The 47,325-nt window shown below is 44.0% G+C and carries 43 protein-coding genes; 27 read left to right on the top strand and 16 right to left on the bottom strand.

Features of this window, described 5'->3' with window-relative positions:
* Positions 1–164: 164 nt before the first annotated feature.
* On the top strand, positions 165–1,205 hold the full coding sequence (locus AB4589_RS14680) for a lactonase family protein (protein WP_372100915.1): 1,041 nt from the start codon (positions 165–167) through the stop codon (positions 1,203–1,205).
* A gap of 121 nt (positions 1,206–1,326) precedes the next feature.
* Here the strand turns inward: AB4589_RS14680 and AB4589_RS14685 are convergent, their stop codons facing one another.
* Positions 1,327–2,502 (bottom strand): 2-octaprenyl-3-methyl-6-methoxy-1,4-benzoquinol hydroxylase, encoded by a 1,176-nt coding sequence (locus AB4589_RS14685; protein WP_372100917.1) that lies wholly within the window; start codon positions 2,500–2,502, stop codon positions 1,327–1,329.
* 308 nt (positions 2,503–2,810) lie between these two features.
* Between AB4589_RS14685 and miaB the strand changes: the two genes are divergently transcribed.
* The 5 genes from miaB to lnt all read left to right on the top strand — a co-directional run bounded on the left by miaB (position 2,811) and on the right by lnt (position 8,543).
* On the top strand, positions 2,811–4,235 hold the full coding sequence (gene miaB / locus AB4589_RS14690) for a tRNA (N6-isopentenyl adenosine(37)-C2)-methylthiotransferase MiaB (RefSeq protein WP_009848484.1): 1,425 nt from the start codon (positions 2,811–2,813) through the stop codon (positions 4,233–4,235).
* A 163-nt stretch (positions 4,236–4,398) separates the two neighbouring features.
* Positions 4,399–5,520: a PhoH family protein gene (locus tag AB4589_RS14695; RefSeq protein WP_372100919.1), complete on the top strand. Its 1,122-nt coding sequence runs from the start codon at positions 4,399–4,401 to the stop codon at positions 5,518–5,520.
* Positions 5,521–5,982: an rRNA maturation RNase YbeY gene (gene ybeY / locus AB4589_RS14700; RefSeq protein ID WP_017101917.1), complete on the top strand. Its 462-nt coding sequence runs from the start codon at positions 5,521–5,523 to the stop codon at positions 5,980–5,982.
* A gap of 120 nt (positions 5,983–6,102) precedes the next feature.
* The gene (corC, locus tag AB4589_RS14705; RefSeq protein WP_012603382.1) at positions 6,103–6,993 is read left to right on the top strand and encodes a CNNM family magnesium/cobalt transport protein CorC; all 891 of its coding nucleotides are present in this window, start codon (positions 6,103–6,105) and stop codon (positions 6,991–6,993) included.
* A 32-nt stretch (positions 6,994–7,025) separates the two neighbouring features.
* Positions 7,026–8,543, top strand: a complete 1,518-nt coding sequence (gene lnt, locus AB4589_RS14710) for an apolipoprotein N-acyltransferase (RefSeq protein WP_371709392.1) — start codon at positions 7,026–7,028, stop codon at positions 8,541–8,543.
* 112 nt (positions 8,544–8,655) lie between these two features.
* Here the strand turns inward: lnt and AB4589_RS14715 are convergent, their stop codons facing one another.
* Positions 8,656–9,126 (bottom strand): zinc ribbon-containing protein, encoded by a 471-nt coding sequence (locus AB4589_RS14715; protein WP_371709391.1) that lies wholly within the window; start codon positions 9,124–9,126, stop codon positions 8,656–8,658.
* A 265-nt stretch (positions 9,127–9,391) separates the two neighbouring features.
* Between AB4589_RS14715 and leuS the strand changes: the two genes are divergently transcribed.
* From leuS to lipA, 12 genes are all read left to right on the top strand, one after another.
* Complete coding sequence (leuS, locus tag AB4589_RS14720) at positions 9,392–11,968, top strand: leucine--tRNA ligase (RefSeq protein ID WP_372100922.1); 2,577 nt, start codon at positions 9,392–9,394, stop codon at positions 11,966–11,968.
* 180 nt (positions 11,969–12,148) lie between these two features.
* Entirely contained in the window at positions 12,149–12,820 is a 672-nt protein-coding gene (lptE, locus tag AB4589_RS14725; RefSeq protein ID WP_372100924.1) for an LPS assembly lipoprotein LptE, read from the top strand.
* Positions 12,821–12,829: 9 nt separating this feature from the next.
* A complete protein-coding gene (holA, locus tag AB4589_RS14730) occupies positions 12,830–13,855 on the top strand; it encodes a DNA polymerase III subunit delta (RefSeq protein ID WP_372100926.1) in 1,026 nt (341 codons plus the stop codon).
* Positions 13,856–13,919: 64 nt separating this feature from the next.
* Complete coding sequence (rsfS, locus tag AB4589_RS14735) at positions 13,920–14,237, top strand: ribosome silencing factor (protein ID WP_009848475.1); 318 nt, start codon at positions 13,920–13,922, stop codon at positions 14,235–14,237.
* Between the two features lie 3 nt (positions 14,238–14,240).
* Positions 14,241–14,711 (top strand): 23S rRNA (pseudouridine(1915)-N(3))-methyltransferase RlmH, encoded by a 471-nt coding sequence (gene rlmH / locus AB4589_RS14740; protein ID WP_017096211.1) that lies wholly within the window; start codon positions 14,241–14,243, stop codon positions 14,709–14,711.
* Between the two features lie 6 nt (positions 14,712–14,717).
* Complete coding sequence (gene mrdA, locus AB4589_RS14745; protein WP_372100927.1) at positions 14,718–16,610, top strand: penicillin-binding protein 2; 1,893 nt, start codon at positions 14,718–14,720, stop codon at positions 16,608–16,610.
* On the top strand, positions 16,610–17,731 hold the full coding sequence (gene rodA / locus AB4589_RS14750; protein WP_009848472.1) for a rod shape-determining protein RodA: 1,122 nt from the start codon (positions 16,610–16,612) through the stop codon (positions 17,729–17,731). The genes mrdA and rodA overlap by 1 nt, the downstream gene beginning before the upstream one ends.
* Before the next feature lie 3 nt (positions 17,732–17,734).
* Entirely contained in the window at positions 17,735–18,574 is an 840-nt protein-coding gene (locus AB4589_RS14755) for a septal ring lytic transglycosylase RlpA family protein (RefSeq protein WP_372100929.1), read from the top strand.
* Between the two features lie 93 nt (positions 18,575–18,667).
* Positions 18,668–19,849 carry a serine hydrolase gene (locus AB4589_RS14760; protein ID WP_012603373.1) on the top strand — a complete coding sequence of 394 codons (1,182 nt, stop codon included), beginning with the start codon at positions 18,668–18,670 and terminating at the stop codon, positions 19,847–19,849.
* Positions 19,850–20,081: 232 nt separating this feature from the next.
* Complete coding sequence (ybeD, locus tag AB4589_RS14765; RefSeq protein ID WP_029223108.1) at positions 20,082–20,360, top strand: DUF493 family protein YbeD; 279 nt, start codon at positions 20,082–20,084, stop codon at positions 20,358–20,360.
* 195 nt (positions 20,361–20,555) lie between these two features.
* Positions 20,556–21,215: a lipoyl(octanoyl) transferase LipB gene (lipB, locus tag AB4589_RS14770; RefSeq protein WP_012603371.1), complete on the top strand. Its 660-nt coding sequence runs from the start codon at positions 20,556–20,558 to the stop codon at positions 21,213–21,215.
* 4 nt (positions 21,216–21,219) lie between these two features.
* Complete coding sequence (gene lipA, locus AB4589_RS14775) at positions 21,220–22,185, top strand: lipoyl synthase (protein ID WP_009848385.1); 966 nt, start codon at positions 21,220–21,222, stop codon at positions 22,183–22,185.
* 159 nt (positions 22,186–22,344) lie between these two features.
* Here the strand turns inward: lipA and AB4589_RS14780 are convergent, their stop codons facing one another.
* From AB4589_RS14780 to AB4589_RS14790, 3 genes are all read right to left on the bottom strand, one after another.
* Positions 22,345–23,706, bottom strand: a complete 1,362-nt coding sequence (locus AB4589_RS14780) for a sodium-dependent transporter (RefSeq protein WP_372100931.1) — start codon at positions 23,704–23,706, stop codon at positions 22,345–22,347.
* Between the two features lie 288 nt (positions 23,707–23,994).
* A complete protein-coding gene (locus tag AB4589_RS14785; RefSeq protein WP_372100933.1) occupies positions 23,995–24,789 on the bottom strand; it encodes a YggN family protein in 795 nt (264 codons plus the stop codon).
* Between the two features lie 88 nt (positions 24,790–24,877).
* The gene (locus AB4589_RS14790) at positions 24,878–25,351 is read right to left on the bottom strand and encodes a GreA/GreB family elongation factor (RefSeq protein ID WP_017096215.1); all 474 of its coding nucleotides are present in this window, start codon (positions 25,349–25,351) and stop codon (positions 24,878–24,880) included.
* A 145-nt stretch (positions 25,352–25,496) separates the two neighbouring features.
* Here AB4589_RS14790 and AB4589_RS14795 point away from each other — a divergent pair, with 145 nt between their 5' ends.
* Positions 25,497–27,431: an ATP-dependent DNA helicase RecQ gene (locus AB4589_RS14795; protein ID WP_372100935.1), complete on the top strand. Its 1,935-nt coding sequence runs from the start codon at positions 25,497–25,499 to the stop codon at positions 27,429–27,431.
* Between the two features lie 109 nt (positions 27,432–27,540).
* Here the strand turns inward: AB4589_RS14795 and dinB are convergent, their stop codons facing one another.
* On the bottom strand, positions 27,541–28,617 hold the full coding sequence (dinB, locus tag AB4589_RS14800; protein ID WP_371695322.1) for a DNA polymerase IV: 1,077 nt from the start codon (positions 28,615–28,617) through the stop codon (positions 27,541–27,543).
* A 163-nt stretch (positions 28,618–28,780) separates the two neighbouring features.
* Between dinB and AB4589_RS14805 the strand changes: the two genes are divergently transcribed.
* The gene (locus AB4589_RS14805) at positions 28,781–30,007 is read left to right on the top strand and encodes a response regulator (RefSeq protein ID WP_372100938.1); all 1,227 of its coding nucleotides are present in this window, start codon (positions 28,781–28,783) and stop codon (positions 30,005–30,007) included.
* 145 nt (positions 30,008–30,152) lie between these two features.
* On the opposite strand, the gene nqrM is transcribed toward AB4589_RS14805, so the two are convergent.
* From nqrM to bolA, 9 genes are all read right to left on the bottom strand, one after another.
* Entirely contained in the window at positions 30,153–30,407 is a 255-nt protein-coding gene (nqrM, locus tag AB4589_RS14810) for a (Na+)-NQR maturation NqrM (protein WP_009848378.1), read from the bottom strand.
* A 16-nt stretch (positions 30,408–30,423) separates the two neighbouring features.
* The gene (locus AB4589_RS14815) at positions 30,424–31,428 is read right to left on the bottom strand and encodes an FAD:protein FMN transferase (RefSeq protein WP_009848377.1); all 1,005 of its coding nucleotides are present in this window, start codon (positions 31,426–31,428) and stop codon (positions 30,424–30,426) included.
* A 174-nt stretch (positions 31,429–31,602) separates the two neighbouring features.
* On the bottom strand, positions 31,603–32,829 hold the full coding sequence (gene nqrF / locus AB4589_RS14820) for an NADH:ubiquinone reductase (Na(+)-transporting) subunit F (RefSeq protein ID WP_009848376.1): 1,227 nt from the start codon (positions 32,827–32,829) through the stop codon (positions 31,603–31,605).
* Between the two features lie 29 nt (positions 32,830–32,858).
* Complete coding sequence (nqrE, locus tag AB4589_RS14825; RefSeq protein WP_009848375.1) at positions 32,859–33,455, bottom strand: NADH:ubiquinone reductase (Na(+)-transporting) subunit E; 597 nt, start codon at positions 33,453–33,455, stop codon at positions 32,859–32,861.
* Between the two features lie 7 nt (positions 33,456–33,462).
* Positions 33,463–34,095 (bottom strand): NADH:ubiquinone reductase (Na(+)-transporting) subunit D, encoded by a 633-nt coding sequence (locus AB4589_RS14830; protein WP_004735210.1) that lies wholly within the window; start codon positions 34,093–34,095, stop codon positions 33,463–33,465.
* On the bottom strand, positions 34,095–34,862 hold the full coding sequence (locus AB4589_RS14835) for a Na(+)-translocating NADH-quinone reductase subunit C (RefSeq protein ID WP_372100940.1): 768 nt from the start codon (positions 34,860–34,862) through the stop codon (positions 34,095–34,097). Before AB4589_RS14835 ends, AB4589_RS14830 begins: the two co-directional genes overlap by 1 nt.
* Positions 34,852–36,096, bottom strand: coding sequence for an NADH:ubiquinone reductase (Na(+)-transporting) subunit B (locus tag AB4589_RS14840; RefSeq protein WP_017067139.1), 1,245 nt, complete (start codon positions 36,094–36,096; stop codon positions 34,852–34,854). Before AB4589_RS14840 ends, AB4589_RS14835 begins: the two co-directional genes overlap by 11 nt.
* A gap of 5 nt (positions 36,097–36,101) precedes the next feature.
* A complete protein-coding gene (locus AB4589_RS14845; protein ID WP_372100980.1) occupies positions 36,102–37,442 on the bottom strand; it encodes a Na(+)-translocating NADH-quinone reductase subunit A in 1,341 nt (446 codons plus the stop codon).
* A gap of 519 nt (positions 37,443–37,961) precedes the next feature.
* Positions 37,962–38,270 (bottom strand): transcriptional regulator BolA, encoded by a 309-nt coding sequence (gene bolA / locus AB4589_RS14850; protein ID WP_135385331.1) that lies wholly within the window; start codon positions 38,268–38,270, stop codon positions 37,962–37,964.
* Between the two features lie 174 nt (positions 38,271–38,444).
* Here bolA and AB4589_RS14855 point away from each other — a divergent pair, with 174 nt between their 5' ends.
* The 4 genes from AB4589_RS14855 to AB4589_RS14870 all read left to right on the top strand — a co-directional run bounded on the left by AB4589_RS14855 (position 38,445) and on the right by AB4589_RS14870 (position 42,190).
* Positions 38,445–39,596: a class I SAM-dependent methyltransferase gene (locus AB4589_RS14855; protein ID WP_017098022.1), complete on the top strand. Its 1,152-nt coding sequence runs from the start codon at positions 38,445–38,447 to the stop codon at positions 39,594–39,596.
* Between the two features lie 66 nt (positions 39,597–39,662).
* Positions 39,663–40,232, top strand: coding sequence for a YajG family lipoprotein (locus tag AB4589_RS14860; protein ID WP_372100942.1), 570 nt, complete (start codon positions 39,663–39,665; stop codon positions 40,230–40,232).
* Positions 40,232–40,780 carry a peptidylprolyl isomerase gene (locus AB4589_RS14865; protein ID WP_372100944.1) on the top strand — a complete coding sequence of 183 codons (549 nt, stop codon included), beginning with the start codon at positions 40,232–40,234 and terminating at the stop codon, positions 40,778–40,780. Before AB4589_RS14860 ends, AB4589_RS14865 begins: the two co-directional genes overlap by 1 nt.
* Before the next feature lie 51 nt (positions 40,781–40,831).
* A complete protein-coding gene (locus AB4589_RS14870) occupies positions 40,832–42,190 on the top strand; it encodes an AmpG family muropeptide MFS transporter (protein ID WP_012603364.1) in 1,359 nt (452 codons plus the stop codon).
* Between the two features lie 71 nt (positions 42,191–42,261).
* On the opposite strand, the gene AB4589_RS14875 is transcribed toward AB4589_RS14870, so the two are convergent.
* On the bottom strand, positions 42,262–43,608 hold the full coding sequence (locus AB4589_RS14875; protein WP_372100947.1) for a DUF4397 domain-containing protein: 1,347 nt from the start codon (positions 43,606–43,608) through the stop codon (positions 42,262–42,264).
* 511 nt (positions 43,609–44,119) lie between these two features.
* Between AB4589_RS14875 and AB4589_RS14880 the strand changes: the two genes are divergently transcribed.
* The 3 genes from AB4589_RS14880 to csdA all read left to right on the top strand — a co-directional run bounded on the left by AB4589_RS14880 (position 44,120) and on the right by csdA (position 47,310).
* Complete coding sequence (locus AB4589_RS14880; RefSeq protein WP_372100949.1) at positions 44,120–45,007, top strand: outer membrane protein OmpK; 888 nt, start codon at positions 44,120–44,122, stop codon at positions 45,005–45,007.
* 110 nt (positions 45,008–45,117) lie between these two features.
* Positions 45,118–45,996, top strand: coding sequence for a 2-dehydropantoate 2-reductase (panE, locus tag AB4589_RS14885; protein ID WP_372100951.1), 879 nt, complete (start codon positions 45,118–45,120; stop codon positions 45,994–45,996).
* 102 nt (positions 45,997–46,098) lie between these two features.
* Positions 46,099–47,310, top strand: a complete 1,212-nt coding sequence (gene csdA / locus AB4589_RS14890; protein ID WP_135385342.1) for a cysteine desulfurase CsdA — start codon at positions 46,099–46,101, stop codon at positions 47,308–47,310.
* Positions 47,311–47,325: the final 15 nt, after the last annotated feature.

Raw genomic sequence — 47,325 nt, forward strand, 5'->3', positions numbered from 1 at the left:
GTCTCTCCGACCGCACCATCATTGAATAGAACCCAGCTTTTTAGCTGGGTTTTGTTTTATCTGGAATATGTAAATCTGCAAGCCAAGTCACCAAGTATTCTCTCCTATAACCTCAATTTTATTAGACAATGTCTGCTCCATTTCCTAACTGAGTATGACTGCCTATGAAACCCCTCCCTTTAACGATCGGTTGCTACACAGACTCTCCACGTAATAGCCAAGGTGTATATCAAACTCAGTTAGATCTAGAAACGGGAACGCTGTTGCCTTTAGAGCTTATAGCGGCCTGCACTAACCCCTCGTTTATTACCACGACAAAGCTGGGGGTCTACACAGCTTCTGAAGTTGACCAAAAGATACAACCACAACTGATTCATATACCGAATTCTGATTCAACAATAGCGTCAAATACTGGGCCAATCTCAGGAGATCACCCTTGTCATATCACGATAGATCCCCACAATAAGTTTGCTATTACATCGCAATATTCATCAGGGACATTCGATATCTTTAGTTTAAGTATCAATGGCAATATCGATAAACGGCTCAAAACACTCAAAATGGTTGGTTCTGGACCAAATGCAGAAAGACAAACTGGCCCACATGCTCATCAAAGCCTTTTCCTAAAGAACTCTCCGCAGTTTGTCACCGTCGATCTCGGAACCGATCGAATCAACTTCTATTGCTTTGACGAAGAGCAAGAAGAGTTCCTTGATGAACCAATGCAATCTATCAAAGTGCGTGCAGGGAATGGACCTCGTCATCTAACCTTTAACCAAGCTGAAGATAGAGCTTATGTGGTATGTGAGCTCTCTGAAACGATATTGATTTTGGAAAAGTCTTTAGGAGTGTGGAATATTGTGGAAGAAGTTGATGTACTTCCTAATATGGAAAAAGGAGAAGCAGCGGCTGCAATTAAGCTATCGCCAGATGAGCAATTTCTTTATGTGTCTTGCCGACATCAATCCAGAATCAGTTGTTTTAGAATAGACTCCGTCACTCAAAAGCTCATTTTTATGGATAGTTACGATGTTGAAGGTAAGTTCCCTCGCGACTTTCATATCACTAATGACGGACAATGGCTTATCTCCGCAAACCAGCACTCCAACAACCTCACGTCATTCAAACGAAATATTGAGGATGGGTCTCTCATTTATACTGGATGCTCTTTAGCCATTGATGCGCCTGTTTGTGTGACGCAATAGTATTAAGAACTAAGCACTAAGCACTAAGCACTAAGCACTAAGCACTAAGCACTATCACGAGATCAAAAAAGGAGAGCCTCAGCTCTCCTTCTTTTATAATTAGATAATTTGGACTAACCAATCACAACCCTAAAGCGTATTTAAGCACCTGTGATTTAATCGGCCCTGAGTTTTCTGCTAGCTTTAGTGCTGCATTACGCACAAACTTAAGTGGGCCAATGTCATTGCTAAACGTTTTGTAGAAAAAGTCCATGCCACTTTGCATCATTAGATTGTCACCTCTTCTGATCACTTCATAGCGTCTCGCCACAGATTGATTCAATTCACCTTTCTCTTGGGTGATATCCAATAGTGCTGCCACATCTTTAAAACCCAAGTTAACACCCTGCCCTGCTAGAGGGTTAATCGTATGTGCAGAGTCCCCGACTAAAATACAGTTATTCTTTGAGTATGATTGAGCATGACGTCGTGTCAGAGGAAAAGAACCCGAGTTCAAAACTTTGATATCACCTAACTCTTTAGGAAAGTGAGTAAGTACTTCATTACGTAGTTTTTCAGGGGGCATTGCTGACAGTTGCTTAATACGCAGTGGAGAATCATACCAAACTAACGAGCCCTGCCCGACTTCTTGATCGTCAGAGACTAGAGAACACAAAGGCAAAAATGAACGAGGACCACTTGGTAAAAATTGCTGCCAAGTAATATCTTGCTGAGGCTGTTCTGTTTCTACGTTGATAAGCATGCAGTGCTGTCGGTAATCCCAAGCCGTAATACCAATCCCTGCTTGCTGACGGACGGCTGAATTTGCACCATCAGCGCCAACCACCCACTTCGCGGACAACTGAGTACCCGACTGAAGCTTGACTATATTGGTCTCACCAAACTCAATCTCATCGAGCTTTTCTGGACATAACAATTCGAGATTGTTGTAGGCATCAAACTGAGCCCATAAACCCAATTGGATTAATCGATTCTCAACGATGTAACCTAAACGAGGTAAATCAAGAGATGCAGCATCAAACCGAGTACGACACTCTGGGTGTTCCCAAGTTTCCAATCGCTTGTAAGAACAGACGCGCATCGCTGCAATACTTTGCCATGCACCAAGATCTTCAAGCAAATCGACCGATGCTTGAGAAATCGCTGACACACGAATGTCCATCACTTGCGACTCATCAAAAGCTTGTGGGGCAAAACCTTCGATCACCGCAACACTCAGACCTTGCTTTGCAAAACCGATTGCTGTTGCTGCACCAACCATGCCGCCACCGACGACTACAATATCGTAACTGTTCATATTTTGTACTTATCAGTTTGATTCTTTGACTGTTTTTGATTGTACTTTTTCATAACGAACTTGTAACCAAAAACCTTATTCGAAAGAAGGGTTACCCCTTATGGCATATGGCGTTGACGATAATAAAAACCACTACATAAGAGATTTGTTCAGACTACTAGTCAGTCGGTTTTGAAACCAGTACAATACGCCGCTTGCCGCTAGAGCCTGTCATAAAATTGAATACCGAATTATGACGAACGGAGCTAGCGGATGAATAATGGGCGATTTGCTCCCTTAAATTAAACTAACGATCGAGCGAACATATAATGAGTAAGAAACTGCTAATTAAAACTTGGGGCTGTCAGATGAATGAATATGATTCATCAAAAATGGCTGACCTGCTTAACGCTGCAAATGGCTATGAGCTAACTGAAGTACCTGAGGAAGCAGACGTACTACTATTGAATACTTGTTCTATCCGCGAAAAAGCGCAAGAAAAAGTATTCCACCAGCTTGGTCGTTGGAAAACGCTTAAAGATAAAAAAGAAGGTGTGGTGATCGGTGTGGGTGGCTGTGTAGCGACTCAAGAAGGTGATCACATTCGTCAACGTGCACCTTACGTAGACGTAATCTTTGGCCCACAAACATTACACCGTTTGCCAGAGATGATTAAGTCATCACTGTCTAACGAAAAGCCAGTAATGGACATCTCTTTCCCAGAGATCGAAAAGTTCGATAACCTGCCAGAACCAAAAGCAGACGGCGCAACAGCCTACGTTTCTATCATGGAAGGTTGTTCTAAGTACTGTACTTACTGCGTTGTTCCATATACTCGTGGTGAAGAAGTTAGTCGTCCAATGGATGATGTGCTATTCGAAGTTGCACAACTTGCCGAGCAAGGCGTACGTGAAGTAAACCTGCTAGGCCAAAACGTAAACGCATTCCGAGGCCCTACTCACGAAGGTGACATCTGCACATTTGCAGAGCTCCTTCGCCTAGTTGCGTCTATCGACGGTATCGACCGTATTCGTTTCACAACAAGCCACCCGCTTGAGTTTGGTGACGACATCATTGAAGTTTACAAAGATACCCCTGAACTAGTGAGCTTCCTTCACCTACCAGTACAAAGTGGGAGTGACCGTATTCTTACGATGATGAAGCGTCCACATACGGCTATCGAGTACAAATCTATTATCCGTAAACTGCGTAAAGCTCGTCCTGACATTCAAATCAGCTCTGACTTTATTGTTGGTTTCCCTGGTGAGTCTAAGCAAGACTTCCAAGATACAATGAAGCTAATTAAAGAAGTTGATTTCGATATGAGCTTCAGCTTTGTTTTCTCTCCACGTCCAGGTACGCCAGCGGCAGATTACCCATGTGATGTACCAGCACAAGAGAAAAAAGATCGTCTGTACGAACTGCAACAAACAGTAAACACACAAGCTATGCGTTTCTCTCGTCTAATGCTAGGCACAGAGCAGCGTATTCTTGTTGAAGGTCCATCAAGAAAGAATCTCATGGAACTGCGTGGCCGTACTGAAAACAGCCGTGTTGTGAACTTCGAAGGTTCTGCAGACCTAATCGGTCAGTTTGTAGATGTGAAGATCACTGAGGTTTACACTAACTCACTACGTGGTGAGCTAGTTCGCACAGAAAAAGACATGGGTCTACGCGTTGTAATGACTCCAGCAGAAATGATGGAAAAAACAAAACGTGAAGACGAGCTAGGTGTAGCGACATTTACGCCATAGGCAATACAACTGTTTGAGCACAAAGCGCAAACACAAAGCTTGAAATTACCTAACTAAGTGACCATCTTAGAAATAGGGATATCACCATCAAAAGCCCGGTCTAAATCGGGCTTTTTGCTCTTTTTTATATTTAAGAGTGAGTGGCACAAAATGAGAGGCTAATTTGAGCAATAAAATCGTTACCTTAGAGATAAATCTAGAGCCAGCAGACAACAAGCGCTTGGCAAGTTTATGCGGACCATTTGACGACAACATCAAGCATCTTGAGCGTCGTCTGGGCGTTGAGATTAATTACCGTAGCAACTTTTTCACGATTGTCGGTAAGCCTCACACTACAGCCGCCGCTTTAGACATCATCAAACACCTCTATGTTGAAACGGCTCCAGTTAAAGGCAACATAATCGATATCGAACCAGAGCAAGTGCATCTGGCGGTCACTGAGTCTGGCATTTTGGAGCAACACGTCGAGTCTGAAATCGACTACGGCAAAGAAGTGACCATTAAGACTAAAAAAGGCGTCATCAAACCTCGTACGCCAAACCAAGCACAATACCTAATGAATATGGTCACTCATGACATCACTTTTGGTATTGGACCTGCTGGTACTGGTAAAACGTACTTAGCTGTTGCGGCTGCGGTTGATGCACTTGAACGTCAAGAAGTTCGTCGAATCCTACTGACTCGTCCTGCTGTTGAAGCTGGTGAGAAGCTTGGTTTCCTACCAGGTGATTTAAGCCAAAAAGTAGACCCATATTTGCGTCCGCTTTACGATGCACTGTTTGAAATGCTTGGCTTTGAGCGAGTTGAGAAGCTGATTGAACGTAACGTGATTGAAGTTGCTCCACTGGCTTACATGCGTGGTCGTACATTGAATGATGCGTTTATCATTCTTGATGAGAGCCAAAACACCACGGTAGAACAGATGAAAATGTTCTTAACCCGTATCGGTTTTAACTCACGCGCTGTGATCACAGGTGATATTACACAAATCGATTTACCTCGTGGTGCAAAATCAGGCCTACGCCACGCAACTGAAGTGCTCAGTGAAGTGGATGATATTAGCTTTAACTTCTTCATGTCTGAAGACGTGGTTCGTCACCCTGTCGTTGCTCGTATCGTCAACGCGTACGAGAAGTGGGAAGCAAAAGACCAGAAAGAGCGCAAAGAGTTTGAACAACGTAAGCGTGAAGAACGCGAGGCCAAACTTCTTGAGGCTCAGCAAGTTGTTACGACACAATTAGCAACACAAAATAGTTCTGTCATTGCAGAGCAAGGTGATAAATAGATGTCTATTGAACTAGACCTGCAAATAGCGGTCGAAAATGAGCAAGGTCTTCCAACCGAGCAAGATATTCAGCTTTGGTTGGATAAGACAATCCCTCAGTTTCAAGAGAGTGCCGAGTTGACGGTTCGTATTGTTGATACACAAGAAAGCCACCAGCTCAATCATGACTATCGTGGAAAAGATAAGCCAACTAACGTGCTGTCTTTCCCATTTGAAGCACCACCAGGAGTGGAATTAGATCTACTGGGTGACCTCATTATTTGCCGCCAAGTTGTCGAAAAAGAAGCAGAAGAGCAAAGTAAGCCTCTGCTAGCACACTGGGCTCATATGGTTGTACATGGCAGTCTGCATCTGCTAGGTTATGATCATATCGAAGATGATGAAGCTGAAGAGATGGAGTCACTCGAAACAGAAATCATGCAAACTATGGGGTTTGAAGACCCGTATATTCTAGAAAAGTAAATCGATTCTAGTAAAGTAGGTTGCAGAGAAACAATAACTCATCGAACCTGTGATTTTCGCAGGAATCTGAGTTGTAACGTGTGCTATCACACTTCTGATAGCGTTATTTTTTGAGAAATCATGAACGAAGGTAACCCCCCCACTTCTGAGGGAAGTAAAAAATCTGAAGGTCCGAGTAGAAAGTCCTTCTTTGAACGCCTAGGCCAACTATTTCAAGGTGAAGTAAAAGATCGCCAAGAGCTCGTAGATGTAATCCGCGACTCAGAAATTAATGACCTCATTGACCACGACACGCGCGACATGCTCGAGGGTGTCATGGAAATTTCAGAGATGCGAGTACGCGATATCATGCTGCCTCGCTCTCAAATGGTTACAGTTGAACGCACCGATGATTTAGATACATTGATTGCGCTTATTACTGATGCTCAACACTCTCGCTACCCAGTGATCAGTGAAGACAAAGACCATGTTGAAGGCATTCTATTAGCGAAGGACCTACTTAAGTATTTGGGTTCAGAAAGTGCCCCATTTGATATCGAGCAAGTGATTCGCCCTGTCGTGGTTGTTCCTGAAAGTAAGCGAGTTGATCGCCTGCTTAAGGAATTCCAAGAAGAGCGTTACCACATGTCTATCGTTGTCGATGAGTTTGGCGGAGTTTCTGGCCTGGTAACCATTGAAGATATCCTCGAAGAAATCGTTGGTGAAATTGAAGACGAGTTCGACGATGAAGAAGAGCTAGATATTCGTAAGCTGAGTAAGCATACCTTCTCTGTAAAAGCTTTAACCACTATTGAAGAGTTCAACGATACGTTTAACACTGCCTTTAGTGACGATGAAGTGGATACGGTAGGCGGCATGGTTATGACAGCACTCGGTCACCTGCCAGTTCGTGGCGAAATTGTAGAAATCGAAAACTACCATTTCAAAATTACGTCTGCAGATAACCGTCGTGTGATTCAGCTACAGGTAACGATACCTGACGAACAACCTCTTCCGACTATCGAAGAATAACAACTTCTCTCTAAAGAGATGACAGAAATTAGATGACTAAGACCTTTATTCATCGCCTATTACGGCCGCTAGCGGCCGTTTTTGTTGGCGCTATAACCACCCTTTCATTCGCTCCATACTCTATATGGCCTCTTGCTATTCTCAGCCCAGCTTTGTTGCTGTTACTGATCCACAACCGTTCTCCTAAAAGTGCGCTTTGGATTGGCTACGGATGGGGTTTAGGCCAATTCGCAACAGGTATCAGCTGGGTATACGTCAGCATCGATCATTTTGGCGGCATGCCACTGGCAGCCAACCTGTTTTTGATGGCTTTGCTCATTGGCTACCTAGCGGTTTATTCAGGCCTATTTACCTGGAGCTTAAACAAGTACTTCCCTGCTAATAACCTAAGCCGCTTTTTCCTCGCAGCTCCTGCATTGTGGTTAATCAGTGATTGGCTACGTGGCTGGGTAATGACGGGCTTTCCTTGGCTTTGGCTTGGCTACAGCCAAATCGATTCTCCACTAGGCTCGTTTGCACCGATTGGCGGTGTCGAGTTAATTACTCTGGCAGTCATTGTCTCTGCATCTGCACTCGCTTATATGGTTATCAATAAAGCATGGAGTGTTGGCATCATCCCTGCAATCGTATTCAGTGCAGGTTTTGGCATTCGAAATATCGATTGGGTGACACCGAACCCTGAAAAAACTACGTCAGTCGTCTTAATACAAGGCAACGTCGATCAAGACAGTAAATGGCTACCAAGCCACCGCTGGCCTACGATGATGAAGTACACAGATCTAAGTAGAGAAAACTGGGATGCCGATATCATCATTTGGCCTGAAGCCGCTATTCCAGCATTCGAAGTTGAAATTCCATCTTTCTTACGTAACTTAGATAGCGCAGCGAAGATGAACAACAGCTCAATCATCACTGGCGTACTCAATCAGTCTGAAGATAAGAAGTACTACAACAGCGTTCTTTCTCTCGGTGTCAATCCATACGGTGAATACAGCTACGATCCAGACGAACGCTACCATAAACATCACCTATTGCCATTTGGTGAGTTTGTGCCGTTTGAAAATATCTTGCGCCCATTGGCACCGTTCTTCAACTTGCCGATGTCATCATTTAGCCGTGGCGATTTTGTTCAACCAAACATCGTGGCAAATGGCCGTCACTTAGCACCTGCGTTGTGTTATGAGATCGTCTTTAATGATCAAGTTAGACAAAGCGTGACTGATGAGACGGACTTTATTTTAACGCTCTCTAACGATGCGTGGTTTGGTCGTTCGATTGGTCCACTGCAACATATGGAAATCGCACAGATGCGTGCTCTGGAGCTTGGTAAGCCAGTTATTCGCTCGACCAACAATGGTGTGACGGCAGTAACCGATTACAAAGGCAACATCATCAAGCAAATACCTCAGTTTGAAACGGCCGTATTAAAAGCTGATCTCATTTCAACTGATGGGCAAACGCCTTTTCACGCAGTTGGTACTTGGCCACTGTATATCTGGGCGATGCTCAGCTTGGTGATTAGCTGGGTAATTAGAAAGCCAAAGAGCTAGATTAGAAATTCGAAGAAAGTGATTTGAGGGTTGGCTGATTGGGTCAACCCTTTTTTATTACTGCGGTGTAAAGTTGATGGTGCTATGGCTATAGTGTTTACGACTTAAGTGTTTACGGCTTAAGTGCTTTACGGCTAAACCCTGTCGCCCCACACTTGATACATGGAATGATATTGGTCGGGTGGTTGTATTCGGTTTGATGCCCACACTCATCACAGACAAGCGTCCCGAGCCCGATAACCTCATCCGCTTGATACAACCCTTGATGTTCTAAGTCTTGGAACAATTCAACCCATTCCACCTTAGTGCGATCAGTGATATCTAGCAATCCTTGCCAAATAGAGTCTGTGATCATCAAATAAAATGGACCACCTTTACTCTCTTCATAACTTTCGGAAAACTCTTTTAAGTCCGACTTCACATAGGCCGAGATTAATGATAGCTCATCTTTGGTCATGTCATTGGCAGCTTTCGCAAACTTGCCCGACGTTTCGATTTTGTTGTTAAGCTCTTCAGGGCTATGCTTCAGCGTTTCTATCACCTCTTCGACGACTTCTTCATAGAGTGCTTTTTTCTTCGGCATAACGACCTCCTTAAGATGACTAAGCTTTATCTTAGTGAACGGGGCCGTAGTTAAGCGACCAGTTCCTAACAAACAAATGCAATTCATACCCTTAAGTATAGCTGTCCTAAGTAATTTGGTTGAATTTACGCAATCAACCGTGCTGCAACTGCAAGTATGAAGGGTATAACTATTGTTGTACTAAGCTCCTTTAGGTATTCTATGACGATCTGTAAGATTCTGTTCTAACCGAACTCACAAATTCCAAGATAACCGGATACCATCGATGCAAGAACAATATAACCCGCAAGAGATTGAACAAAAGGTTCAACAACACTGGGATGACAGCGAGACTTTCGTTGTAAGTGAAGACCCAAATAAAGAAAAATTCTACTGTCTTTCTATGTTCCCGTACCCAAGTGGTCGACTGCATATGGGTCACGTGCGTAACTACACCATCGGTGATGTGGTATCTCGTTTCCAACGTCTACAAGGCAAAAACGTAATGCAGCCAATCGGTTGGGATGCATTCGGCCTACCTGCAGAAAACGCAGCTGTAAAAAACAACACAGCGCCTGCTCCGTGGACTTACGAAAACATCGAATACATGAAAAACCAGCTTAAGCTTTTAGGCTTTGGTTACGACTGGAAACGTGAATTCGCAACGTGTACTCCTGAGTACTACCGTTGGGAACAAGAGTTCTTCACGAAGCTTTACGAACAAGGCCTAGTTTACAAGAAGACATCTTCTGTGAACTGGTGTCCAAACGACCAAACGGTTCTTGCGAACGAGCAAGTAGAAGACGGTTGCTGCTGGCGTTGTGATACTCCGGTAGAACAAAAGAAAATTCCTCAGTGGTTCATCAAAATCACTGAGTACGCTCAAGAGCTACTAGATGATTTAGACAACCTTGAAGGTTGGCCTGAAATGGTTAAGACCATGCAGCGCAACTGGATCGGCCGCTCTGAAGGTGTTGAACTATCTTTCGCTGTTAACGGTGAAGAAGCGCCACTAGAAGTTTATACAACTCGCCCAGACACACTGATGGGTGTTTCTTACGTTGGTATCGCTGCAGGTCACCCTCTTGCAGAGAAAGCATCACAGAACAACCCTGAGCTTGCAGCATTCGTTGAAGAATGTCGTAACACCAAAGTGGCTGAAGCTGAACTCGCAACGATGGAAAAGAAAGGTATGGATACTGGCCTAACGGCTATCCACCCTCTTAACGGTCGTGTTGTTCCTGTTTACGTAGCTAACTTCGTTCTTATGGATTACGGCACAGGTGCTGTAATGGCGGTTCCTGCTCACGATCAGCGTGACTACGAATTCGCAACTAAGTACGGCATCGATATCATCCCAGTAATCAAACCTGAAGACGGTTCTGAGCTAGATGTGTCTGAAGCAGCTTACACTGAGAAAGGTGTCCTGTTCGATTCTGGTGAATTCGATGGTCTTGCGTTCCAAGAAGCATTCGATGCAATCGCTGCGAAACTAGAAGCTGAAGGCAAAGGTAAGAAGACAGTAAACTTCCGTCTACGTGACTGGGGTGTATCTCGTCAACGTTACTGGGGTGCTCCAATCCCAATGGTAACGACAGAAGACGGTGAAGTTCACCCAGTACCAGCAGACCAACTGCCCGTTATTCTTCCAGAAGACGTGGTAATGGATGGCGTGACTAGCCCAATCAAGGCAGATAAGTCTTGGGCTGAAACAACATTCAACGGCGAACCAGCTCTACGTGAGACTGACACGTTCGATACGTTCATGGAGTCTTCATGGTACTACGCTCGTTACTGTTCACCACAAGCTGATGACATTCTAGATCCAGAGAAAGCAAACTACTGGCTACCAGTGGACCAATACGTTGGTGGTATCGAGCACGCTTGTATGCACCTTCTTTACTCTCGTTTCTTCCACAAGCTTCTTCGTGATGCGGGTTACGTGACATCTGATGAACCGTTCAAGCAACTACTATGTCAAGGCATGGTTCTGGCTGACGCGTTCTTCCACACAAACGAAAAAGGCACGAAAGAGTGGATTGCTCCAACTGACGTGACTATCGACCGTGACGCGAAAGGTCGCATTGAAAAAGCAGTCGACAACCAAGGCCGCGACGTTGAACACTCAGGCATGATCAAAATGTCTAAGTCTAAGAACAACGGTATCGACCCACAAGAGATGGTAGACAAGTACGGCGCTGATACAGTACGTCTATTCATGATGTTTGCATCGCCTGCAGACATGACACTTGAGTGGCAAGAGTCTGGCGTTGAAGGTGCAAACCGCTTCCTTAAGCGTGTTTGGAAACTGGTTCACGCTCACTCTGCTAAGGGTGCAGCTGAAGCTGTTGACGCTTCTGCGCTATCTGGTGACCAGAAAGCACTTCGCCGTGATATCCACAAGACTATCGCGAAAGTAACGGACGATATCGGCCGTCGCCAAACATTCAACACTGCCATCGCTGCGATCATGGAGCTGATGAACAAGCTAGCGAAAGCGCCTCAAGAGTCTGTACAAGATCGTGCAATTCTTGATGAAGCACTAAAAGCAGTTGTACGTATGCTTTACCCTATGACGCCACACATCTCTTACGAAATGTGGATTGCGCTTGGTGAATCAAACGTAGACTCAGCAACATGGCCAACGTTTGACGAGAAAGCGCTAGTTGAAGACGAGAAGACTATCGTGGTAATGATCAACGGTAAGCTACGAGCAAAACTAACGGTTGCTGCTGACGCGACAGAAGAGCAAGTTCGTGAACTTGGTCTAAACGATGAGAACGCTAAGAAGTTCCTAGATGGCTTAACTATCCGTAAAGTTATCTTCGTACCTGGTAAGCTTCTAAACATCGTTGCTAACTAATTTCGTTAGCACAGTGCAATTACTGAAGAATTAACGAACTTAATTCATCAAAAGCAGTCTGTAGACAGGGTTAGCTAATAGCCCTGTCTACTTATTTAAGCGCTTTAGGCTTGAGCCTAACAACTCAAACGAACTAAAGCCTTTAAATAAGTATTCTACCTTCATGAGAGCCATCAAATAATGCGCCTGAATTCACTATCTTCATTGAAAGTTACTATTGTTGTTCTAACCGTTAGCCTACTGAGCGCCTGTGGTTTTCACCTGCGCGGTGATTACTCTGTGCCAGAAGAGCTCAACAAGATCTCTGTGACCAGTTACGACCAATACAGTACGTTTACACGTATGATGAAAAGCCAGCTGCGTATGAATGATGTAGAAATTGTGCCACCTGCTGAGAACACACCTAACCTGCACATCATTAGCGAGGGCGTCGGTGAGCGAACGCTGTCTCTTTATCAAGGTTCTCAAAATACTGGCCCTCGAGCGGCAGAAAAAGAACTGACGCTCAATGCTTCATATCGTGTGACGATACCAGAGCTAGGCGACAAAACCTTCTCAACCAGCGTAACCCGCAGCTATTTAGACAACCCACTAACGGCACTCGCAAAATCGGTTGAGCGTGACATGATTGAAGACGAAATGCGCAAGCTTGCAACAAGCCAAATCCTTCGTCAAATGGCCCGTTTGAAAGCAAACATTGCTGCCGGCAGTATGGAACTACAATCTCTAGAGAACGTACAAGTAAAAGAGCTTGAAAAACAGTACAACATCAAGAACATCGAAATTGACGACGTTGAGAACAACGCAAGTGCAGTACCTGATGCTGAGCCTAGCGTAACGGTTGAGCAATAGGTTTATTTAATGCGTATTTTTGCTGATCGTTTATCTGAGCAACTTGCTAAGCAGTTAAGCAACGTTTACCTAATTTTTGGTAACGAACCTTTACTGCTGCAGGAAAGCCGAGAAGCTATTCAAAAGACAGCCAAAGAGCAAGGCTTCGAAGAACGCCACCGCTTTGCTATTGATAGCAGTCTCGACTGGAATCAAGTCTACGACTGCACTCAAGCATTGAGCCTATTCTCTAGTCGTCAGCTCATCGAACTTGAATTGCCAGAGTCTGGGGTCAATGCCGCAATAGCAAAAGAGCTGCTCGCAATTTCAGAGCATATTCATAGCGACATCTTGTTGATCTTGGTGGGTACCAAGCTCACTAAAGCTCAAGAAAGCGCTAAGTGGTTTAAAGCACTCTCGAATCAAGGCCACTGGATCAGCTGCCTAACCCCAGACGTTAGCCGATTACCTCAGTTTGTTCAAACACGCTGTCGTCAGATCGGCTTATCACCGGATCCTGAAGCGATACAAATGTTGGCACAGTGGCATGAGGGTAATCTATTTGCCCTCACCCAAAGCCTAGAAAAACTGGCTCTCCAATACCCAGATGGAAAGCTCACATTAGTACGTTTAGAAGAATCGCTGAGTCGACACAACCACTTTACGCCATTCCATTGGAGTGATGCGTTATTAGCAGGCAAAGGCAATCGTGCACAGCGAATCCTGCGTCAGTTAGAAGCCGAAGGTGTCGAACCCGTTATCTTATTGCGCAGCATACAACGTGAGCTTGCTCTGCTATTACAAATGCAGCAACAAATGAAGCAGATGCCAATCGCGCAGGTATTTGAAAAGCACCGTATCTGGCAATCCAAAAAACCTCTTTATAACGCCGCGCTAACAAGAGTTTCGATACCTCAATTACACTCCCTGTTTGCGCTACTCACTCAAGTAGAATTGATGACAAAAACACAATATGAACAGTCGCCTTGGCCACTAATTCATCAGTTAAGCGTAGAGTTTTGTATCCCTTCAGCTTCAATCCCATCTCACGCATAAAAGCGTGGTATATTCTAGGGTCAACAGACCCTAAAAAGCTAAACTCAGATTAAAGGAACACCCCGTGTTACGTGAAGAACTAAAAGATTTTCTTGCAGACAAAGCCGACGACATGAAAGCAGAATCGATTGTGACTATCGATGTAGAAGGCAAATCAAGTGTTACTGACTACATGATTGTTTGTACTGGTACATCTAAGCGCCATGTTGCCTCTATTGCACAGCACGTTGCTGATGAAGTGCGCAAGGCTGGCATGAATCCCCTTGGCATGGACGGCCAAAAAGAAGGTGAATGGGTTGTTCTAGACATGGGCACAAGCATGCTTCACGTTATGCAAGAAGAGCATCGTGAGCTGTACCAACTAGAAAAACTTTGGGGCTAAGCTTTGAAGATCCAGTTAATCGCAGTTGGTACAAAAATGCCAAAGTGGGTTGAAGAAGGCTTTAAAGAATATAAACGCCGCTTCCCTCATGATATGCCATTAGAACTCATTGAAATCACTGCGGGAAAACGCGGTAAAAATGCCGATATTGCACGTATTCTTCAAAAAGAAGGCGAAGCAATGTTAGCTGCAGTTCCAAAAGGTAACCGCATTGTCACACTCGATATCCCAGGAAGAAAGTGGGATACGCCTCAACTCGCAGAGCAGTTGGAAAGTTGGAAGCTGGATGGCCGTGACGTTTCTATCCTTATTGGCGGGCCTGAGGGATTAGCACCAGCATGTAAAGCGGCAGCAGACCAAAGCTGGTCTCTGTCAGCACTTACTCTTCCTCACCCATTAGTACGCGTTATCATGGCTGAAAGCTTATATCGAGCTTGGAGCGTCACTGCTAACCACCCTTATCATCGAGAATAAGCGTTAATGTTACGTAAACGTAGCCAAATTCGTGATTACAAAGCAGAAGCACGACTATTTACTAGTCGTGCTTTTGTTGCGTTTGCAGGGATTATAGTGATGATGAGCTTGCTGGTTGTAAACCTTTACAACATCCAAGTTAATCAATATCAGGACTATAAAACCCGCTCCAACGACAATCGCATCAAGGTTGTTCCAATAGCACCTAACCGTGGTTTAATTTACGACCGCAACGGTGTACTTCTTGCAGAAAACCGGCCTGTTTTTAATCTGGAGATCACCCCAGAAAAAGTCAAGAACATGGAAGATACGCTTGTTCGTTTACAAGCGTTAATTGACATACCACCGGAGCGTATCGAACGTTTTAATCGTGATCGTCGTAATTCACGTCGCTTCAAATCAGTACCTATTCTAAATCAGCTCACCGAAGAACAAGTGGCGGTCTTTTCTGTAAATCAACATAAGTTCCCAGGCGTTGAAGTGACAGGTACGCTAAAACGTTTCTACCCTTATGGTGATGTGTTAACTCACGTGATTGGCTACGTATCGCGCATCAATGACCGTGATATGCAGCGCTTGGTTCGTGAAGAGAAAGACGCCAATTACCAAGCTACCCGCGATATCGGTAAACTCGGCATTGAGCGCTATTACGAAGATATGCTACACGGCACCGCTGGCTATCAAGAAGTCGAAGTAAACAGCCGTGGACGAGTGATCCGCACTCTTAAATTTGTACCTTCGGCTCCGGGCAAAGATATCGTGCTCAACTTGGATATCAAACTTCAGCTATACGTGCATAAACTGCTTGATGGACGTCGTGGTTCAGCCGTGGTTCTCGACCCGAAAGACAATGGCGTATTAGCCATGGTTTCCAGCCCAAGCTACGACCCAAATGCCTTTGTGCATGGTATTTCCTCGAACGGTTATAATGCCCTGCTTCAAGACAAAGACCGACCTTTAGTTAACCGCGCAACGCTAGGAATTTATCCGCCAGCATCGACGATCAAACCCTTCATTGCCGTCGCAGCTCTGCAAGAAGGCGTAATTACTCCGAACACGACGCGTAATGACCCGGGCTATTGGAAGATTCCAAACTCGAAAACGAAGCCGTTCCGCGACTGGTTACGTTGGGGACACGGTGTCGTTGACATAGAGAAAGCCATTGAAGAATCGGTTGATACCTTCTTCTACCAAATTTCATTTGATTTAGGCATCGATCGCTTATCTAAATGGATGATGTTATTCGGTTTTGGTGATTACACTGGCATCGACATTTACGAAGAAAGCAAAGCGAATATGCCCACTCGCGACTGGAAAATGGCCAGACACCGTGTACCTTGGTACCAAGGTGACACCATCCCTGTCGGTATTGGCCAGGGCTACTGGACAGCAACACCAATGCAGATTGCAAAAGCGACTTCAGTGTTGGTCAATGAAGGAGAGGTAACCGCTCCCCATTTACTGCGTGCGACAATTGAGAACGGTCAACCGTTCAATGAACAAACGATATCTGAAATCGAAACGTATCCTCCCGTAACTGGTGTTAAGCAGAGATACTGGGATATCGCGCAAGAAGGCATGAGATTGGTAAACCACGGAAAGAAAGGCACAGCAAGACGCTCATTCCAAAAAATGTCTTATCAAACTGCTGGTAAATCAGGTACTGCACAAGTATTCGGTCTAAAAGAAGATGAAGAATACAACGCAGATGAAATCGCAGAACATTTACGCGATCATGCCCTCTTCACCGGTTATGCGCCTTTTGAAGATCCTGAAGCGGTCGTAACTATCGTTTTGGAGAATGCCGGTGGTGGTTCATCAAATGGTGGCCCAGTTGTAAGAAGAATTTTAGACCATATTATTCTTGCAGAAGATTATGAAAGTGAGCCAATAAAATAATGAAACTTGATCCTTCAACTGGACGAAATAGAGCCCTATTTGAACGGCTGCATATCGACCTTCCGCTATTGCTTGGCATTCTGGTTTTAATGGGCTTTGCCCTATTGATCATGTACAGCGCAAGCGGACAGAGCCTTGCGATGATGGATCGTCAAGCGATGCGTATGGTGCTGTCTTTAGGTGTGATGATCTTTTTAGCGCAAATCTCACCTCGTACTTATGAGACCTTGGCTCCACTACTGTTTGCGGGCGGCGTTATTCTACTACTCGGAGTGTTGTTCTTTGGCGAGGCCTCTAAAGGTGCACAGCGCTGGTTAAACTTCGGCTTTATTCGATTCCAACCCTCTGAACTATTGAAGCTTGCAGTACCCTTGATGCTAGCTCGGTTTATTGGTAAGCGCTCACTGCCACCCACTTTCCAAACCTTGGCTATCTCATTAGTGATGGTGTTTGTACCTACTATCCTTATCGCTAAACAGCCAGATTTAGGCACATCGATACTCATCGCAGCATCCGGTATCTTCGTGATATTCCTGGCAGGTATTAGTTGGAAGATCATTGCCAGTGCCGCGATTGCACTGGGTGGGTTTATTCCAATCTTATGGTTCTTCTTGATGCGTGAATATCAAAAAGTTCGTGTAAGAACCCTTTTTGACCCTGAATCAGATCCATTAGGTGCAGGCTATCACATCATCCAAAGTAAGATTGCAATTGGCTCTGGTGGTATATCAGGAAAAGGTTGGCTGCAAGGTACTCAATCTCAACTAGAGTTCATTCCAGAGCGCCATACCGACTTTATTTTTGCGGTCATCGCCGAAGAGTGGGGCATGATTGGTATTTTGTTTTTGCTCGCTATCTACCTGTTCATTATTGGCCGTGGCTTAGTGCTTGCAAGCCAAGCTCAAACAGCATTTGGGCGAATGATGGGCGGCAGTATCGTACTGAGTTTCTTCGTCTATATTTTCGTAAACATTGGTATGGTAAGCGGCATTCTACCTGTGGTTGGTGTCCCTCTACCTCTGGTCAGCTATGGCGGTACCTCGATGGTTACCCTTATGGCCGGTTTCGGTATTTTAATGTCAATCCATACACACAGAAAAGCATTCTCAAAGGCGACCTAATTGATGTCTGTTAAAGTAACTCCTATAAAAACATCTTTGGTTAATGAGCTGCCAATAAAAAAACTAGTGTCTATAGTGAGCCTAGCCGTTGTTATAAACGGTTGTTCTTCGACAGAACCAACAGGCCGCTACGATATAGATTCAGACATTGCACCAGACGCACCGATCTCAGTAGAGCATCTCGAGGATGCTCACCCTCAGTATGAACCTTATAGTTTAGGTGGTAACACGGATTACACTTTGCGTGGCGAAGACTACAAGATCGTAAAGAAGACAGAAGGGTTTACTGAGAAAGGCAAAGCCTCTTGGTACGGTAAGAAATTTCATGGTCATTTAACGTCGAATGGCGAGATCTACGACATGTATTCGATGTCTGCGGCACACAAAACATTGCCGATTCCGAGCTATGTAAAAGTGACGAATACCGATAATGACAAAACGACGATTGTGCGCATCAATGACCGAGGCCCATTTCATGAAGGGCGAATCATTGACCTTAGTTATGCCGCGGCATACAAACTCGATGTATTGAGAACAGGCACGGCAAATGTTGAGATAGAAGTCATCACTGTGGCTATGCCAACCGACGCAAATAAAAAGGCGGCTTTACCTCAATTTATTATTCAAGTAGCCACTTCCCCACATGAAGATAGAACCGAGAAGTTAGCCAAAGATCTAGGCGAAAAGTTAGCTGTAGCAACGTTCTTGCAGCCAAATGATGATAACTACCGCCTGATGCTTGGCCCATTTCATTACTATGCTCTGACTCAAGAAAAATTAGAACAAGTTAAGCTAATGGGTTACCCGTCAGCTTATATAAAAAAACACACGCTAACTCGCTAATTTATCTAACAGTTACTTCTGGTAATCAGCGCTCTGGTGTGACAGAGTGATTCTGTTAATATATGAATAGTTCACCTAATAATTGCATTCAAAATGATTAAATCTAATAAACTTGTTAAATCGATTTTTGCTACTTCAGTTGCACTTTCTGCAACGATAGCAACATCGTCATTCGCCGCTCCTATTATTGTTCCTGACGCTCCTCAAATCGCTGCTAAGGGATTTGTTCTGATGGATTACCATTCAGGCAAAGTACTCGCAGAGAAAGAGATGAACACTCAACTTTCTCCAGCAAGTTTAACCAAGATGATGACGAGCTACGTAGTCGGCCAAGAGCTAGAGCGTGGCAACATCAACCTAAACGACGATGTTGTTATCAGTGAAAATGCTTGGGCTAAAAACTTCCCTGATTCATCTAAGATGTTCATTGAAGTTGGTACAACCGTTAAAGTTGAAGAGCTGAACCGCGGTATCATTATTCAATCAGGTAACGATGCTTGTGTTGCGATGGCTGAACATATTGCCGGCTCTGAAGATGCATTTGTTGACTTAATGAACGCATGGGCGAGCTCTATCGGCATGAAAGACACGCACTTTGCTAACGTGCACGGTCTAGACAATCCTAACCTTTACTCAACGCCTTACGATATGGCGCTACTAGGTCAGGCGCTGATTCGCGACGTTCCTGATGAGTACCGTATCTACTCACAAAAGAAATTCACTTACAACGGCATCACCCAGTATAACCGTAACGGTCTGTTATGGGATAAGAGCATGAACGTTGATGGCATTAAAACTGGCCACACGAGCAACGCAGGTTACAGCCTAGTAAGCTCAGCAACAGAAGGCAAAATGCGTCTTGTTGCGGTTGTGATGGGCACCAAGAATGCGAACGCTCGTAAAACAGAAAGCAAAAAACTGCTTAGCTACGGTTTCCGCTTCTTCGAAACAGTGGCACCACATACTGCTGGCGAGACATTCGTTGAAGAAAAAATCTGGATGGGTAGCAAGGACACGGTTGCACTAGGTGTCGACGAAGATACGTTCGTTACTCTGCCTCGTGGCCAAGCTAAGAACCTGAAGGCAAGCTTCGTGCTTGAGAAAGAGCTAGAAGCACCAATCAGTAAAGGCGACGTTGTGGGTAAACTATTCTACCAAGTCGACGGTGAAGACGTTGCTGAATACCCACTACTTGCACTTGAAGATGTAGACCAAGGCAGCCTATTTAGCCGCCTGTGGGATTACCTAGTACTGCTGTTTAAAGGGTTGTTCTAAACCAGTCAACAGTTTGTTTTACGCAAAATCTAAGCTTGCTGTATAGCTAACCTAATGAGTAGGTTCATGATTTGCTCATTAGCGAAACAAAAGCCGCCATGTGCGGCTTTTGTTGATCTTGAGTTCGGTGATATTTACACGTAATATTCCGCCTTATTACTCGTGTCTGTTGACCGAACACGCTTTTTATCGACATTTCGCCAATTTGCGAGAGTCTAGCCTTTTGGAGCTAATCATGAACATCAATTCTGATGCAAAACTAAAAGACCTCTTAGAGTTCCCTTGTTCATTCACTTACAAAGTTATGGGCTACGCTAAGCCAGAACTTACAGAACTAGTGCTAGAAGTGATCCAGCGTCATGCTCCTGGTGACTACAGCCCAACTCTAAAACCGAGTGCGAAAGGTAACTACCACTCTGTTTCTATCAATATTACTGCGACTTCAATTGAGCAAGTAGAAACGCTATATAAAGAACTGGGCGAAATCGAAATCGTTCGTATGGTTCTGTAACTTTCGATTACGCATGAAAAACAGCGGCTTATTGCCGTTGTTTTTGTTTGAAACCCTCGCTCCCCTTCCAAAGCGCTCAACTTAATTTCCAATAAATACAAAGAAAGTTGAAAAACCTTGCTGTCCGTCTGTAGTTAGAAACCTGTTTCGCGTTTATAATGCGCTCACTTTATTAATCCTTGAGGAAGTGCCGCTTTGCAAAATAAGCTAATCGTAAAAAAATTAGGTCGTCAGGATTACGAACCTGTATGGAAAGCCATGCATAAGTTCACAGACGAACGCACGGATGAAGACGTAGACCAAATTTGGTTGGTTGAACACAACCCAGTTTTCACTCAAGGACAAGCAGGTAAAGCTGAGCATGTATTAAATGCTGGTGATATCCCTGTGATCCAAAGCGATCGCGGTGGCCAAGTGACGTACCACGGGCCCGGTCAGTTAGTCGCTTACTTCCTGATAAACATCCGCCGCAAGAAATTCGGAGTGCGTGATTTGGTTACTCATATTGAGAACCTCGTAATCAATACTCTGAAAGCTTACAATATAGATTCAACTGCCCGACCTGACGCTCCTGGTGTTTATGTCGATGGCAAGAAAATCTGTTCACTTGGATTACGAATTCGACGCGGCTGCTCGTTCCACGGGTTAGCACTCAACGTCGATATGGACTTGTCTCCATTCCAACGTATTAACCCATGTGGTTACCAAGGAATGGAAATGGCGCAAGTAAGCCAACTCGGCGGTCCAAGTGAACTAGAAAACGTTGAGCAACAGTTAATACAAGAGCTCGTAGAACTACTCGGCTATGACCAAGTAGACATTCAAGCCACCAGTAACATTACAGCAGAAGCATAAAATCATGAGCAAACCAATCCAAATGGAAAAAGGCGTTAAATATCGTGACGCTGACAAAATGGCATTAATTCCCGTAAAGAATATGCCTGCTGAACAGAAAGAAGTTTTACGTAAGCCTGCATGGATGAAGATTAAACTTCCTTCAGACAGCCATCGTATTCAAGAAATCAAATCTGCAATGCGCAAAAACAACCTGCACTCAGTTTGTGAAGAAGCGTCTTGCCCTAACCTAGCTGAGTGTTTTAACCACGGCACGGCAACGTTTATGATTCTTGGCGCTATCTGTACTCGTCGCTGCCCGTTCTGTGATGTTGCCCATGGTCGACCAAATGCTCCAGAAGCCGAAGAGCCGAAGAAACTGGCTAAGACGATTAAAGACATGAAACTGAAGTACGTTGTAATCACTTCAGTGGACCGCGATGACTTACGTGATGGCGGTGCTCAACACTTTGCTGATTGTAACCGTGAAATTCGCGAGCAAAACCCAAACATTCGTATCGAAACACTGGTTCCGGACTTCCGTGGTCGTATGGACGTTGCGCTTGAACTAATGAAAGACAATCCACCAGATGTTTTCAACCACAACCTAGAGACGGCGCCGCGTCTATACCGTAAAGCGCGTCCAGGTGCGAACTACAAGTGGTCTCTTGATCTGTTAAGAAAATTCAAAGAGCAGCATCCAAACATCCCAACCAAATCAGGTGTGATGATGGGCCTTGGTGAGACGAAAGAAGAGATCGTTCAAGTATTGAAAGATCTTCGTGAACATGGCGTAACAATGCTGACACTAGGCCAGTACCTAGCACCAAGCCGTCACCACTTGCCAGTTGAACGTTACGTGCCGCCTTCTGAGTTTGATGAGTTGAAAGAGATTGCTCTAGAGCTAGGCTTCACTCACGCAGCATGTGGTCCGTTTGTACGTTCTTCTTACCATGCAGACTTGCAAGCACAAGGTATGGAAATTAAGTAATCACGATTGCTTAACGAACAATAAAAAGGCGCTGAATTTTATGTTCAGCGCCTTTTTTCTATCGAGCAAAACAAGCTTGTTCGATACAAAAACAACAAAGCCACTCATTAAGAGTGGCCTTGAACTGCAAGTCTAATCATCTAGATGTTAAATGGTCTACTAGCCAAATGATGCCCAGATAACCGTTGCGACTAAAATTGGGCACACAAACTTCACATACATTGGCCAAACCTTACCAAACCAACCCAATTGAAAGTCAGGACAACCTTGCTCAAGCTCTTTCACTTTTGACGCTCGGCTCCATACCCAACCACCAAACAGACAGAACATCAGCGCAGCGACTGGTTGAAGGTACTGAGTCGCAATCATCGCAACCATGCCAAACATCGCAGCAAAGTTGTAAACAATCACCACACTGAACAATGCGATAGCACCACCAATTACCCAACTTGTTGGCGTTCGTCTGGTCTTGAAACGCTCACTAACAAGAGCGACAGGGGCTTCCAACATTGAAATCGACGAAGTAAGTGCAGCAATAGTTAGCAATAAGAAGAACACAATTGCGAAGACCTGACCCAGCATACCTAAGCTATCAAACATCAAAGGCAGAACTGTAAATAATAGGGTATCAGAGCTCAGTAATGAGCCATCTTCAGCATAGATTTGTACACCTTTTTGCATCGCAACAAACATCGCTGGCATCACGACTAAGCCCGCAATAAAAGCAACCGCGGTATCAACTAAGGTAACGTTCATTGCCATTTTTGGCAGGTTCTCTTTCTTACTTAAGTAAGAGCCATAAACCAACATCGAGCAACCGCCAATAGTGAGCGAGAAGAAGCCCTGTCCCATTGCCGCCAGAATCAGTTTTCTATCCCACACTTTCTCAAAGTCTGGAACAAGGTAATGTTTTAGGCCTTCCATCGCGCCAGATTGCGTCATGATGTAAACAAACAATAAGCCAAATAACACAAATAGCGCAGGCATCAAACGGGTCGACCATTTCTCGATCCCCTGCTTAACACCGCCCTGAACAATCAAGATAGTCAGCACATAGAATGCGACGGTACCAAAAACATTGCGCTCAACACTGAAGCCTTTAAACCAATCAGCAGCAGCCTCTAGACCAATCAGGTCAGCGACAGCACCAATTAGGAAGCAGATCAACCAACCACCAACGATACTATAAAACGCTAGCACTGCACTTGGAACACTCAACTCAATCCAACCGACAAATTCACCGACTTTCTTGCCTAACGGGTTCGTCGTCAAAGAACGCATGCTATCGACAGGATTTGCTTGGCCATGTCGACCAATAGCCATCTCAACCACCAGCATCGGGAAAGCAACCACGAAAATCATAATTAGGTAAACAAGCAGAAAAGCACCACCGCCGTTACTGGCGACTTGGGTTGGGAAACCCCAAATATTACCTAAGCCAACAGCTGCACCCGCCGCTGCTAAAATAAAACCCAAACGAGAGCTAAAGTGCTCTCTTGAAGAGGAAGATTGTTGGTCCATATTGCCCGCATTAAAAATCAGTGAACTAGTTGAGGAGTACAGTAATCAAAAGCAATGATAGGCACAACTAATAAATGAGCAATCTTCTGATTTTTACAACAAATACGCTATTTAGAACCATTAAATTAACAAATAACTGGCCTTATCGTTTACCGAAAAGCAGTAAAGCAAGGTTAAGGACTAGAGAGACAATGGATTGAATTGAGATAATTACTCGTCGTATTGTTAAATTTATACGAACAAAAAGAGCACCAAATAGTGCTCTTGTGACTTATAGTTAGATTCAGATTAGATCGTGAAGACTTGATAGTCTTTTAGGTTCGGAATGATTTCATGCAGCTGTTGCTCTTGTTCTGCCATCTCATCAAGAGAATCACAGAACTCATTCGCTTCCTCTTGCACTTGTTGAGCATGTTCTTTCATGCGCTCTTCAACTTTAAGCTTTAATGCAGCCATGCTGTCAGCCAATTCAGTAAGATTTAAGCCACCATCTTGTTTCATTTTTTCTGACATCGCATTAAAAGCGCTAGAGATAAATTCTTGGTTAAAGATCTCCTTAGCCTTCTCGAAATCTTCAGACCAACCATTGGCCATCGAATCAAAACTGTCTGCTGGTAACACTAACTCGCCATCTTTGTAGTAACGAGCTTCCAGTTCATCAAAGTAGGTTTTCATTGACTCTTTTACATTATCAAATGATTCCGGTGAATCTAGGCTAGCAGCAATGTCATCAATAACATCATTCGCTAACGCTAAACCATCGTTAGCCATTTGTTTCGCTCTTGGTAAGTACTCACTCATTTTTTCGCGGTATTTCTCAATCGCCGCTTGTTGGTCGGCATCAAGCTCAACCTTCTCACCATGGATATATAAGTCGTTGTTACCATCAAAAACGGCAGTATCACCATTCACTTGATGGATTTCGACTTTCTGGTCATCGATTCGCAATTCATTTTTCAAATCAACTCGACACTGAGCAGCAAAAGTTGGCAGGCTCACAACAGAGATTACCGCTGTTAACGATGCGATTAATACATTGTTCTTCATAAACATTTTTTTTTTCATAAATACATTGTTTTTCATAACATCCTCTCATCAATCTGACAGATTACTATACCCTTGGTATATGCTTCTTTGTCAGAGAAACGTTTTATATATATCCGTTACTCAGTTAGTCGATAGATATTACTTCATAGCAAAACTGTTTATCTGCGACCTTAAACTCAATCTCATCACCGACTTCTTTCCCCATTAGAGCCTGACCAAAAGGTGCATTTTCCGTCACGATAGCAACTTCATTGTTATTCCACGTAACAGAAAGCCCACCGACTCTCGGCCCCATAAAAAAATGTTTATATTGATCATGCTCGTCAATGACCACAACATAGCTGCTCACTGTAATCCTCTCACTATCACGCAGCACTAAGTTACGATAACACTGAATGTCATCTTCACACTCTTGCACTCTTACAGCTTGACCGTGAGCAAGATACGAAGCTTCTAGAGCCAGAGTGTCGTACTTATGCTCAGGCACAGTCTCTTCATCGGTCGCAGCATCAATAGCGCGTTGAGTAGCAGATTGTGCGATACGTAATCGGGATTCAAGTTGCTCTATGATTATTTGGCGAAGCTCAGACTTATTCATACTATTGGGGTGCTTTTCTATAGGAGCTACAGAATAGAATTAGGTACAATCAGGTGCAAGACATTTGATTCATCAAGCGACGCAATCATCAATAGGCGCCCGCTTTAACATCAATACGACACTTAATAACTCAGGTAGAACATAAATGATTGAGCAGAAGCTAAAACAAGTATTCGGATTCGACTCACTGCGTAATGGGCAAAAGCAAGTCATTGATAATGTTCTATCTGGTCACTCGACTGCCGCTATATTCCCAACAGGCTCAGGCAAGTCGCTTTGCTACCAATTGCCAGCATTAGAGTTGCCGCACTTAACCTTAGTGATATCACCATTGTTAGCCTTAATGAAAGACCAGCTCAGCTTCTTACACAGTAAGGGAATAAGCGCGGCTGCAATCGAATCAAGCCAAGACAGACAAACCACACAACAGGTGATGCAATCCGTGCGTAACGGGGACACCAAAATCCTAATGATCTCTGTTGAGCGCTTGAAGAACGAACGCTTTCGTCAGTTTATCTCCCAAGTTCCCATCTCTATGCTCGTAGTTGATGAAGCACACTGTATATCAGAATGGGGACACAACTTCAGACCAGACTACCTGAAGCTTCCCCAATACCAAAAGCAGCTCAATATTCCTCAGGTTCTGCTACTGACGGCCACTGCAACGACATCGGTTATCCAAGATATGAAGTCGAAGTTTGATATCGATGAGGAGCGCGTCGTAGTTACGGGTTTCTATCGTCAAAACCTCGACCTGTCCATTCAACCTTGCGAACAATCCAACAAGCTAGAAACCTTGTGCAATGTCGTTAACCAAGCTTCTCTCGCTCCGACTATTGTTTATGTCACCCTTCAACAAACGGCAGAGATGGTGGCTCAGCAACTTCGTAACGCTGGCGTTAATGCCATGGCTTACCATGCCGGTCTTAAGCCTGAAAACCGAGATGCCATTCAATATCAATTCATGAATGATGACGTGAACTGCATCGTGGCAACCATTGCTTTTGGTATGGGTGTGGATAAGTCCAACATTCGCCGAGTGATTCACTTTGACTTACCGAAATCGATCGAAAACTACTCGCAAGAGATAGGCAGAGCAGGCCGAGATGGGCAAGCGTCTGAATGTATTTTACTGGCTAACAAACATGGTTTGAGCACACTCGAGAACTTCGTTTTTGGTGATACGCCAGACAACATATCAATTCAAACGGTCTTAAAAGAAATATACGAAAACCAAAACATTGCTGCTTCTGGCGCAAACCAATGGGAAATCATGCTCAACCAACTATCGCGTGAATCCAACATTCGTCAGTTACCACTTAAAACGCTACTGGTGTATCTCGAAATTGAAGGCGTGATTGAGCCTAAATACAGCTACTTTGCTGACTACAAATTTAAATTCATACGTACTAAGCAGCAGATTACCGAGCAATTCCAAGGCGAACGTCGTCATTTTGTGGAAGCGATTTTCCAATGCTCTCCTCAAGCAAGAGTATGGTGCCAAGTCGACTTCGACGCACTGTGGACACACTTCCAGACCGATCGTCAGCGTGTGATTGCGGCAATCGATTATTTCAATGAACAAGGTTGGATTGAGTTGGAAAGTAAGCAGATCACAGATGTGTATGCGATCCACAACACCACTGAAGACATGATGCAGTTATCGGAACGTCTAACTGAATTGTTTAAGGCAAAAGAGAACAGTGAGATAAACCGCCTAAACCAAATGCTGAGCTTCTTTGAGGCTGATACCTGCCTAAGCTCACGCCTAGCGAGTTACTTTGCCGATGATAAGGCACCAACAAACTGCGGTCATTGCTCTGTATGCCGTGGTAAAGTGGCAATTTTACCAACCGTCGATGTTGAACCCGTTGACGACGAAACCGTAATGACATGGATTCATGAATTTATATCTAAGAGTCAACAATTGATCACCGACGAAGCCATTACTCGTTTTCTATGCGGAATCGCGACTCCACTTTCAACCAAGCTTAAAGCCAGCAAAATGGTTGGATACGGAAAGCTAGAGCAACAACCATTCAGTGATACCTTAGCGCGAGTTAAACAACTTCCTAGATAAAGCATATCACGTATTGATATAGAAGCTGGCTAGGCTGTGGAGTCTAGTCGGTATTCAAACTCTAGCACTTCCAGCTACACCTCTAAATCTAAACTCTCAGCGCCTTTCCCTAAAAGAAACTCAACTGACGCATCTGGTCTTTGGGTTGTAGCATTACGCTTAAACCAAGCAAGCGAATTTCTCGCCCTTGCTGCCTTTTGAGTATCTCACTCAACAGTTCTTTAAAGTGCTCTCGATCGAGAGAGGCGTGTATGTGCTCAATAGTGGTTTGCTGGAAGTCGGCAAACTTGAGCTTAATGCCCTGCTTGATGATAGCTTTAGTTGGGCTAGCTTTCTCTAGACGTGCTTCAAGCTCAGGAAAAAGCTTGTCTTCAATTACCTGCCAACATTCTGCGTAAGTAGAAATATTCTGAGTAAAAGTTCGCTCCACGCCTACCGATTTTCGTTCACGCTCAATAATAACTTCTCTGTCATCAATACCATGGCTGCGCTTCCAGAGTGATGCGCCTTGACGGCCAAACCGGAGCAATAGATCTCGATAGTCAGATTCCTTAATGTCCTTACAAGTAAAGAAGCCAGCTTGATGGAGCTTTTCAATACTGACCTTGCCAACGCCTGGGATTTTTTCGAGTGGCAGCTCATCAATCACTGATTGAACATCCTGTGGAGGAATAACAAACTGACCATTAGGCTTGTTTAGATCCGAGGCCACCTTCGCCAAAAATTTAATCGGCGCAATACCAGCAGAAGCGGTCAGGTTAAGTTCATTCCAGATATCGCTACGAATTGCTTCGGCAATAAGTGTTGCCGAACCACGACACAGCGTCGAATCCGTGACATCAAGAAAAGCTTCATCTAAAGACAGGGGTTCAATGATGGATGTATATCGAGAAAAAATCTCGCGAATCTTTTTCGATATCTCGACGTAGACCGACATCCTCCCAGGAACAACCAACAGATTGGGACAAAGCTGCAGCGCCTTTCCCGTCGGCATTGCAGAACGAATACCAAACTTGCGAGCTTCGTAATTACAGGTACTCAAAACGCCACGCTGCTTTTCATGCCCCCCTACTGCAAGTGGTCGATTTCGGTAAGCGGGATTATCTCTCATTTCAACAGCTGCGTAAAAACAGTCCATATCAACGTGGATTATCTTTCTTACTTTCTCTTCACCCGCACTACACATCTAGGAATAACCCAACCTTACAACTGTATTTATAAACAGTATAATCAATTATTCTCAGATTTAAAATGATCTGGAGCCCAGCTAAATAGCTTTAACTTCATTAGCCACTTACTATTCTGATAGTATTGTTAGAGAGTATTTAACCTATAAGTAGGGATAACTTTTGAGTGATAAAATACTAGTAGTCGAAGATAGTCGTGCATTCAGAAACTACCTGTACCAGCAATTTAAAAATGATGGCTATGAGGTTGCGCTGGCTGAATCAGTGGCTGAAGCTAAAGCTATCTTAGAACAAGATACGGATTTCTTGTGCGCGGTGCTCGATTACTGCTTACCCGATGGTCAAGATGGCGAGATCATTGATTTGGTACTCGGCTATCAACAAAAAATTATAGTCCTAACCGGCATGTTCAACAACACACTTCGAGAACAAGTACTCGCGAAGGGTGTGATTGATTACATCCTCAAAGACAGCATGTCATCAGTCAGTTATTTGCTTCCTTTGGTTAATCGAATCTCAAATAACCGATATCATAAAGCCTTGGTTGTTGATGATTCTGCGGTTGTTCGTCGATATGTAGTGCAACTTCTTGAGCACCAATATATTCAAACGATTCAAGCGGAAGATGGCGAACAAGCACTAGAGCTTCTCCAAAACGACCCCGACATCACTTTCGTCGTTACCGATCATGACATGCCAAACAAAGATGGCATTTCGATGACCCGTGACATTCGAGTACACCATGATCGCAATCAACTCGCTATTCTTGGGCTATCTGGCAGTGACGACCGAACCATGACAGCTCGTTTCCTTAAGGCTGGTGCCAACGACTTCCTTTACAAGCCATTTAACCAAGAAGAGTTTTTCTGCCGTATTCATCAGCTACTCGATATGAAAGAGGCCACCAATGAACTATTTCGTCATGCAAATGAAGATGCTCTGACCGGGCTTTGGAACCGTCGTTATCTATTCAATCAAACATGTAAAGGCTGCGAACATCGCAGCATCGCCATGATGGATATAGACTTCTTTAAAAAGGTGAATGATACCTACGGTCATGATGGTGGCGATGCGGTACTCATTGAAGTCGGAAAGATCATCAAAAATCATTTTAAAGATGATGTCGCCGTTCGTTTCGGCGGTGAAGAGTTCTGCATTCAATCATGCCGACCATTTGAAGAATTTGTCGACACGCTAGAGTCAATGAGGATTGCGATACAAAACCAAGAAGTTATTCATGACTCACAACGGATTAAAGTCAGCATGAGTATCGGGTTAAGCGACTTAGTTGGCAGTTTGGATGAGCAAATAAAAGCCGCGGACGAACTACTTTATACTGCAAAAGAACAAGGTAGGAACCAACTGGTCTTTGCGCGCAATAACATGTAAATCGACCACTAGAAATTCGTTTTTGTTTCCGTTTTTAGCATTCCAAAATAGACAGTTCACTCAAACAAAAAAAGCTCAAGACGATAATCTTGAGCTTCTTATTCTAAGGGCATAGACAACTCTATTCCCCTATGACTGTCACCAATTAAGCGATACGGTCTTTACTCCAAGCCGCTTCTTTTTGTTGACGTTCTGCCAGTTTCTCTTCACGGTATGCTTCACGTGCTTCACGTTTTTTACGCGCATCACAAGGTTCAGGGCAGTTACATACTTTATCAATACCAACAGCACCTAAGCCACCACAGCTACCTTTCACAACTTTCTTTTGGATAATATAGCCAATTGACATCGCTGCGATTACTGCAAGAAAAACACCAAATGTAATCAGAAATGTATTCATAATTATCTCGCTTACCTTATTTACCTAAGTATGGCTTAAATGCTTCTGAAGCAATTTCTTTAAAGCCATCAGCTGTTTTTACCACCATGAACACTGGGATGTTATGTTGGTTTGCGACTTCCAGTCCTTTTTCTTCACCTAAGACCATAAGGCCAGTAGATAAACCGTCTGCAGTCATTGAAGACGGGTTTAAAACAGTCACTGAAACCACTTTGTGATGAAGCGGCTTACCTGTTTCTGGGTTGATGATGTGTGAATAACGAACACCATCACGCTCAAAATAGTTTCGGTAGTCGCCAGACGTTGCGATCGCCATATCACCAGGCTCGATGATCTCTTGAATGTTGCGCTCGTCAACACTTGGCTTCTCGATGGCGATACGCCAACCCACACTTTCACGGTTTAAGCCCTTCAAACGGATTTCACCGCCCACTTCTACCATGTAGTTATGAATGCCAATTGAATCGAGGTAGTCAGCAACGACATCCACGCCCCAACCTTTTGCGATAGTCGAAAGGTCAACATACAAGTTAGGCAAATCTTTGCTTAGCTTATTACCTTCAACGCTTAAGTGGTGAATACCAATCTTAGCCTTACGAGCCGCAAGCTCTTCGTCTGATGGAACCACTTCAGGACGTGCTTCTGGACCAAAACCCCACAAGTTAACTAATGGACCAACCGTCACATCCAACGCACCTTCAGTAAGACCGTTCAAACGAATCGCTTCTTTCACAACGATAGCGGTTTGTTCAGATACTTCGAATGCGTCCGCACCTTTGTGTTGGTTGAAACGGCTCAGCTCTGAATCTTCACGGTAAGTCGACATTTGATCATTAACTTCTTCAAGTAGACGATCGATCTCGGTATGAACTTCTTTAGACTCAGGAAATTCATCGCCATTGATGTACTTAATGTTATAACTGGTCCCCATTGTCGGACCACTTAAATGTACTTGCTCTCTTGCCTGCTCACAGCCCGCAAGAAAAATCAAAGAAGTTAATGCAACAAGCCAAATTCTCACTTGCTTACTCCTGTCTAATGTTGAGGATTTATATAAGGAAAAATAAGAGTGAAAAATAGGTATTTTAAATGCCTTACTCTTTCTTATATAAGCCAGTTTGTTGTCACGAGTAGTCTTAGAAAAACAAATGGCTGACTCGTAAGAGTCAGCCATAATATCAATCACTTAAATGGATTAACCACCGAAGTCATCTAGTAGGATGTTTTCATCTTCTACACCAAGATCTTTCAGCATGCCGATCACAGCCGCGTTCATCATTGGTGGACCACACATGTAGTACTCACAGTCTTCAGGAGCTTCGTGATCCTTCAGGTAGTTTTCGTACAATACGTTGTGGATGAAACCAGTGTAACCGTCCCAGTTGTCCTCAGGTTGAGGATCAGACAGAGCACAATGCCACACGAAGTTTTCGTTTGCAGCCGCTAGGCCGTCGAAGTCTTCAATGTAGAACATCTCACGCTTAGAACGTGCACCGTACCAGTAAGACATCTTACGAGTAGAGTTAAGACGCTTAAGTTGGTCGAAGATATGTGAACGCATTGGCGCCATACCTGCACCACCACCGATGAATACCATTTCATTGTCTGTGTCTTTAGCAAAGAACTCACCAAATGGACCAGAAATAGTACATTTGTCGCCTTCTTTAAGAGACCAGATGTATGAAGACATCACACCAGGAGCTACGTCAGGGTTGTTTGGCGGCGGAGTTGCGATACGCACGTTAAGCTTGATGATGCCTTTCTCTTCTGGGTATGAAGCCATAGAGTAAGCACGGATCGAATGCTCTTTAACGATAGACTCGTAACGGAACAAGTTGAACTTATCCCAGTCACCACGGTATTCCTCAGGAATATCGTAATCTGCGTATTTCACGTGATGTGGTTCAGCTTCAATCTGAATGTAACCACCCGCGCGGAACGGAACTTCTTCACCTTCAGGGATAGCTAGAGCCAATTCTTTGATGAAAGTAGCTTCGTTATCGTTAGAGATAACAGTACATTCCCACTTCTTCACACCAAAGATGTCTTCGTCTAGTTCAATCTCCATGTCAGTTTTCATAGCAACTTGACATGCAAGACGTTCGCCTTCGCGAGCTTCACCTTTTGTGATGTGATCAAGTTCAGTTGGAAGGATGTCGCCACCACCAGACTTAACTTTTACACGACACTGACCACAAGAGCCACCGCCACCACAAGCAGAAGATACGAAGATACCAGCGCCAGCTAGGGCACCAAGTAGCTTGCTACCAGGCTGAGTAACGATCGCCTTTTCAGGGTCGCCGTTTACAGCAATAGTGATGTCACCTGATGGTACTAGCTTAGACTTAGCGAAAAGAATCACTAGTACTAGAGCCAATACAATAATGGTAAACATCGCTACGCCAAGAATAATGCTTTGCATTTGTTATTCCTTATTACTGGGTGCTTACCCTACAGTTGAACACCAGAGAAAGACATAAAGCCTAACGCCATCAGACCAACAGTAATGAACGTGATACCAAGGCCACGAAGACCTGGAGGTACGTCAGAGTACTTCATCTTCTCACGGATACCCGCAAGAGCAACGATAGCTAACATCCAACCCACACCAGAACCGAAGCCGTAAACAACAGATTCAGCAAAGTTGTAGTCACGAGTTACCATGAAAGATACACCACCAAAGATTGCACAGTTAACTGTGATCAGTGGAAGGAAGATACCTAGTGCGTTGTACAAAGGTGGGAAGAAACGGTCTAAAACCATCTCTAGGATTTGTACAAGTGCCGCGATAACACCGATGAATGCGATGAAGTTAAGGAAACTTAAATCGACACCTTCAACAAGCGCGTTTTCTTTCAGGATGTGTGTGTAAACAAGGTTGTTTACAGGAACAGCGATTGTAAGTACTACAACTACCGCAACACCAAGACCAAAAGAAGTTTTAACTTTCTTAGAAACCGCTAGGAATGTACACATACCTAGGAAGAAAGAAAGCGCCATGTTTTCGATGAAAATCGATTTAACTAGCAGACTAATATAATGTTCCATGACTACCTTACCCCTTCGCTTCTACTTGTTCTGGTTTGAACACACGAATTGCCCAAATCAAGAAACCAATTAGGAAGAATGCTGAAGGTGCTAGAAGCATCAAGCCGTTTGGCTGATACCAACCACCGTTGCTCACTAGAGGTAGTACTTCCATACCAAATAGTTTGCCAGAGCCTAGAAGCTCACGGAAGAAACCAACAGTGATAAGAACGAAACCGTAACCAAGACCGTTACCAAGACCGTCGATAAACGATGGGATTGGCGCAGACTTCATTGCGAATGCTTCAGCACGACCCATTACAATACAGTTAGTAATGATTAGGCCAACGAATACAGATAGCTGCTTAGAGATATCGTATAGGTATGCTTTAAGCACTTGGTCTACCACGATTACTAATGATGCGATAATTGCCATCTGAACGATGATACGCACACTGTTAGGAATGTGGTTACGGATTAAAGAAACGAAGAAGTTAGACAGAGCAGTAACGAACATTACCGCGATAGTCATAACAAATGCTGTTTCTAGCTTAGTGGTTACTGCAAGAGCAGAACACACACCAAGAACCTGTAGCGCGATTGGGTTGTTATCCAACACAGGCGCTAAGATACTCTTTTTAATTTCTTTTGCACTAGACATTAGTTCAGACCTCCGTCACGAACTTTTGCTAGGAACGGACCAAAGCCCATATCACCTAACCAGAAGTCAAATGTATGTTGAACACCAACGCTAGTCAGTGTTGCACCAGAAAGGCCATCTACACCGTGCTCAGAACCTTGAGGAGCGCCACCTTTAACAACCTGAATAGCAGGTTTGTGGTTTTCGTCGAATAATTTCTTACCAACGAATTGAGCGCGCCAAATTGGGTTCTCAACTTCACCACCAAGTCCAGGAGTTTCACCTTGCTCGTAGTAAGTGATACCTGAAACTGTGTTGCCATCAGTTTCTACCGCAACGAATGCGTACATCATTGACCAAAGGCCGTTACCGTGAACAGGGATGATAACTTTAGAAGTCTCAGCGCCATCTTTCACTAGGTATACAGTACCCGTGTTAGCACGACGAATGATCTTAGCGATGTCATCTTCAGCTGAAAGCTTGATTGACTGAGCTGGATCTTTTGCCGCTTTACGTTGGTCGTATGCAGCAGCATCGCCGTCAACAAAATCGCCAGTAGCGAAATCAACTAGACGAGGTTCGATGTTCTCTGCGTAGAGTGCTGGGATATCACCTGCAAGCTCAATACCCGCAACTTCAAGGATCTTAGTTTGCTGATCCAGAACTGCGTTAGCTTGCTGCTTAGGTTTAAGAACAACTGCAGCTGTTGAAACGATGATTGAGCACACTAGGCTCAATGCGATAACAACAAACAGCGTCTTTTTAATGCTATCGTTATTACTTGCCATAGCGCGCTAGTCTCCGCTTAATGTTCTTCTCGATTACAACGTGGTCAAACAGAGGAGCAAATAGGTTTGCGAATAGAATCGCAAGCATCATGCCTTCTGGGTATGCAGGGTTAACTACACGAATCATTACACACATTGCGCCGATTAGGATGCCGTACCACCACTTACCTTTATTGGTAAATGAAGCTGATACTGGGTCAGTCGCCATGAAGAACATACCGAATGCGAAGCCACCTAGAACTAGGTGCCAATGCCAAGGCATGCTGAACATTGCGTTAGTATCAGAACCGATCACGTTGAACAGCGTAGACACAGCAATCATACCGATCATTACACCAGCAATGATGCGCCATGAAGCGATACGCATGTAAACGATCATCGCTGCACCAATCATAAGTGCTAGAGTTGATACTTCACCGATAGAACCTGGGATGTTACCAATGAATGCGTCCATCCAAGTGATTGCTTCACCTGATGTCACGTTCATTAGTGCGCTACCGCCACCTTGAGCCCATTGGCTAAGAGCAGTTGCACCAGAGAAACCATCTGCAGCAGTCCAAACTACGTCACCTGAAATCTGTGCAGGGTATGCAAAGAATAGGAACGCACGGCCAGCAAGTGCAGGGTTCAGGAAGTTACGACCCGTACCACCGAAGATCTCTTTCGCCACAACAACACCGAAGGTAATACCTAGTGCTGCTTGCCATAGAGGAAGCGTTGGCGGAACGATAAGCGCAAATAAGATAGAAGTAACAAAGAAACCTTCGTTTACTTCGTGCTTACGCACCATACAGAACAGAACTTCCCAGAAACCACCAACGATGAATACCGTTGCGTAGATAGGTAGGAAGTATGTCGCACCAAGTAGCATCTTGCTGCCAACACCAGCATCGGCCCCTAAGGAGGCTCCAAGCATTTCGGTTAGCCAGTAGTGCCAGTTACCACTGATAACAGATGCTAGTTCAGCGCCTGCGTACATATGGTTAAGTGCAGCGATAGCTTGGCCACCCGCGTTGTACATACCCCAGAACATTGCTGGGAATACCGCGAACCAAACCATGATCATGATACGTTTTAAATCAACGCTATCACGAACGTGTGAGCTTTTCTTTGTGATAAGACCTGGCGTGTAAAACACTGTCGCTGCTGCTTCGTAAAGCGCAAACCACTTCTCGTGTTTACCACCTGGCTCAAAATGATGCTCGATGTCTTCAAGAAACTTTTTAAGGCCCATGAAAATTACCCTTCCTTCTCAATCGTATCTAGGCATTCACGAAGTAGTTGACCGTACTCGTACTTACCTGGACATACAAAGGTACACAATGCTACATCTTCTTCGTCTAGTTCTAGCGCACCAAGTGCTTGAGCACTATCAATGTCGCCTGCACATAGATCACGAAGCAGCAATGTAGGTTCCATATCTAGAGGCATTACGCGCTCGTAGTTACCAATTGGAACCATTGAGCGGTCACTACCGTTTGTCGTCGTTGTCATGTTGAACAACTGACCTTTAAACAGGTGACCAAGGAATGAACGAGTAACAGAGAACTTGTTCTTACCAGGCATAGCCCAGCCGAATAGCTCTTTATCACGACCTTCACGTAGAACAGAAACTTGCTGATGGTAACGACCAAGGAAAGCATGTGGACCTGTTGCTTCAGTACCCGTAAGTACAGAACCAGAAATCACACGAACTTCGCCTGGCATTAACTCGCTGTCTGTCAACTCTTCAAGGCTAGCACCAATTTGAGTACGAACTAGACGTGGGTTATTCACCACTGGACCAGCCAGAGAAACAACACGCTCAGAGTAAATCTCACCAGTAAGGAAAAGCTTACCGAATGCGATAACATCTTGGTAGTTAATGCTCCACGCTACATTTTGTGCATTTACCGGATATAGGTAATGCATATGCGTGCCTGCAAGACCTGCAGGGTGTGGGCCATCAAAAACATGTTCTTCAACGTTAGACTGAGCTGAACGAGGTAAGCTAGTACCTTTTTTACAAACGTACACTTTACCGTTAGTCAGAGTTGAAAGAAGATCTAAACCAGCAACGAAAGCATCAGACTGCTCGTTAATGATTAATTCTGGCTCAGCTGCTAGCGGATTAGTATCCATAGCAGTAACGAAAATAGCCTGAGTTTCAGAATCAACTGCTGGAACCTTGCTGAACGGACGAGTTCGCAAAGCGGTCCATGCGCCAGACTCAACTAACTGAGTTTTAACCGTTTCACGGTCAAGACTTACTAGTTGGTTAGCTTCATAGCTATTGAACGTGATTTGCTCATTGCCTGCTACTTCAATCACTACTGATTGAAGAACACGCTTAGCACCACGGTTCACTTCAATAACTTTACCGCTTGCTGGAGAAGTAAATACAACACCTGGGGTCTTTTTATCTGCAAAAAGAACTTGGCCTTTCTTCACTTCATCACCAACGCGAGCATGCATCGTAGGACGCATACCAACGTACTCTTCGCCAAGCAAGGCGACTTTAGTGATGGACTTACCATCATTAATCACCTGGGATGGAGTTCCTGCGATAGGAAGATCCAAACCCTTCTTTATTGTAATCATACGCACTTGCACTACTTTATCGGGAAAAAGATTCTTTTAATTGCGTAAATTCGGGACGTTTTAAAATCGCCCTTAGACACGACATTACAGTGTCCGGTTTTGGTAAATTCGAGATACCAAAATCGCAACATTACATTAATAAACTCATCACAAAGATTATGTGAGATTTATCAGGTGCCGTATTCTAGCATTTTTTGACAACTTGATGCCATGACCAATAACTTGAATACGGCCTTAATTTGGTGAGATTTGAAGCATATGGACTCTCAAATATGTATAAATTTGACGAGCCGCACAGATAAAATGGCTTTTGAATCGTGTTTTAAACAAGAGATTAATACTCTGTCACAAACTAATATTTTACGAGTTATGTTGAAACACTGTTAATAAAAACATTACTCATTGTGGGTATTTAAAGACGCCTAATTTGACATCAATTTGAGTGATATAAACCCTAAAAACACATCAGCCTGGCGATAAATAAGGCAGCGTCGCCACCTCTTCTATCAGTTAGTTTTATTACTTACCACCGCCCATACACATAGGGCTGTCTGGCACGTTATCGAGTTGCTTCATCCATTCATCTTTTGTATAAGTGTGAATAGATAGTGCGTGAATATTATTCGCTAGCTCTTCTGAGAGTGCTCTATTTACCGCTCGATGACGACCAATAAGGCGCAAACCTTCAAACGCATCGCTGACAACAATCACTTTAAAATGACTCTCAGAACCAGCCGGAACATTGTGCATGTAGCTCTCATTGACCACGTTTAAATGACTTGGTGAAAACTCATTGTGCAATTTTGTTTCGATAACTTCTTGGATCATTATGATTCCTTAATAACGTATTGGCATTATCTGTGGGGGAAGTATAAACCCTAACTGGTCGACTGTCTGACTATTTCATAACGAACGACTTAGGTTTGGTTGAGTTTTTTCTATCTTGTTCAGGCTGCATTTGAGACAATATCTTTGTTATTTCTTACATAAGTATCTCAAGCTATGAAAACCGAACTTACTCTTCTCGATAGAACTTTGACCTTACATCGTTTCCCCAACCGTTCAAATGAAACCCTTCAAGCTTGGGATGCGGGCGACGAATACATTATTAGTCACGTTGAAGAGATGAATCTGGAACCTGGCAAACACATCCTGATCATGAACGATAGCTTTGGTGCCCTGTCAGCATGGTTCTCTAAAGATCATGATGTCACCATGATGAGCGACTCGTTTATCTCTCATCGCGGTGCGCTAAAAAACTTGCAGCGCAATCAAAGTAACCGTGTGAACTTCCTGAATACGATGGATGATATCCCACACGGTATCGATCTTGTGATCATGCAACTACCGAAAACAAACCGTCATCTAGTATGGCAATTGAGCCAACTACGCCAAGCGTTGCCAGAAGGCTGCCAAGTCATCGGTGTAAACAAAGTAAAAGACATCCACACATCTACACTTAATATTTTCGAAAAATACCTAGGTGAAACCAAAACTTCTCTAGCGAAGAAGAAACATCGCTTGGTTATCTCTTCACCTAATTGTCAGCCGATTCAAACGGTCGAGCCTTTTGTTGAATGGGATGTAGACGGTGAAGATATTCGCCTGAAAAATTTACCGAACGTTTACTCAGGCGAGGCACTCGATCAAGGCGCTCGCTATATGCTAGAGCACATCCCTCAAGATCCTGAACTGCGTCATATTATCGACCTAGGTTGTGGCAACGGTGTATTGAGTGTAAAAGCTGGGCAATTAAACCCACAAGCGCGTATCACCTGTGTTGATGAAAGCTTTATGGCAGTGGAATCAGCGCGCCAAAATATTAAGGATAACCTTGGCGAAGAAGGTAATTTCCAGTTCATCGCCAATAACTGTTTAGATGGTTTTAAGAAAAACAGCACTTACTTAGTTATGTGTAACCCTCCGTTCCACCAACAACAAGCGATTACAGATCACATTGCGTGGCAAATGTTCTGTGATGCAAAGCATGTTCTTAGCAACGGAGGCAAATTAATTGTTATTGGTAACCGACACCTCGGATACGATGTCAAACTAGCAAGACTATTTGGTGAAGCAAACGTTGAAACGCTTGAACTAAACCAGAAATTTGAGATATTACAAGCAACAAGAGAACCTGCGAATTTTAATAAATAAGCAGAAATGACGTCACAAGAATTTAAGATACCGAGCTCCTGGTGTGAATTTAGAAAGGATAAAGGAATGAAAAAACTGATTTTGGCTGCTTCTATTTTGGCTTTGACAGCATGTTCAGCCCCTCAGCAAGAACAGATCAACGTAATGCCAGAAGCTTCACTAAGCTCAAGCAACCTTGTACAAGGCAAAACATACACACTAACCAGTAAAGATGTTCGTGCCGCTCAATATGTTGCATTGGTTGATAGTGGCCGTTCAAACATTCAGCCAATTCACGCTAAGCAAAACATGCGTATTTCTCTAGAAAACGCTATTGCTCAACAATTGGAGTCTCAAGGTTTTCGTGCAAGCGTAAACAGTGAAAACTCAATTGTTTTAGAGATTCAAGAAGCGCTTGTTACCGTCAAGCACACCATCATGGAAAACCAAATGGATGGTAAAGTAACACTTGAAGTAACCGCTGAAACGCCTGAAGGCAAGCTAGTTAAGACATTCAATGGTACAGCAACTCGTACAGGCGCATTAAGTGCATCAAATGACGATATCGCAATGGTACTAAACGATGTTATCGACTTAGTTCTTAAAGAGATTGCCAATGACCAAGAGCTGCAAACTTACATGAAGAAACGTTTCTAATGGGGCGCATTCTATCTTCTATCTCATTGATGCTGGTGAGCGTGAGCGTTTGGGCTGGTCCTAAAGTGAACGTAGAAACAACATTAGGCGGCTTCACTATCGAGCTAAACCAAGAGCAAGCACCGGTTAGTGTTGATAACTTTCTGAAATATGTTGCTGACGGTAGCTACGAAGGCACTCAGTTTCACCGTGTGATCCCGGGCTTTATGGCTCAGGGTGGTGGCTTCGATCAAGATATGAAGCAATTAGCAACTTATGCGCCTATCAAAAATGAAGGCAGCAATGGCCTGAAGAATGATACTGCAACGATCGCAATGGCTCGCACCAATGCACCAGATTCTGCAACTCGCCAGTTCTTCATTAACTTTGCAGACAACGATTTCTTAAACGCGAAAGGCGGTAATCCTGGTTACGCTGTGTTTGGTAAAGTAACCGATGGTTTTGACGTTGTTCAGAAGATGGCAACAATTCCAACCAAGCGAATGGGCCGCATGTCAGACATTCCTGTCGACCCAATCGTCATCACTAAAGTGACCCTTCTTAAGTAATCCAATGTAACGCCCTTATTCTTAAGGGCGTTTTCTATACAAGGACGCCCCATGTCATCAGGCACCCCCTCTCTTTCTTGGATGCAAACTTTCCGCAGCTACTTAGACAAACGTCTACTTTGGGTGTTTATGCTCGGTTGTTCGAGTGGCTTCCCATGGGTTCTGATTGGATCCAACATGTCTGGTTGGCTAAAAGATGCCGGTTTAACTCGTGCTGCGATCGGTTATTTCGGCAGTGTGTTTGCTGTCTATGCTATTAACTTTTTATGGGCACCGTTGGTAGACCGAGTCAAACTGCCAGTTTTACACGCGATACTAGGCCAACGACGCAGTTGGATATTCTTGTGCCAAAGCTTGGTATTGATCTGTACCCTGTTCATTGCTGGAGTAAACCCAGCCAATGACTTGATGTTCACCTCTATGCTTGCTCTCGGAATAGCTATCGCATCAGCAACTCAAGATGTCGCAATAGATGCCTTCCGTATTGATTCATTTCCAAAATCGGAAGCATCAAAGTTGCCACAAGCATCCGCAATGGCCGTGATGGGATGGTGGACTGGCTATTCTCTTCCAGGTTATCTTGCTTTTATCAATGCTGACTCAATCGGTTGGAATGGTGTGTATTACGGCATGGCTGGTGTGGTTGTCGTGTTAATGCTGTTTACTCTTTTTGTCGGAGAACCCAATACACAACGTGAAGCATTACAAGAGCAAGCACAACAACGTCACAACAGAGTTGTGGGTTCAAAAGTCGTCGCTTGGTTCAGCGTTACAGTGCTAGAACCGTTTTATGATTTCTTCAAACGAAACGGAGTTCAAGTTGCCATCACCCTTCTACTGTTTGTGTTCCTATTTAAGATAGGTGAAGCCTTCTTGGGTAGAATGTCTATCACCTTCTATAAAGAGATAGGCTTTAGCAATGAACAGATTGGCCACTACTCTAAGTTAATCGGTTGGGGCGCGACGATATTCTTCACCTTGCTAGGCAGTATCTTCAATGTGAAATTCGGTATTGTACGCGGGCTAATGATTGGTGGCATCGCAATGGCAGCCAGCAACCTAATGTTTGCGTGGATCGCTCAGGCAGGCCCTAGTGAAACTCTGTTCTTGGCAACTATCATTGTCGACAACTTCACAACCGCCTTTTCGACGGTAGCATTTGTCTCTTTCTTAACCTTACTGACTGGTCAAGCTTTCTCAGCGACGCAATATGCCTTATTAGCATCCTTAGGCAATTTCGGTAGAACAACACTGGCTTCATTCAGTGGCGAGCTCGTCGATTACCTAAATGATTGGTCAACCTTCTTTATACTGACGTCATTAATGGTGATTCCGAGTTTGATCATGCTCTATTCGCTACGCCACTTTTTCACTGATTTATTAGAAAAAGCGAAAAACAACCACGAATAAAAGAAAGCAAAAGAGAAGAGGGGAGCATTGAGCTACCCTCTTCTCTTTTCTATTTGCAGACGCTTAACGGATTAATCTGTGGTTTCACTTACTATTAAGTTAAATCCTGTTCCCATCGAATCATCAATCGCCACTACTTGATACACAACACCGTTAACTAAGGTCGCAGGCGCGGAGTCAATAGCAACAGTAGATGGATCGCCAGCCACCGTAATCGTCACATAGTAAGTTCCCGCAGCTACATAAATACCATTCGCGAAATCTTTGAATTTCACATTACTCAACGCAGGAGTACTTCCAGAAATTCCCACGTTCTCGGTTAAATAAATATCAACCGAAGCTGCAATTGGATTAGCTGCAGCATGAGTAATGTTCAATACTGCACTGGTTGCAACAGAGCGTCGATTTTCTGGAACAACTAGCGCTTCCAAATTGAGAGGACTTACCGTCCCCACGGCATAGATGCTGTAATCCATTCCGGCAAACACCGCTAAACCGTCAACATCAATGAATGTTGGAGAGGTGGTTGCTGTTTCATAAATATCGATATCGTAACTGCCTGCTGCCAAATCTAAGAAGCCACGAACTTCTTTAAACATTAGAGCATCAAGAGGAGCAAACTTAGCCGAGTTTACAAACACATCCACAGAGGGTGCACCATCAACTAAATGCCCTACTCTCACTTCTGCAGATTCTGCCATGTCGTAAATTATAGATGAACCTTTGCCATCCATTACCATCAGCTTCACCGGAGACGTACTGGTTGAATCCGCTCTTGGGACTGCCGCAATGGTTAACTCGCTACCGCCAGACAGAGTGATTTCTCCAGAGTCAAAAGCAATAGCACTTCCACTCACGGTTTCTAATCTCACACGATATTGACCAGCAGGAATATTGAGCACATCTGTAAATCCTTTGTATCCCAAAGTTCCAATCGGTGCGCCTAGAGGATCATTCGGTGCTGTAACGTATAGATTCACATCACCAACTCCAGTTGCCGCGTGAACAACTTGCACATCCAAACTCGAACTCGTCGCCGTTCCTGCTGCAGGTCGGGTCACAACGAGAGCCTCAACTGGGTTGTTGGAACCGTCAGCGTCACCGACCACCATCACCGTGTAATCTAAATCACCGCTTAAATTGAACTGGCTTGGTGGAATCACTGTCGCCACACCATCTCCAGGGAGTTGAACATCGACCTGAAGAGTTGTCTGGCCTTGATTGACCGAGGCGTAACCCGACGCCTGAGCATAATCAACCCCAGTCCAACGAGCCTGACTATTAACTAACACATTAGCTAGTGGAGCATCTGGCGATGCGTGAACAGCTTGCAGCTGGGTTGTAGGTTGATCGTCATCATTACACCCTACAATGAATAGGGCTGACATCGCTACAGCGAGTATAGGTGAGTATTTCATTGGTCTTCTCTCCAAAAAGTTCGACCAGTTCGTCACACAGAAGATAAGCTCAGGAGCAGATCTTTAAATGTTGCCTCAAAATTGGTGCAATGAACGGTCTCAATATTGTCAGCGATGAAAAAACAACCAGAGTTAAAAGTCAGGTTAGTCATCACATGAATTGTTCATCAATTGATTCAAACTTCAGTACGGAGTTGCTTGGAAATGGATCAAAGGCAGGATCGAAACGTTCGCTGAGTGAGGTGTTTTTTACGAGAAAACGCTTAGAAAGAAATACTGTTGATTTTGATATGCATGTCACGATTTTTGGTAGAATCGTTTGCTTAGAGCGGTATTTCACCAATTTATACACAAAATAATCGAATTTCACAAAATCAATAGAAGTAGGGATTCATCAAGATGCATAGCAACTTTAAAGTTCCATCATTTAGATCGTTAGTGTGATCGCGCTCACCATAATAATCATAGTTTTCACTCTGTCTCACTTTTATTTGAGAACAAAATCGCTATTATGCTCGGCATTCGGACATATAAACACGCACGGATTAGCGGGTTACTTATTTCAAACATAGAGAGTTCCATTATGCGTAAATCACTTTTAACTCTTGGCCTACTTGCAGCAGCTTCTGCTCCAGTAATGGCGGCTGATTATTCTGACGGCGATACTCACAAGAATGATTACAACTGGATGCAGTTTAATATCATGCACACTATCGATGAGAAGCCTCAAGACAAAGATCATACTTATCTTGAAATGGAGTTTGGTGGACGCTCTGGTATCTTCGATCTTTACGGTTACATTGATGTATTCAACCTAACTAACGATAGTGGCAGTGATAAAGCAAATGACGATCAACTGTTTGTTAAATTTGCGCCTCGTATGTCTATCGATGGTCTGACTGGTAAAGACCTTTCTTTTGGTCCAGTACAAGAACTATACGTTGCAAACTACACAACTATCGATGGCAAAGCTGACGGTGGTTACGCAACTAAAACAGGTATCGGTTCAGACGTAATGGTACCTTGGTTTGGTAAAATGCAATTCAACCTTTACGCTACGTACGATCTAAATGCGAAAGACTGGAACGGTTACCAATTTTCTACAAACTGGTTTAAGCCATTCGTAAACTTCGATAACGGTTCATTCATTGCTTACCAAGGTTACATCGATTACGAGTTTGGTCGTGATAGTTCATACAACCAGTCGAGCAACGGCGGATCTATGTTCAATGGTATTTACTGGCACAATGACCAATTTGCTGTAGGTTACGGTCTTAAATTATACCAAGATGTATACGGTCTAAGAGATGGTGCTCTAATGAATCCGAATAAACCACAAATTGGTGAATTCTCTACTTCAGGCGTAGGTCACTACTTCGCTGTAACTTACAAGTTCTAATCGAACTTCTAATAAAGTTTCCAAAATGGCACCCTCGGGTGCCATTTTTTATTGCTTTCATTTAATGCCTCGCTATCCTTGCAGCATCACTTTCTTATATCGGTATTGCTGTGAACATCACTATTGTTGGCCCTGGGGCTATCGGCTCTTTATGGGCGATAAAACTACTTCAAGCTGGTCATAATGTGGCTTTGTGGAGTCGTTGCACGGATCACGCAATTGACTTATCACTTGATGGACAAGCTTCATTTTCCTTCAGTAACAACAAGATCGAGAAGCTATCAGAAAGTGACCTAGTGATCTTCACGGTCAAAGCTTGGCAAGTAGAAGAAGCCACCACTCCGTTACTTCAATACCTAGACTCTGACACCATTCTCATGTTCATGCACAACGGTATGGGGGCGGTCGCTCAGATAGCAACTCACATTGATGCCCACCCAGTAGTATTGGCTACAACCACACAAGCGGCATTCAAACCCGACAAGAATAATGTTTCTCATACAGGGTTCGGACAAACTCAATTGGGTGCTTTTAACCTCAAGGGGCAACAGTGCACTTTTTTGGTTGATGTGTTAGAACACGCCCTACCGAGCGTAAATTGGAATACAGAGATCAAGACAGCACTATGGACCAAACTCGCCATCAACTGCGCCATCAACCCACTAACAGGGCTAGAACAAATCAAAAATGGAGAGCTTGCAGACCAAAGGTTTAACGATATTTTGAGTTCTATAGTTAAAGAACTCACGCAAGTGATGCTGGCGGAAGGCATTACTTGTTCATTCGACGAATTAGAAACAAGCGTCAACAAGGTTATTCAAGCGACAGCAAAAAACAATTCATCCATGAAGCAAGATATGTTTTACCAACGTAAGACAGAGATCGACTTCATTACCGGACACTTGATAAAAACAGCACTTAAGCATCAGATAGAGGTTCCTGTTAACCAAAAGCTGTTTACGCAGGTTAAAGAACGAGAAAATAGCTAGAATCATCAAGATTAGTCAGCAACGATTAACAAGTCGCGATAAAATAACGATACCGCTCAGCATAACGCTAGCAACAATTTCCAAGATTTTAGGTAAGAATAGATGCTTGATATCAATCACATCCGAGAGCAGTTTCCTGCGCTATCACAAACCATCAATCAACAACCGTTGATTTATTTAGACAGCGCAGCAACGACACAAAAACCTCAGGTGGTTATTGATGCCATTAGCCAATACTACTCCAAACAAAATGCCAATGTTCACCGTGGTAGTCATAGCTTAACAGCGAACGCGACCAGTCAATTTGAAGCCGCAAGAGATAAGGTCGCTCAGTTTATTGGCGCGACATCGTCAAAAGAGATTATTTGGACTCGCGGCGCAACCGAAGCACTTAACCTGATCGCACAAACTTACGCAAGAAGCACGCTTCAACCTGGCGATGAGATCTTAGTCAGTGAAATGGAACATCACGCCAACATCGTGCCTTGGCAAATAGTGGCTGAACAAACTGGTGCTAAAGTCGTGAAAGTACCAATGACGTCAGATTGTGAATTTGATCTTACTGCCTTTGACGCTCTATTAAATGATCGAACCAAGATTGTTGCTCTGGCTCAGATAACTAATGTGACTGGTTCTCGTCAGCCCATCAAAGAAGTGATCGAGAAAGCACACAAGATGAATGCGATTGTTGTGGTCGATGGAGCGCAAGGTATTGTTCATGAGCCTGTAGATGTGACTGCTTTAGGGGCTGATTTCTACGTGTTCTCTGGGCATAAGCTCTATGCTCCAGCTGGTATTGGGGTGCTTTATGGCAAGCTTGAATTGCTCCAAGCGATGCCCCCTTGGCATGGCGGTGGCAAAATGGTTGAGCGCGTGTCTTTCTCTGGCACTACATTTTCTGAACTGCCGGGGAAGTTTGAAGCAGGCACGCCAAATGTAGCAGGAGCGATAGCATTAAGTACCGCAATAGAATGGTTAAGTGATTTTGCTCAACGAGATGTCGAAAATCATATTCACCAGCTACAGCACGAGACTTATCTTGCACTCAGTAAACTGGATGATATTCAGGTATTGGGTTATCAACCCAACGCAAGTGTGATTACTTTTGTGATGGATGGCGTTCACCACCAAGATATTGCAACCCTGTTGGATCAACAAGGTATCGCAGTACGTGCTGGACACCACTGTGCTCACCCATTAATGGATGCACTTAATGTGAAAGGAACGGTTCGTATTTCATTTGGTATTTATAACAATCTAGATGATGTTGAAAAGCTCGTAGCGGCGATAGAAAAAGCCGTTGATATGCTGTAGCGAGTAGCGAGTAGC

The sequence above is a fragment of the Vibrio sp. 10N.222.49.A3 genome (genome assembly GCF_041475145.1).
In the GTDB taxonomy this organism is placed as follows: Bacteria; Pseudomonadota; Gammaproteobacteria; order Enterobacterales; family Vibrionaceae; genus Vibrio; species Vibrio tasmaniensis_A.

Coding starts and splice junctions, on each gene's coding strand:
- AB4589_RS14870 (WP_012603364.1), top strand. CDS start 40,832: ATGTCATCAGGCACCCCCTCTCTTTCTTGGATGCAAACTTTCCGCAGC.
- holA (WP_372100926.1), top strand. CDS start 12,830: ATGCGTATTTTTGCTGATCGTTTATCTGAGCAACTTGCTAAGCAGTTA.
- AB4589_RS14865 (WP_372100944.1), top strand. CDS start 40,232: ATGGGGCGCATTCTATCTTCTATCTCATTGATGCTGGTGAGCGTGAGC.
- nqrF (WP_009848376.1), bottom strand. CDS start 32,829: ATGCAAAGCATTATTCTTGGCGTAGCGATGTTTACCATTATTGTATTG.
- AB4589_RS14840 (WP_017067139.1), bottom strand. CDS start 36,096: ATGGGCCTTAAAAAGTTTCTTGAAGACATCGAGCATCATTTTGAGCCA.
- csdA (WP_135385342.1), top strand. CDS start 46,099: ATGCTTGATATCAATCACATCCGAGAGCAGTTTCCTGCGCTATCACAA.
- lptE (WP_372100924.1), top strand. CDS start 12,149: ATGCGCCTGAATTCACTATCTTCATTGAAAGTTACTATTGTTGTTCTA.
- rodA (WP_009848472.1), top strand. CDS start 16,610: ATGAAACTTGATCCTTCAACTGGACGAAATAGAGCCCTATTTGAACGG.
- AB4589_RS14715 (WP_371709391.1), bottom strand. CDS start 9,126: ATGCCGAAGAAAAAAGCACTCTATGAAGAAGTCGTCGAAGAGGTGATA.
- AB4589_RS14780 (WP_372100931.1), bottom strand. CDS start 23,706: ATGGACCAACAATCTTCCTCTTCAAGAGAGCACTTTAGCTCTCGTTTG.
- leuS (WP_372100922.1), top strand. CDS start 9,392: ATGCAAGAACAATATAACCCGCAAGAGATTGAACAAAAGGTTCAACAA.
- dinB (WP_371695322.1), bottom strand. CDS start 28,617: ATGTGTAGTGCGGGTGAAGAGAAAGTAAGAAAGATAATCCACGTTGAT.
- AB4589_RS14830 (WP_004735210.1), bottom strand. CDS start 34,095: ATGTCTAGTGCAAAAGAAATTAAAAAGAGTATCTTAGCGCCTGTGTTG.
- miaB (WP_009848484.1), top strand. CDS start 2,811: ATGAGTAAGAAACTGCTAATTAAAACTTGGGGCTGTCAGATGAATGAA.
- ybeY (WP_017101917.1), top strand. CDS start 5,521: ATGTCTATTGAACTAGACCTGCAAATAGCGGTCGAAAATGAGCAAGGT.
- nqrM (WP_009848378.1), bottom strand. CDS start 30,407: ATGAATACATTTCTGATTACATTTGGTGTTTTTCTTGCAGTAATCGCA.
- lipA (WP_009848385.1), top strand. CDS start 21,220: ATGAGCAAACCAATCCAAATGGAAAAAGGCGTTAAATATCGTGACGCT.
- AB4589_RS14875 (WP_372100947.1), bottom strand. CDS start 43,608: ATGAAATACTCACCTATACTCGCTGTAGCGATGTCAGCCCTATTCATT.
- lnt (WP_371709392.1), top strand. CDS start 7,026: ATGACTAAGACCTTTATTCATCGCCTATTACGGCCGCTAGCGGCCGTT.
- bolA (WP_135385331.1), bottom strand. CDS start 38,270: ATGATCCAAGAAGTTATCGAAACAAAATTGCACAATGAGTTTTCACCA.
- AB4589_RS14835 (WP_372100940.1), bottom strand. CDS start 34,862: ATGGCAAGTAATAACGATAGCATTAAAAAGACGCTGTTTGTTGTTATC.
- corC (WP_012603382.1), top strand. CDS start 6,103: ATGAACGAAGGTAACCCCCCCACTTCTGAGGGAAGTAAAAAATCTGAA.
- AB4589_RS14785 (WP_372100933.1), bottom strand. CDS start 24,789: ATGAAAAACAATGTATTTATGAAAAAAAAAATGTTTATGAAGAACAAT.
- AB4589_RS14795 (WP_372100935.1), top strand. CDS start 25,497: ATGATTGAGCAGAAGCTAAAACAAGTATTCGGATTCGACTCACTGCGT.
- AB4589_RS14880 (WP_372100949.1), top strand. CDS start 44,120: ATGCTCGGCATTCGGACATATAAACACGCACGGATTAGCGGGTTACTT.
- AB4589_RS14855 (WP_017098022.1), top strand. CDS start 38,445: ATGAAAACCGAACTTACTCTTCTCGATAGAACTTTGACCTTACATCGT.
- AB4589_RS14845 (WP_372100980.1), bottom strand. CDS start 37,442: ATGATTACAATAAAGAAGGGTTTGGATCTTCCTATCGCAGGAACTCCA.
- nqrE (WP_009848375.1), bottom strand. CDS start 33,455: ATGGAACATTATATTAGTCTGCTAGTTAAATCGATTTTCATCGAAAAC.
- AB4589_RS14685 (WP_372100917.1), bottom strand. CDS start 2,502: ATGAACAGTTACGATATTGTAGTCGTCGGTGGCGGCATGGTTGGTGCA.
- AB4589_RS14760 (WP_012603373.1), top strand. CDS start 18,668: ATGATTAAATCTAATAAACTTGTTAAATCGATTTTTGCTACTTCAGTT.
- mrdA (WP_372100927.1), top strand. CDS start 14,718: ATGTTACGTAAACGTAGCCAAATTCGTGATTACAAAGCAGAAGCACGA.
- AB4589_RS14790 (WP_017096215.1), bottom strand. CDS start 25,351: ATGAATAAGTCTGAGCTTCGCCAAATAATCATAGAGCAACTTGAATCC.
- AB4589_RS14680 (WP_372100915.1), top strand. CDS start 165: ATGAAACCCCTCCCTTTAACGATCGGTTGCTACACAGACTCTCCACGT.
- AB4589_RS14755 (WP_372100929.1), top strand. CDS start 17,735: ATGTCTGTTAAAGTAACTCCTATAAAAACATCTTTGGTTAATGAGCTG.
- AB4589_RS14860 (WP_372100942.1), top strand. CDS start 39,663: ATGAAAAAACTGATTTTGGCTGCTTCTATTTTGGCTTTGACAGCATGT.